Source organism: Demequina gelatinilytica (genome assembly GCF_000971115.1).
GTDB classification, from domain to species: Bacteria; Actinomycetota; Actinomycetes; order Actinomycetales; family Demequinaceae; genus Demequina; species Demequina gelatinilytica.
Genome location: NZ_BBLV01000005.1, coordinates 36,974 through 93,781 on the forward strand (window position 1 = coordinate 36,974; position 56,808 = coordinate 93,781).

The following is a 56,808-nucleotide window of genomic DNA, read 5'->3' on the forward strand; positions in this document are numbered from 1 at the left end:
GTGCCGATCTCGCCGCCGGTGGTGGCGCAGTACATGACGTAGATGGAGGTGTCGGCGCCGTCGATCTGTGCGGGCAGGGTGCCGGTCACGGTGAGGGTGTCGCCGTCGGTGACGTCCTCGGTGGGGGTGACGGTGACGACGGGCTCGACATCCGCGGCGTAGGCGGGCAGGGCGACGAGCACGGATGAGAAGAGCAGCGCGAGGAGCGCACCGGCGATGATTCCGGGCGCGCGGAGGCGCGCGTCAGCGACGCGTGAGAGCACGTGAACTCCAGGTCAGAGCGGGGCGCCAAGGGCGCGTGGAAACGGCAGGTGAGGCTTGCCTTACCCGCACCCTAGCGGGAGCGATATGCAAAACGCAACATTCGCGTTGCGTAATAACGGGGGCGCCGGGTTCGCCGGCGCGACGCGCCCGGATCGAGGGTTCGCTTGACGTCGACGCCCTATCTCCATAATGTCTATGGAGCCGATAGGAAAAGGCGAGTAACGCCTTGCGGCACACGACTGGAGGTCGCCATGCTGGGTCTCAGGATTCCGACGCTGTCCCGACGCTGGGGAGGCCGGGTCGCGGCGCTCGTCGCGGTCTCGGCGATGGCGGGGTGCGCGGGGGCGTCCGATGCCGCCGCGCCGAGCGGTTCCGCCGCCGGGGGAGCCGACGGGGCGGCGACGACGCTGTCCCTGGTGGGCTACTCGACGCCGCAGGTCGCGAACGAGGCGATCGAGGCCTTGTGGGCCGAGACCCCGGAGGGGGCGGGCGTCGCGTGGGTCGAGTCCTACGGAGCCTCCGGCGACCAGAGCCGCGCGGTGGCGGCCGGGCTCGAGGCCGACTACGTCCACCTCTCGCTCGAGCCCGACGTGACGCGCCTGGTCGACGAGGGCCTGGTCGACCCCGGCTGGAACCAGGACGAGCACGGCGGCATCGTCTCGAGCTCCGTCGTGGTGATCGCGGTGCGCCCGGGGAACCCGCTCGGCATCGAGAGCTGGCAGGACCTCACGGAGCCGGGGGTCGAGATCGTCACCCCGAACCCGACCTCCTCCGGCGGTGCGCGCTGGAACGTCCTCGCCGTGTGGGCGGCGGCTCTCGCCGACGGTGCCGACGACGCGGGCGCCGAGGAGTTCACCAAGGAGGTGCTGTCGCACGTGGTCTCGCTCCCGGCGAGCGCGCGCGACGCGACGAGCGCGTTCCTCGCGGGCACCGGCGATGTGCTGCTGAGCTATGAGAACGAGGCGATCCTGGCCCGCGCGAGCGGCGAGGAGCTCGACTACGTGGTGCCGGATGTGACGATGCGCATCGACAACCCGGGCGCCGTGCTCGAGGGCGCCGACCCCAAGGCGCGCGACTGGTACGAGTTCCTCTTCACGCCCGAGGCGCAGGCCGAGTTCGCACGCACCGGCTACCGACCGGTGGTCGACGGCGTGACCCTGCCCGAGGTTCCCGGAGCCAACGACCCCTCCGATCCCTTCCCCGCGCCCTCGACGCTCTACACCATCGACGACTTCGGCGGCTGGGCAGAGGCGGCCCCCACGTACTTCGACGAGGAGGACGGCATCGTGACCGCGCTCCTTCAGGACGTCGGGGTGGCCGGATGACCCTCTCGCTCGTGGACGATGCGGCACGCGCCGCATCGTCCACCCGCCCGGGCGGCGCCGAGCGGCGCGGGCGCATGAACGCACGCCGGCGTGGCACGCGCGCCGCGCCTCCCCTCAGCGTCGGCGCGGGGCTGGGCCTGGGCGCGGCCGTCATCTGGATGACCGTGCTGGTCCTGCTCCCGCTCGCCGCGGTGGTCGCCGAGGCGGCCGCGGGCGGCTGGTCCGAGGCGGTCCGGGTCCTCACCCAGCCGCAGACCGCGGCTGCGATCCGCCTCACGCTGGTGCAGGCCGCCCTGGTCACCGTGATCGACGTGGTGATGGGCACCGCCATCGCGTGGGTGCTGGTCAGGGACCGGTTCTGGGGCAGGCGGCTCATCGACGTGATCATCGACATCCCCTTCGCGCTGCCGACGGTGGTCGCGGGGCTGGTCCTGCTCGCGCTGTATGGGCCGCAGGGGCCCACCCCGGTCGACGTCGCGAACACCCGGGTCGCGGTGACGTTCGCCCTCGCGTTCGTCACGCTGCCCTTCGTGGTCCGCGCGGTGCAGCCCGTGCTCGAGACGCTCGACCGCGACGTCGAGGATGCGGCGAGGTCGCTCGGCGCTGATGGCCTCACGGTCTTCGGCCGCATCGTGCTCCCGGCGCTCGCTCCGGCCATCGCGACCGGTGCCGCGCTGGCCTTCGCACGCGGCGTCGCGGAGTACGGCTCGCTGGTGCTGATCTCGGGGAACCTCGCGATGCGGACCGAGGTCGCGAGCGTGCGCATCCTCGGCTATATCGAGGGCGGCGACCTGGCTGCCGCCGCGGTGGTCGCGACGGTGCTGCTCGCGGTGTCGCTCGCCGTCACGTTGCTCCTCGGGGCCATCGGACGGGTCGGTGGTCGCCGTGGCTAGCGTCCTCACCGCCGACGGCCTGCCACGCACGGCTCGGCGCGCCGCGCATCGTCCGCCGCGTCGCACCGGGACGGTCGTGCTGCGGCTCGTGGTGATCGCCTACCTGGTCCTCCTTGTGGCGTGGCCGGTGTCGCTGGTCTTCACGGGCGCGCTGAGCGACGGCCTGGGCCCGGTGATCGACACGTTCACCGATCCTCTGGTCCTGCGTGCGCTCCGGCTCACCGCGGTCGCGGTGCTCTGGGCCGTGGTCCTCAACACCGTGTTCGGTGTCGGGGTGGCGTTGCTGCTGGTCAGGCGCAGCTTCCCGGGCCGTCGCCTGCTCGCCGCGCTCGTCGACCTGCCGCTCGCGGTGTCGCCCGTGGTCGTGGGGCTCGCGCTCGTGCTCGTGTACGGGAGCCGCAACGGATGGTTGGGCGCCCCGCTCGCACAGGCCGGAGTGCAGATCGTCTTCTCGACGCCGGGCATCGTGCTCGCGACCACGTTCATCGCGATGCCGCTGGTGCTCCGGGAGGTCGTGCCCGTGCTCGAGGAGGTCGGCACCGACCAGGAGCAGGCGGCCAGGAGCCTGGGCGCCGGTCCGTGGGCCACGTTCCGCCGCATCACGCTCCCGGCGATCCGCTGGGGCGTGGTCTACGGGATGGTCCTGTGCCTCGCGCGAGCGATCGGCGAGTTCGGCGCGGTCAAGGTGGTCTCCGGCAACCTCATCGGCCAGACCCAGACCGCGACGCTCAGCGTCGAGGAGCTGTACATGAACTTCGACCGCCAGGGCGCGTTCGCCGTCGCCGCCGCGCTGTCGAGCGTGTCCATCGTCGTCATCATCATCGTCGGGCTCCTGCGCACGCGCATGGAGAAGAGGAGGGGCTCATGAGCATCGAGATCCGCAACATCACCAAGACCTTCGGCGACTTCGTCGCGCTCGACGACGTGAGCGTCGGGATCCGTCCCGGCAGCCTCACCGCGCTGCTGGGACCGTCCGGCGGGGGGAAGTCGACCCTGCTGCGGATCGTCGCGGGCCTCGAGACCGCGGACTCCGGAGCGGTCGCGATCGACGGCGTCGACGCGACGCGCCTGCCTCCCCAGCGGCGCGGCGTGGGGTTCGTGTTCCAGCACTACGCGGCCTTCCCTCATATGACGGTCGCGAGGAACGTCGCGTTCGGCCTCGACATTCGGCACCGCCCCAAGGACGAGGTGCGGGCGCGGGTCGAGGAGCTGCTCCGGCTGGTGCACCTCGAGCAGTTCGCCGACCGGATGCCGGGCCAGCTGTCCGGCGGGCAGCGCCAGCGCATGGCCCTGGCCCGTGCGCTCGCCGTCGAGCCGGCCGTGCTCCTCCTCGACGAGCCCTTCGGTGCTCTGGACGCGAAGGTGCGCAAGGAGCTGCGCGACTGGCTGCGCCGCCTGCACGACCAGGTGCATGTGACGACCGTCTTCGTCACGCACGACCAGGAGGAGGCGCTCGAGGTCGCCGACGAGATCGTGGTGGTGAGCAACGGTCGCGTCGAGCAGGTCGGTTCGCCGGACGACCTCTACGACAGCCCCGCGAGCGAGTTCGTCATGTCCTTCCTGGGTCCGGTCACGATGCTCGGCGGGAGGCTGGTCCGGCCGCACGACGTCGAGCTGCTCGGCATCGCGGTGGTCGGCTCCGTCGCCGGGGTCGTGGAAGGGGTCCAGCGTGTCGGCAACGAGGCGCGCATCCAGGTCGGGGTGCCGGGCGCCCCCAGCGTGGCCGCGGTGCTCACCCGGGCGGCGCTGCGCGACCTCGACGTGCGCGTCGGGGACACCGTGTGGCTCAGGCTCGCCAAGGGTGCGACGTCGATGGCCGCCACGCCCGCATCGTCGCCGGACGATGCGGCACGCGGCGCCGGCTCCGTCCTCACGGGCGCCGTGAGCGCACCCCGATAGGGTGGCGGGATGCACGTGAGCGCCAAGGGTGACTATGCGGTGAGGGCCGTGGTCGGTCTGGCCGAGGCGTACCCGGAGCGCCTCCCGGTCGTGGCATTGGCCGAGCGGTTCGACATGCCGCGCAAGTTCCTCGAGACGGCGCTGGCAGACCTGCGTCGTGCGGGCATCGTGCAGGCGCAGCGCGGACCGGAAGGCGGGTACGTGCTGCGCAGGCCGCCGGCCGAGATCACGGTGGGTGAGGTGCTCCGCGTGATCGACGGCCCGCTGGCCGATGTCCACGGGCTGCGCCCGCATGAGGTCGTCTACCCGGAGTCGCTCCGCCACATGCAGGAGATCTGGGTCGCGGCTCGCGCGGCCGTGCGCATGGTGTTCGACGAGGTCACGATCGACCAGCTGGTGAGCGGCGCGTTCCCGGACCAGATCCGTGACCTCTTCCTGCACGACGAGGCATGGGAGCCGCGGAGCGGACCGCAGACGCCCACGCTCCCGAGCGGGGCACCGCCCGCAGGCTGACGGCGCTTCTCAGGCGTCGCGCAGCAGCGGCTGGGTCATGCAGTGCGCGCCGCCGCGGCCGCGCCCGAGCTCCGCGCCCACGATCTCGAGGACCTCGACGCCGGCGGCGCGGAGCTCCTCGTTGGTGTGGGTGTTGCGGTCGTATGCGACCACCACGCCCGGCTCGAGCGCGAGCAGGTTGTTGCCGGAGTCCCACTGCTGGCGCTCCGAGGCGTAGCGGTCGCCGCCCGTCGCGATCACGCGCAGGTCCACGCCGAGCGCCTCGCCCACCACGTCGACGAACGGACGCTCGTCGCGACGCACGTCGAGCATCGTCGGCGCGGGCGCCTCGCGGATCACGTACGTCTCGATCTCGTCGATGATGCCCGGGAAGACCGTGCAGATGTCCCGGTCCGCGAGCGTGAACACGGTGTCGAGGTGCATCGCGGAGCGCAGCCGCGGCATCTTCGCGACGATCACCTGCTCAGCGCCCTCTCCCAGGAAGAGCTCCATCGCCAGCTGCGTGATCGCCTGGCGGCTGGACCGCTCGGACATGCCCACCAGCACCGTGCCGTTGCCGACCGGCATGACGTCGCCGCCCTCGAGCGTCGCGAGGCCGTTCGGCAGCTCCGGGTCTCCCCACCAGACGTTGACCGCGTCGCGGAAGTCCGGGTGGAACGTGTAGACGGCCTTCATGACCAGCGTCTCGGCGTGACGCGCGGACCAGTACAGCGGGTTGAGCGTGACGCCGCCGTAGATCCACGAGGTGGTGTCGCGCGTGAACAGCGTGTTGGGCAGCGGCGGCAACAGGTAGTCGCGCATGCCGGACTCCTCGCGCACCAGCTGGATGCCCGGAGGGGAGAAGTCGCGGGGGAGGTCGAGCGTCGACAGGCCGCCGATGATGTGGCGCGCGAGATCCATCGAGCCGAGCTCGTCGAGGTACGCGCGGATGTCGGTCGCGAGTCCCAGGCCCACCTCGTCGGGCGTGACCTTGCGGTCGAGGAGCCAGGCGCGCGCCTCGGGGAGCGCGAGCGTCTCCGCGAGCAGCACGTGCAGCTCCTTGACGTCGACGTCCCTGTCGCGCATGAGCTGCACGAACTCGGCGTGGTCGCGCTCGGCGTTGTCGACCCACATGACGTCGTCGAACAGCAGGTCCTGGCAGTTCGAGGGCGTCAGCCTGTGGTGCGCGAGGCCCGGCGCGCAGACGAGCACCTTCTGGAGCTTCCCGACCTCCGAGTAGACGCCGTACTCGGGCAGGGTGATGGCCGGTGCGAGATTCTCGCTCATCGAGGGTGAAGCCTTCCTGACGGTTGACTCGAACCTAGCAGGGGGCCGCGCCCAGGCTCGGGCGGGACGGGCCTGGCGGCTTTGGATGGAACTGGTGCGGATCGTGTCGTCCACGCGCGGTGCAGTTGGTCAGCGGGTGCGGATCGTGTCGAGGTGCCCGGCGTGAATCACATGATCCGCACGCGTTGCAGCTCGAAGCGTGTCAACGGCGACACGATCCGCACGCATTGCGCGCAGGCGGGTGCTGGGGGCTCAGGCGGGGTGAGGTTCGCGCATCGGCTCGGGCAGCTCGGCGGCGCGCAGGCGCGCCGTGTGCCGCCGCAGCGCCCCGGCCGCGACTCGGGCGTCCGTGTCGGCAGCGCCGGACGCGATGAGCGCGTCCGTGAGGCGCTCGAGCTCCGCATCCACGAGGGCGGCGAAGTCCGGCTGCGTGAGGAACCGCTCGGCCAGCAGCCGCGCGGCGGCGGCGTCGCCGAGGCCGTGGCGCGTGCCCACGCTCACGTCGAGCGCCCAGTCCACCACGGCAAGCGATCCGGTGACGGTGTCGTAGCAGACGTAGGCGTGGTCGCCCGGGTGTGCGACCGCGTCGTAGCTGTCGACGATCTCCTGGAAGGCCAGGTACGTCGCGAAGGCGTCGACATCGAGGGCGCGCGGGAGGCGAGCGGCGAAGGCGGCGTCGTCGCTCGCCTCGAGCAGCTCGTGGAGGTCGGGGGTGTATGTCCAGTTCGTCATGGCTCGATCCCATCAACCGTGCCTGGGAGTCGGCTGAGAGCCCGCCGGGGGATCTCCGTGAGCCTCCAGGCATGACGAAGGCCCCGCCGGCGTCCTTGCGGGACTTCGACGGGGCCTCTCCCCGGAGGGCGCGGCCGGGAGGGCCGCGTCATGAGCGCGTCAGCGCGAGAAGATGTTCGAGAACATCGAGCCGAACGAGCTGCCGGAGCCGCCGCCCTGGTCGCACGTGCAGCGCTTGTCCTGGGGCACGCCCGCGAGGGCCTGGTCGATGTGCTGGCCGCAGCCGGTCCAGGTCGCCTTGCCGCACTGGTTGCAGGTGATTCGAGAGCACATACGGGTTTCTCCTTGAGTCTGAAGGTGTTCGCGGACGGGCGAGGGGGGATGCCCGGCCGCGTCGCATACAAGTATGCATACCCCTGGGGGTATGTGTCAAGGGGGTGGGTGATACGGTCCCCTTATGCCTGAGAGAGCGCTGGAGCCTGCGGTGGAACGCATCGTCATGGTCGCCCCGGTGGACGCGATCCTGCAAGCTGCGCAGCCCTGGCCTCACGTACGTGCGATGGTTCCCGAGGACATCCCGTGGACCGCGGCCGCAGCGTGGGAGTGCTACCCGCGACGCACGCCTTTCGACTCCTGGGACGGGGTGGTCGAGCTCACGCAGTCCGTCTTCCGGAACGAGGCGGGCGAGTTCATGCCGGTGGCCTCGCCGGTCGCGCTCACGGACGAGGGGTTCATCGCCGGCTTCGTGACCACCGTGTACCGGTGCATCCTCAAGGACGACCTTCCGGACTGCCCCTACATCCTCGACTGCATCGTGCTGCCCGACCACAGGCGCCAGGGCGTCGCGGCCGGCATGCTCGCGGCGGCCGCCCGCGCGCTCAAGGCCGTGGGGGAGCGCGAGGTCGCGCTCACGGTCTACGACGACAACGACGCGGCGAAGGCGCTCTACGCGTCGCTGGGCTTCACCGAGTTCCTGCGCAGGCCCGCATCGGACTGACGTTCGTGCCCGGGACCTCGCGCGGCTAGCGTTGTGCTCATGGGATTCCTCACCAAGGTGTTCGGCGGGCGCAAGCGCGTAGGGCCGTACGAGCTGTGGAGCGACGATGCCGAGCAGCTCGAGGCGATGGCCGCGCGCGGTGCGGACCTCGCCGCGCCGCGCGAGTCGGAGTTCTTCCTCAGCTTCACCTCGGAGCCGCGCGTGCGCGAGGCGGCGGATGAGCTGCGCGCGATGCGCGTGAGCCACGAGCTGGTCGAGCCGAGCCACGACATCCCGGAGTGGATGCTGTTCGTGCGTGCGTACCGCACACCGCTGGTGCCGGACTTCCTGCGTGAGACCGTCGACCTGTGCGAGCGGCTCGCGGAGAAGCACGGCGGGGACTACGAGGGATGGGCGGGGCTGCTCACCGACGAGGAGAAGGGCCTCTAGTGGGCTACGTGCTGCGCCGCTGGACCGATGCGGACCTGCCCGTGCTCGTCGCGGCGAACGCGCCGGAGATGATGGAGCACCTCGCCGGGCCCGAGACGGATGCGCGCGTCCGCCGCCGCCACGAGCAGTACATCCGCGGCTGGGACTCCGGCCGTCCGCACATGTTCACCATCCGGAGGGACGATGCGCCGGTCGCGGTGGGCTCGGTGGGCTGGTGGGAGTCGGACTGGGATGGCGAGCCGTGCCTCGAGACCGGGTGGATGGTGGTCCCCGAGCACCAACGGCGCGGGGCCGCGACCGCAGGGGTGAGGCTGCTGATCGACCAGGCGCGCGATGCCGCAGCGGCGCGCGGGCTGCCGCCCGTGCTGATGGCGTGCCCGAACGTCGACAACGCGGCGTCGAACGCGCTGTGCCGGACCGTGGGCTTCGAGCATCGCGGCACGCTCGAGGACGAGTATCGCGGCGTGCCCATGACCCTCAACATCTGGACCTACGACCTCACGGAGGACGCATGAGCGACGTCGTTCCCGAGTACGCGCAGCGCCGGCTGGGCCAGCGAGCGTGGCGTCTCAAGCGGTCGTGGTGGGTGCTGGTGCCGCTGCTGACGTTCGGGATCCTGTGCTGGGCGGGGTACCTCTGGGCGGGGGTCAAGACCCAGAAGCGGAAGTACTACATCTCCGGAGCCGTGTGGTTCGCGATCTCTCTGCTCATCCCGCTGCTTCCGGAGAGCATGGGCGGCGCCGTGCCGATCATCGCGGTGACGTGCATCTTCGTGCCGACCATGCAGGCGATCATCATGAACCAGCGGTACCTCGTCGAGCGAGCCGTTCGCGACCTCTAGCGCCGAGGGTCAGGCGCGCGCGTCATCGTCCTGCGCGAAGGCGTCGTTCCTGATGCCTGCCCAGGAGATCGCCCCTGCGACCAGCATGAACACCCCGGTCACCACGGTGGCGCGGTGGAAGCCGTCGAGGTCGAGCGTGCCGGCCACGATGGTGCCGATGAGCGCGACCGCGACCAGCCCGGCGATGCGCGCGACTGCGTTGTTGACCGCGCTCGCGATTCCCGAACGCTCCGGCTCGATCGCGCCCAGGATCGCGGAGGTCAACGGGGCGACCATGAGGGTGAGCCCCACGCCGAACACGACGATGCCGGGAAGGGCCTGGGTCCAGTAGTCGAAGTCCTCCGAGATCGCGACGAGCATGAACGAGCCGACGCCCATGATCGCCGGTCCCGCCGTCATGAAGATGCGGGGTCCGAACCGCGCTCCCAGCGTCCCCACGCGCGAGCTGAAGAGGATCATGAGCACGGTGATCGGCAGCTCGGAGAGCCCGGCCGCGGTCGCGGAGAGCCCCGCACCCTGCTGCAGGTACACGCTCACGATGAAGCCGTTGAGCGCGAGCGCCCCGTATGCGAACCACGTGGTGAGGTTGCCCCACGCGAAGTTGCGCGCGCGGAAGAGGCCCAGCGGGAGCATCGGATCAGGGATGCGCGCCTGTCGCACGACGAACGCGGCGAGGGCCGCCAGGCCGCCGAGCCCGGTGGCGACGATGCGCGCATCGGACCAGCCGAGGTGCGGCTGCTCGACGAGCGCGTAGACCGCCCCGCCCAGGCCGACCGCGCAGAGCAGGGCGCCCGCGTAGTCGACCTTGGCGCTCTCGCGACGCACGTCGAGGATGTCGAGGCGGGCGATGAGCGCGAGGGTCACGGCGATCGGCAGGACGTTGATCGCGAACGCCCAGCGCCATGAGGCGTAGTCCGTGAGCAGGCCGCCCAGCACGGGGCCTGCGACGAAGGCACCTGTGGTCGCGCCGGTCCACGTGCCGATGGCCTTCGCCTGCGCGGGACCGCGGAACGTGCTCATGATGAGCGCGAGGCTGGAGGGCACCAGCAGAGCCCCGGCGACGCCTTGCAGGAGGCGGGCCCCGATGAGGAACGGGCCGGTGGGGGCGAGTGCGATCGCGAGGGACGTGGCCCCGAAGCCGACGAGCCCGATGGTGAGCACGCGCAGGCGTCCGAACAGGTCGGAGAGGCTGCCCGCGACCAGGATCAGGGCGCCGAGCGTGATGAGGTAGGCGTCGACCACCCATTGCTGAAGCGCGACGCCGCCGCCGAGGTCGCGCTCTATCGCGGGCAGCGCGACGGTGACGATGCTGCCGTCGAGGAAGGCGACGAAGCTGCCGAGGATCGCGATCCACAGCACCGTGACCTGGGTGCGCGTCGCGGACGGCATGGGCGAGCCGGGGGATGCGGCCATGCGGCCAGGCTACGTCGGCGGGGATGTCGTCGTGACCGGGTGGGTTGGTCGGTGCTCGCGCTTCTCATGCGCGAACGTCGCGTGACGGATGCAGGCGAGGTGCTCCACTCGTGCGTGAAAGGTGCGAGCGTCGCCGCGCGGCGTCCGGGGATCCCGGCAGCTCCGCGTCAGGGGCGCGGCGCGGTGAGCGGCGCGCCGACTCCGACCACCCCGGTGCTGCACCACTCGCCGGCGTGCTCGGGGCACATGAGGCCCACGTTCTCGGTGTCGCCCGAGCGGTCGTGGAGCAGGTAGAGCGCGTTCGCGGGCACCGCCGCGGTGCCGGGCGGGCAGTACGAGCATTGCGCGGTCGCGCGCACCACGCCCGCGAGCGCGAGCAGGTCGGCGTAGTTGTCGAGGGTGAGGCCGGCGTGGTCAGCGCGGTCGTCGATCATGCGTGGTTCCCAGTCCTGTACGTCGTTGTCAGCGGGCACCCGACACCGTAGCGGACGCGAGCCCATGCGAGCGGGTCCTTGGTCCCTTGGGCTCGACCGAGGCACGCGCGGCGCTATCGTTCTCCGGTAGTCGGACCGGCCCGAGGGATGGATACGAATGGCGAAGCTGTACTTCCGGTACGGGGCGATGAACTCGTCCAAGACCGCGCTGCTCCTCACGGCCGCCTACAACTACGAGGAGCGCGATCAGCACCCCGTCCTGGTGAAGCCTGGCGTCGACACCAAGGCCGGCGAGTCGGTCTCGTCGCGGATCGGGGTGGACCGCAGGGTCGACGTGGTGCTGGAGGCCGAGGTGTCGCTCATCGCGGCGCTGGAGGCGAACCGCCCGCTCGACCAGGTCGACGCGGTCTTCATCGACGAGGCCCAGTTCCTCACCCCCGCCCAGGTGGACGAGGCCTTCGAGGTCGCCGTGCGCCACGGCGTCCCGGTGCTCTGCTACGGGCTCCGCGGCGACTTCATGACCCGCTCCTTCCCGGGCTCGCTGCGCCTGCTCGAGATCGCGCACTCCATCGAGGAGCTCAAGACCATCTGCCGGTGCGGGTCGAAGGCGATCTTCAACGCGCGCATCGTCGACGGGGTCTTCGTGCGCCACGGCGACCAGGTCGCTATCGACGGGCAGCAGGCGGACTACGAGTCGCTGTGCGGCCGCTGCTACCTCGAGAAGGTGGGCCCGGTGCAGGGCGCGGGCTCGCCTCAGACGGACCCGCCGCACCTGTTCTAGGCCGCGCCGTCTAGCTTCTGTCGCGCGGCACGATGCGGCGCTCGCCGGCCAGGACGGCCACGGGCCAGCGGTTGCGCGGGGGCGGCGTCACGCACACGAAGTGCGGGGAGAACCGGCTGGGCGGAAGGTACGCGCGGTTGAGATCGACCGTGACGCCGCCGTCGGCGTGAGGACCCGCGAGGCGGATCATGCGGAACCCGTACGGCTCCGTGGCGACCGTCGCGTCCTCGAATGCTCCGAACAGCTGGTCCCCGTCACGATGCACCAGCAGCTCGAGCGGCACGCCGTCCAGCTCGAACGAGACCACGCCGTCGTAGACCGTGCTCGACACGTGGCCGTCCACCGCGAGCGTCGGGACCGGCCCCACCCGCGCGGCCGTGAAGCATCCCACCGCCCGCGCGGCGGGATCCTGGGCGAAGCGCTCGATCTCACGGAGCCCCGCGTGGGCGGCGCGTCTCGGGTCGAGCACGCGGATCGCGAGCGCGTCCTCGCGTGCGAACGCCCGCAGCAGCAGCGAGCCGTGCGGATGATCCTCCCCGGGCGACAGCCGGACCTCCGCGCCGTCGATCAGCCCGACCGCGACGCCGTGGTCGACGCGCCACGCGCCGGGGACGTCGGGGCTCACGGACGATGCCGGCGAGAGCCAGCGGGTCGCCGCGAGCGAGGCGAGGCCATGGGGCCCGAACGCCGTCGTGTCGCGGGCGGCGATCCACGCGGCGTCGGTCATGCGCCCATGGTGGCAGGTCACGAAGCCTTACCGAAATGAAACATCGTCGAAACCCATGGAGGACGTGTCATCGATAGCGTCTCACTATGGATAGTGCAGCGAGCGGTGAGGTGGAGGCCCTGACGAGGGTCATCGACCTGCATTCGCTGCGCATCCTGGTCGCGATCGACGAGCACGGCTCCATCTCCGCCGCGGCACGCTCGCTGGGCCTCAGCCAGCCGACCATCACGCAGCACGTGCAGCGCCTCGAGGAGCGGCTGGGTGCCGCCCTGGTCGCACGGACCGCGCGTGCGGCGCGACTCACGCCGGTGGGGGCCCTGCTTGCGCGCCACGCCCCACGCATCGACGCGAGCCTCACGGCCGCCGCCGCGGAGCTCGCCCGCGCCCTCGGACGTCGGGGCGGCCAGGTCCGCCTGGTCGCGGTGCCGGAACAGGTCGGGGCGGTGCTCGCTCCGGCCGTGGGTCGCCTCGCAGCGCTGCAGCCGCACCTGGACCTGGTGGTGCTCGAGGCGCCGGACGCCGAGTCCGCCCTGGACATGGTGCGGGGAGGACGCGCCGACATCGCCGTCGCTCCCACGCCCCTCGACACGCGGGCGGGCGCACGGCCCGCGGCGCTGCGCACGTCGTTCCTGTTCGCTGAGGACGTGGTCGCGCTGACCGCCTCCGACGTCGCGGCGCCCGAGGGGCGCGTCGAGCCCGGATCGCTTGCCGAGCTCGCGTGGATCAGGGGCTCAGGCACCTGCTCGGACGCCGTGGGTGCGCGGATCGGGCGCGGGACGGGTCCGCGCGACATCGAGGTCAGCAGGGCCGATGCGGCCGTCGCGCTCGCGGCACAGGGTCGCGGGGTCGCGTTCGTCGTCGAGTCCGCACTCCAAGGCGTTGACCTTCCGGGGTCGGTGCGCGCGCTCGGTCTCGCGCCCGCGCTGCGGCGCCGCACCATCGCGGCCACCCTCCCCGAGGCCGCGCGCATCGACGGCGTCGCGGCCGCGCTGCGCGTGCTCGCCGCGCATCGTCCCTCACCCGTCGGCGTCGAGGCCATCCTCGACGCCCGCCGTCGCAGCGCCGCCCATCGGGCCCGCTTCGCGCCCCTGGGCGGCGTCGGCACGCTCCCCCACCACGCAGAGGAGATCACCACCATGGCACTCACGTCAGGCACCGTCGCCCGCACGGCGGCGGTCACCGCCGCGGGAGCGTTGGCAATGGCCGGATGCACCGCATCGTCCGACCCGGAGCCCACGTCCAGCGCACCCGTCGCCGTCGGCGTCGACACGGGCGAGGAGATCGACTCGATCACCGTCGCGCTGCCCGGCTCGCTCTCGAGCCTCTACGTGGGCTCGGAGTCGGGCATCCTCAACTACTACGTCGCGTCCGTGGCGCAGGAGGGGCTGGTCGCGGTCGACTCGACCGGCGCGCTCCAGCCGGCGCTCGCGGAGAGCTGGGAGCAGACCGACGACGTCACGTACGTCTACGAGCTGCGTGAGGACGCGATGTTCCAGGACGGCACGCCCGTCACCGCCGAGGACGTGGTGTTCTCCCTCGACATGGCGCGCGACGAGACGGCCTCGCCGGGCCTCGCGTACTACATGACGAACATCGACACGGTGGAGGCGACCGGCGACTCCGAGGTGACCATCACGCTCGCGCAGCCCGACGCCGCCTTCGCCGGCAACATGAGCACCGCGGGCGCCGCGTTCATCACGTCCAAGGCGTTCTGGGAGGAGCACGACGGCGACGTCGGCACCTCGGAGTCGCTGCTCCTGGGGACCGGCCCGTACCAGGTCACGGAGTTCGTGCCCGACTCGCACGTGACCTTCGAGCGCGTCGACACGTGGTGGGGCGAGCTGCCCACGGTCAAGGAGATCCGCATCGACTTCGTCTCCGACGAGTCGACCCGCCTGCTCGCCGCGCAGTCCGGGGACGTCGACATCGCGTTCAACGTCCCGTTCGCGCAGGCCGAGCAGTGGGAGTCGCTGTCCGACATGCGCGTCGAGTACGTCAACGACCTCTCCTACGTGGGGCTGTACTTCAACACCGGCGTCGCTCCCTTCGACGACGCGAAGGTCCGCGAGGCCATCGCGCACTCGGTCAACCGCGACGCGTACGTCTCGACGCTGCTCAAGGGCCACGGCGAGGCGGCGACCGCGATCATGACGCCCGAGTCGCTCGGCGCGGTCTACGGCGCCGACGAGGCGCGCGAGATCCTCGCGGGCATCCCGCAGTGGGACTACGACCTCGAGGCCGCGAAGGCGGCGCTCGCGGCATCGTCCGTGCCCGACGGCTTCGAGGCGGAGCTCCTCACCCCGAACACGGGCCCGCAGCTGGGCACCGCGGCGCAGGCGCTCGCGCAGGACCTCGCGGAGGTGGGCATCACGCTCAACGTGCGCGAGGTGCCCATCGAGGAGTGGCTCGCGAGCCTCGACCCGTCCTCCGAGTACGGCATCAACTACATGTGGTACTTCTCGACGCTCGCCGACCCGGCCGAGATCCCGTCCTACCTCATCGGCCTCGACAACCCCGCGCAGTACGACAACCAGGAGGTCCTCGACCTGCTGACGCAGATCGGCGCGGAGAAGGACAAGGCCGCGCGCATCGACCTCCTGGTCGAGGCGGAGACGCTCCAGGCGGAGGACGTCATCAACGTGCCGCTGTGGTGGGGCCAGTCCGCGACGGCGTTCGCGGACGACCTGGGCCTCGAGGACTACAGCCCGTTCACGTTCGTCTCGACGTGGCCGGCCCAGCTGTACCGCGCAGGCTGACCCTTCGTGTCGAACGCAGACACCCGAGCACGCGCGTCGCGCATCCGGCCCCTGGGCCGCATGCTCGCGGCGCGCGTGCTCGGCGTGCTCGGGGTGCTGTTCGTCCTGTCCATCATCGTGTTCGCGATGATGTACCTGGCCCCGGGCGACATCGTGAAGAACCTGCTGGGCAACCGCCCCGCGAACCCCGACGTCGTCGCCGCGGTGCGTGAGCAGTACCGGTTGGACGACCCGGTGGTGGTCCAGTACCTCACGTGGCTCAAGGGCTTCGTCACGGGCGACTTCGGGGAGTCGATCCGGCTCCAGGTGCCGGTCGCGCAGGCGATCGGCGACCGCATCGCGATCACGGCGGCGCTGTGCGGGCTGGCCTTCCTGGTATCGGTGCTGGTCGCGGTGCCCCTGGGCGTGCGCTCGGCGGTCAAGGCCGGCGGCTGGGTGGACCGCACGGGCAACGCGCTGTCGATCCTCGGGCTGTCCGCACCGACCTTCGCGGTGGGGCTCGTGCTGCTGTACCTGTTCGCCTACTACGTGCCGATCCTCCCCGTGTACGGCGGGGGCGACGGCGGGCTCGACACGCTCAGGCACCTGGTGCTGCCCGCGATCACGCTCGCGCTCGGGCTGGGCGCGATCATCGTCAAGCTCACCCGCACCGCGATGCTGCGCGAGCTCGAGTCCGACTACGTGACGTTCGCGCGCTCGCGCGGCCTGGGGGAGCGCATGGTGCGGCGCATCGCGCTGCGCAACGCCGCGATCCCCATCGTCACCGGAGCCTCGCTGGTGCTGACGTTCCTGGTGGGAGGCACCGTGCTCGCGGAGACCACGTACGCGCTGCCCGGCATCGGCACGCTGCTCCAGGACTCGGTGCTGTTCAAGGACATCGCCGTCGTCCAGTCGCTCACGCTGCTGGTCGCAGTGGTCATCGCGGTGATCGCGCTCCTCGCCGACCTCGCGTACCTGCTGCTCGACCCGCGGGTGCGCCGTCAGATGGGAGCAGCCTCATGAGCGACATCCGCATCATCGGTGCCGCGCCCGTCACGCGCCGGCGCCGCCGAGTCCCCGTGGGGGTCGCCGTCGCGATGGGCGTCCTTGCGGTCGTGGTGCTGGCCGCGGCCTTCGGGAACCTGCTGTTCGCCGAGGCGATGCGCCAGGACGTGCTCGCCTCGACGCTCCCGCCGGGAAGCCCCGGCCACCCGTTCGGCACCGACGAGCTGGGCCGCGACGTGCTCCAGATGGCCGTCGCGGGCACCGCCTCGGCGTTGGTCGGGCCCGTGGTGGTCGCGGTCGGCTCGATGCTGCTCGGCGTCATCCTGGGCACCCTCGCGGGCTACGAGAAGGGCTGGCTCGACACGCTCATCTCGCGCTGGACGGACCTGCTTCTCGCGGTGCCCGTGCTGCTCGCGGCGATCGTCGTGTCGGGCGTCATGGGCGGCGGGTACTGGGTGACCGTCGCGCTGCTGGTGGTGCTGTTCTCGCCGTCCGACATCCGCATCGTGCGCGCCGGCGTGCTCGAGCAGTCCGCGCGGCCCTACATCGAGGCGGCCCAGATGCTGTCCCTGTCGCGCTGGCGCGTGATGTTCCGCCACATCCTGCCCAACGTCACGTCGCTGGTGGTCACCAACATGATGCTCAACGTCGCGTTCGCGCTGGTCGCGTTCTCCTCGCTGTCCTTCCTGGGCGTGGGAGTCGCGCCCGGCACCGCGGACTGGGGCCGCCAGCTCACGGACGGCCGCGCGATCATGTTCCAGAACCCCGCGGCCGTGTTCCTGCCCGCGCTGCTCATCGTGGTGGTCGCGGTGTGCGTGAACCTCGTGGGCGACTGGATCGGTCAGCGGCTCTCCCAGGTGGGGGAGGAGGTCCGATGACCGTCCTTGTGGAGGGCCTCACGGTCATCGGCCCCGCCGGGACCATGGTCGAGCCCGTCTCCGCCGAGATCGCGCCCGGGGCGACGCTGGCCCTCATCGGCGAGTCCGGATCGGGCAAGACGCTCACGGCCAAGTCCATCGTCGGGCTGCTCCCGCGCGGCTTCCGCGCGGCCGGGTCGGTCACGGTCGCCGGGCAGGCGCTTCCGGTGGATCGCCCGGGGGACGATGCGGCGTGGCGGCGTGCGCGTGGGCGTTCGGTGTCGCTGCTGCTCCAGGACCCGTTCACGTCGCTCACCCCCGTGCACCGCTGCGGCGACCAGATCGCGTGGACCGTCGAGGCGGCCCAGGGGCACCGCCTCCCGCGTGCCGCGCGGCGGACCGCGGTCGAGGAGCGGCTCGCCGAGGTCAACCTGCCCGCGCGCGTCGCGGACGCGTTCCCGCATGAGCTCTCGGGCGGCATGCGGCAGAGGGTCGCGATCGCGGCGGCGCTGGCGTCCGACCCCCAGCTGCTGATCGCGGACGAGCCCACCACCGCCCTGGACGCCTCCAACCAGGCCGAGATCCTCGACCTCCTGCGGCGGATCCAGGAGGACCGGCGCCTCTCCGTGATCCTCATCTCGCATGACCTGGGCGTGGTGCGCGGCCGCACCGACCAGGTGCTGGTGATGCGCGGCGGCCAGGTGGTCGAGCGCGGCGCGACCGCGGCGGTGCTCGCGGCTCCCGAGCACCCCTACACGCGTGCGCTCATCGAGGCCGACCCCGTGGTCGCTGCGCGCTCGGGCGCACGCATCGCCGCCGAGGAGGCCGCCCCGTCGGAGGTCGAGCCGCTGCTGGCGTGCGGGGGCGTGACCAAGGCCTTCGGCGTGCGGACCGTGCTCGACCAGGTGGATCTCACCGTCGCGCCGGGTGCGATCGTGGGGATCGTGGGCGAGTCGGGGTCGGGCAAGTCCACCCTGGCCCGCTGCATCGCCGGCCTCGAGCGTGAGGATGCGGGCAGCATCGTCCTCGGGGGCGCGGCGCTCGCCCCGGGACGGGGCTCGCGCACCCCCGACCAGATGCAGATCGTGTTCCAGGATCCGTACTCGTCGCTCAACCCGATGATGAGCATCGGTGCGATCCTCGGCGAGGCGCTCGGCGTGGCCGGGCGTGCCTCGTCCGAGGTCCCGGGCCTGCTCGAGATGGTCGGGCTGCCGGCCGAGTTCGCCCGCAAGCGTCCCGCCGAGCTGTCCGGTGGGCAGCGCCAGCGCGTGGCGATCGCCCGCGCCCTGGCGCCGGGGCCGCGGCTGCTCATCTGCGACGAGTCGGTCTCCGCGCTCGACGTGTCGGTGCAGGCGGACATCCTCGCCCTGCTCGCGCGCCTGCGCGAGGAGATCGGCATCGCGATCCTGTTCATCTCGCACGACCTCGCGGTGGTGCGGATGATCGCCGACTCCGTGACGGTGATGTGGGACGGGCGGGTGGTCGAGTCGGGGCCGTGCCACGAGGTGCTCGAGCACCCCGCCCACGAGTACACGCGGCTGCTGGTCGCGGCCGCGACGCGCGAGAACGCCGTGCCCGCCGAAGGGAAGGACTGACGTGTCGGGATTCGGGACGCCCGCGGCGGGGAGCACGCCTGCCGCCTTCGACCAGTGGGGGACCGCGCTCGCCTCCGCGCTCGGCCCCGAGCGTGCGGCGTGGTGGACCATGCCGCGCTCGCCGTACCGTCCGGTCCTGTCCGTGCGTCGAGGCGAGGGCGGCGGTCCGATCGCCGCGCTCCTCACGAGCGGGCGGCCCGCGACGGCGGCGGTCAAGGTGGTCGACCTGTGGTGGGAGGACTCGGACGCGGGTGCGGCGGCCGCCGCGGACCTGCTCGACGGGCTGCTCGCGGAGAGGGCCGCGGCCGGCGATGCGGCCGTCAAGTGGGAGGTCGCCCCGGGGGCCGCGCTCCCTGATCTCGCGGTGGCGCGAGGGTTCGCGCCCCTGCGGTCGCCGTGGGGCGCGAAGGGCACCGAGCGCTTCGCGGGATACGTGCGCTGGCTGGTCGAGGTGCCGCATGCGGAGCTCGGCTACTACGCGCAGACCACGCTGTACACGTGCGGCGCCGTCGCGGGCCTCATGGCGGTCGAGGCGGCGGGGCTGTCCGGCTTCGCTGGCCCCGCGGCGGAGGATCGCGATCGCGAGATCGGGTTCTGGCGCGAGGCGACCAACCACCCCGCGTGCGAGCCGGTCGGGCTCGCGGTGCGGCTGCGCGAGGAGGTCGCCGTCCCCGTGGGTGGCGACGCCCCGGTGCTTGTCGCGCTCGACCGCGAGGCGCCGGTGCTGCTCGAGGACTACGAGGGCTTCGAGCACGACTACCGCGCGGAGCTGCAGGAGCACTCCGCGCGGCGGGCCGCGCTGCTCGGGGTACCCATCGCCCGGGAGCGCATGTCGATGGCGGAGCTCGAGGCGCGGCTGAACGACGGGTGGGTCGCGCTGCTGCTGGTGGACGAGGAGCCGATGCACGGCGTCACCGGCGCGCACTGGATCGTGGCCCACGCGGCGCGCGAGGGGATGTTCGTGCTCGAGGACCCGTGGGTCGAGGAGGCGGCGGGGGAGTCCTGGGTCGACACCCACGACATGCCGGTGGCGGCGGCGGACCTCGACCGGATGGTGCGGTGGGGGCCCGAGGGCTACCGCGGCATCGTGCTCCTGCGCCGGGCCTGACTCGTCGAGGGCCGCGCCGCGGCTAGCGCCAGAACGAGCCGGTCCGCTGCCACTGCGCCGCGTGGTGCGCGCACAGCAGGTGGGGGGACTGGAGCGACGTGTCGGTGCGGTCGTGCAGCACCCACAGCGCGTCGGTGCGCACCGGGTGCGAGTCGGGACCGCATGCGCTGCAATGAGCCGTCGCACGGACGATGTCGGCGAGCGCCAGCACGTCGGCATAGTTGTCGAGGCTGAGGTGCGCGATCGTGTCGGTCATACGAGCCCCCCGGTTCGTCGATTCGTCCCTTTCCCTTCGAAGGTAACCACCGAAGCGGCGTGGCATCAGGGGCGTTGGTCCCACCATCGGTGCGGGGCACCGGCGCTACTCGCAGTTCTGGCATGCGCCGGTGAGCGGCATCTGCATGAAGCACGTGGGACAGATCTGCTGCTCTGGTGCCTCGACGGCCCGGCGACCGGCGCGCTTGGCCGGCTTCGCGTCTGCTCCCAGGCTCGCGAGGTGGTCCTCGCAGTAGAGCCTGCTCGAGCCCTTGGCGCTGCCCACCTGCCGGTACTTGATGAGGGTCAGGCGCGCGGGTGGGAGCGGATCGGACTGCTGGCCGCACGCCGTGCAGTGCGCGTGTGCGCGCACGGCGCCTGCGCGTGCCAGGAGCTCCGCGTAGTTGTGCGGGGTATCGAAGTCGATGAGGTCGCGGACGTCGGTCATGGACGCTCCACAGGTCGTGCCGCCGAGCCGAGGGGGTGCTCGACCTCAGGGTAGGTCGCGGTGCCTCTGGCACGCGAGGGCAGCGGAGGGTCGCGGCGTGGCGCGCTCCGGTGAGCTCGGTTCCGGCGCTCAGGAGGCGAGCGCCACGTGGCCGTGGCCGGCCCAGTCCGCGGCGTGGCGGACGCACAGGAGGGACACGCCGCTGAACTCGTCGCTGTGAGCATCGTGGCCGAGCCAGAGGGCCTCGGGCCGCAGCGGAGCGCTGTCGGGCCCGCAGGCCGAGCACACCGCGGTGTCACGGACGATGCCGGCGAGGGCAAGCAGGTCCGCGTAGTTGTCGAGGCTCGGGCGGGGTCGGGGGGCGGTCTCTATCACGGGGTGTCACAACCCAAGCCGGGTTCCGGCTATTCCCATGCCTTGGCAAAGCGAGGGCGCATCGTCCTCGGTGTCGGTGCGCGCTCCTAGACTCGTGCCCATGGCTGAGGCGGGTGTCGACGGGGTGCTGGGGCATCTCAACCCCGCGCAGCGTGAGGCTGTGCTGACCGGCGCGAGCCACAACCTCATCCTCGCGGGTGCGGGGACGGGCAAGACCACCACGATCGTCGCGCGCGTCCGGCATCTGCTGAGGCAGGGCGTGCCGCCCGAGCGGATCCTTGCGATCACGTTCACGCGGCGCGCCGCCGCGGAGATCCGCTCGCGCGTCCAGGGGGACCTGGCCGGCGCATCGTCCTCCGTGGCCGCCATGACCTTCCACGGCTGGGCCATGCGCGAGGTGCGCGGGGCGCCCGACGTGTTCGGCTACGAGGGCTGGAGCGTGCTCGACGCGGAGGACCAGCTGCAGGTGATGCGCGGCGTGCTCGGCCGAGGCAAGCGGGTCGAGGGTCTCAAGGCCGCGCAGATCGTGGACCTGCTGTCCTTCGCGCACAACACGCGGCGCACCCTCGCCGCGGCCATCCAGGCCAAGCTGCCGGACCTCGACGTCGACCCGAAGGCCATCGGCGCCGCGGTGCGCGCGTACGAGCAGCGCAAGACCGAGCGCAAGTACCTCACGTACGACGATATCCTGCGGGTGTTCGCCGCGAGGCTCGCGGACGATGCGGTGGCGGCCTGGGTGGGCTCGCACTACGACGAGATCCTCATCGACGAGATGCAGGACACGAACCCGCTCCAGTGGCAGATCATCGACCCGCTGGTGCCGCACACGCGGTTCTACTGCGTGGGCGACGACGCCCAGTCGATCTACGGCTTCCGCGGGGCGGACTTCGCGTCCATCCACTCCTTCTCGGACCGCGTGCCGGGTGCGCGCGTGCTCAAGCTCGAGGACAACTACCGGTCCACGCAGGAGATCCTGGACCTGTCGAACTGGCTGCTCGCGGAGTCCCCGCTCGGGTATGACAAGAAGCTGCGTGCCGTCCGGGGCAAGGGTGCCAAGCCGGAGCTGCACTCGTTCGAGACTCCGCAGGACGAGGCCGGCTTCATCGCCGCGGAGATGATGCGCGCGCATCGGGACGAGTTGCCGTGGGCCACCCACCTGGTGCTGGTGCGCACCAACTGGTCCGGGCGCGCGATCGAGGCGCGGCTGGTGGAGAACGACATCCCCTACGTGTTCTTCGGGGGAGTGAAGCTGCTCGAGAGCGCGCACGTGCGCGACGTGCTGTCGGCGCTGCGCGTGGTCGCCAACCCCGACGACGAGGTCGCGTGGATGCGCCTGCTGACCCTGGTGCCCCGCGTGGGCGACGTCACCGCAGCGCGGGCCTTCGACTCGTTCCTCACGGCGCGCGGCGACGGCGCGTCGGCGCGCGAGGCGCGAGGGCTCGCGCTCGCGGGCATGCCTGCTTGGCTGAAGGCGGGCCTCGACGCGATCGAGCAGGCGGCCGCGCGTGTCGACGATGCGGTGGGCAGGGCCGCGGCGATGCTGCAGCCGGTGCTCGCTCACAAGTACCGCAACGAGAACTGGGACGCGCGGGCGCGGGACCTGGTGCACGTCGAGCGGCTCGCGGCGTCGCGCGCGAGCATCCTCGAGTTCCTCGAGGAGTACATCCTGTCGCCCGTGTTCACCTCGGAGCTCGAGCCTGAGTCGCAGCAGGACCACGTCATCGTCTCCACCGTGCATTCGGCGAAGGGTCTCGAGCGCGACTGGGCGTTCTGCGCGGGCATCTCGGCGGGCTCGTACCCCTCGGCACGGTCGCTCGGCGACGTCGACGAGCTCGAGGAGGAGCGGCGCGTGCTCTACGTCGCGCTCACGCGCGCTCGCGACCGGCTGGTGATGACGCGCACCGCCGCCCACACACCCGTGCGCGCGTGGGTGGGGTCCGGGGGAGCGGCCGCGGGCTTCGTCGAGGACGCCTACTTCTTCAACACGCTGCCCGAGCGGCTGGTCGAGGAGGTGCCTCACGTGGTCGCGCGTCCCGCGCGGCCGGCTCCGCCGCCGGGGCTCTCCGCGCCTGCCGAGGTGGACCTCTCGATCGATCTGGGAGACCTGGACTAGGGGGTTCGGTCGGCGGTCCCGGCTCGCACGTGCGATTCTGGAGTGTGAACGAAGCCCCCCTGATCCCCCTCGAAGCCGCCATGGAGCAGTTCAAGCTCTCCGAGGAGGCCCGGCCGCTGGTCCGGCAGATCGCTCTCCGCGCAGGCGTGGTCGGCTGCGAGGTCAAGTCCAGCTACATCAAGGCGTTCCGCGAGGACGGCCTCCACCCGCTGCACGTGGGCAAGCGCTCCACCGAGTGGTTCGGATCCAAGGTCGAGGCCGTCGCCGCGTCCGACCTGCCTGATCGCGTGCGTGACAAGACCCACGGCAACGGCATGGTCAACTGGGCCGTCGACCACCCGATCACGCGTACCGGCGCCGCGCGCGCCGCCGCGAAGAAGCCCGCCGCCCAGGCCGCCGGGCCCCAGGAGAAGTCCTACGGGGTGTGCGAGGTGTGCTGGCAGGCGCGGACGCCTTCCGGGTCCTGCGGGTGCGACTGAGCGTGGCGCGCACGTGAGCGGCTCCCAGCCGCCGGTGCCCTTCGAGGTCTTCGGTGATGGCACGGCGTACCTGCACGGGACCAAGGCGGCGCTGTCGATCGGCGACGTGCTCGAGCCGGGGCGTGAGTCCAACTTCCGTCCAGGTGCACCGCTGCGGCACGTCTATGTGACCCAGACCCTCGACGCGGCGACCTGGGGTGCGGAGCTGGCGGCCGGCGATGGACCCGGCCGGATCTACCTGGTCGAGCCGCTCGGTGAGATCGAGGACGACCCGAACGTGACCGACAAGCGGTTCCCCGGCAATCCCACGCGGTCGTTCCGGACGCTCGAGCCCGTGCGGGTGGTGGGCGAGCTGGACGACTGGATCGGGCACCCGCCCGAGCAGGTCCAGGCGATGCGCGACGGGATCGCGGGCCTGGAGGCGCGCGGAGAGAACGTCATCGAGGACTAGGGGCGACGAGCGAGTCCCTCTTCGATCAGCTGTCGCGCCTGCTCGCCTACGGAGACGCCGTTGGAGGCCGCAAGAGCGGTCAGCGCCGCAGTCGCCTCTGTGCTCAAGCCCGCTACTGCGAGTGGTGCCACCGTCGTCCGGGCCTTGCCGACGCCTTGGCGCTTGAGATCTGCCGGGTGAGAGGGCGGCGGTGGCGCGACGATGTACCCGTCCGCGAGAGAACCGTAGACGTGCAGGGACGCGCGCTTGTGGTGCCACAACCAGGCAACGTGCGCGCAGACGACGGCGTCGATCTCGTCCTCGATGCGGTCGAGATCGCCGGGGCGGGGTGAGCCGATGGTCGCTCGCAGCTCAGCCCAGCGAGGAGCGTGAGCGAGGTCGAGCACGTCGACGGACTCGAGCAAGGTGGCGAGCTGGTCGAACCCTGTGCGCCGGTCAGGGCCCTTCTTGTAGAGGATGCGCTGAGGCAGCTCGAAGATCCCCACCAGGGCCGCATGCGGGTAGACCTCGATGCACCGCGGGGTGGATCGCTCAGCAGTCGGATCGATATCCCACCCGAAACGCGTGGCGAGCCGTGCTGCGCGCGGTGGATCGAACTGTGGCTTGCTGCGGTTCGAGGTGTGGGCGGACGCGCCGTAGCGCCCGTACGCCCGACCGATGAGGTTCTCTGGTCGCCGTTGGCCCGAGGCGTTGGGAACGATGAGCGGGGCGTCGACTGCGATGACCTCGGCGCGTGGCGCATACGCAGCGAGCCATGCGGCGATCTCGTCGTCTGATCGTGCGACACCCGAGGCCGTCAACCGTCCGGCGTCGCCGACGGCAGCGAGCCCGGTGCGGGCGCGCTCTCCCCACGCAAGGTCGATCCCGACGAACTCCATTGTCGCCACCTGTTCCGACTCGGTTCCGGCCCATCGTGCCAGACCCTGCGCGCGGCGTCAGGCGGTCGGCCCGCAGCGGGTCATCCGAATGAAACACGGCTCCCGTACGTTCGGAGGGGCAACGTCCACCCCAGGAGGAGAGATGCTCGAGGACTGGTTCGGGTTCGGTGTCGCGGTCGCGATCAGCGTGGGAAGCGCGCTGCTGGTCGCGCTCGCGGTCGAGGTGATCATGAGGCTCGTCGCGCGGCGCTACCCGTGGGCGCGCGAGCTGCAGACCAAGACGCGCAACCCGTTCTGGGCGCTCGTGCTGGTGCTCGGCCTGTGGGTCGGGGTCCATGCGTCGCTGCGCGGCACCGACTGGATGCCGATCATCACGCGCTTCTTCACCATCGGCGCGATCGCGCTGCTCGCGTGGCTGCTCATCGCGTTCGTGCGGTTCCTCTCGGATCTCGCGCTCTCGTACAACTCGATCGACGTGCCGGACAACCGGCTGGCGCGGCGGCTGCGAACCCAGACGCTCATCGTCAAGCGCCTCGCGATCGCCCTCATCGTGGTGATCTCCATCGGTGCGGCGCTGTTCACGTTCGACTCCGTGCGCGCGATCGGGGCGTCGGTGCTCGCCTCGGCCGGTATCGCGTCCATCGTCGCCGGTCTCGCGGCGCAGTCGGTGCTGGGCAACATGTTCGCCGGCATCCAGCTGGTGTTCTCCGATGCGCTGCGCGTGGACGATGTCATCGTCGCCCAGGGCGAGTGGGGTCGCGTGGGCGAGATCACGCTCAGCTACGTGGTGCTCGACCTCTGGGACGACCGTCGCCTGGTGCTGCCGTGCACCTACTTCACCACCACGCCGTACGAGAACTGGACACGACAGGGCTCCGAGCTGCTCGGGTCGGTGGAGTTCGACCTCGACTGGCGTGTTTCCCCGCAGAGGATGCGTGAGCACCTCGAGCAGGTCCTCACCGAGACGCCGCTGTACGACGGCCGCGCGAACGTGCTCCAGGTGACCGAGGCGACCGCCGGCTACGTCCGCGCCCGCATCCTCGTGACGGCCAAGGACGCGCCCACGCTCTACGACCTCCGGTGCTTCGTGCGCGAGGCCATGGTGCTGTGGATCCAGTCCGCGATGCCGGATGCGGCTCCCGCGCAGCGCGTGCTCGTCTCGGAGCAGGCGGCGACGCCGAGCACGCCCAAGCGGCGGACCACCAAGGTCGAGCACGCGGGAGACGCGGGGCTGTTCACCGGCTCCGCGGAGGCGGAGGAGCGCGCGAGCCACTTCACGTCGGCGATCCCGCGGGTGCGCGGCGAGGAGGACGATGCGGTGGTCGCGGAAGGCGCCGAGGTCGCCGAGGAGGAGGCCGCCCGGTCGTAGCCGCGCGGCGCTTTGACTCGCCACCGAAGGCCGGACACACTGTGCCGGAACGGCGCGCTACGGAAGCGGGAGGTGGGCGACGATGTCGACGCATCCCGATGGACCGCGCGATCGCGGTCTCCGCGCCGGTCTGCTGTGGGGGCTGCCGGCGGCGGTGGTGGTCGGCGGCGTGGTCTACCTGCAGGCATCTGGCGACGATGCGATGCCGGACGCCTCCGCGACGCCGGCCAGCCGTTCCGAGCATGAGGACGCGAAGGACGCCTACCTCGCGGAGGTGACGGCCGCATCGTCCACCGGGGACGCCCCGAACGTGCTGCTGGTGTACTACGACGACCTCGGATACGGGGACGTCGGCTTCATGGGCGACACCCCCATCGCGACGCCGCACATGGACGCGCTCGCGGAGGACGGCGTGGTCCTCACGAGCTTCCATGCACCGTCCGCTGTGTGCACGCCGTCGCGTGCCGCGCTGCTCACCGGTCGCCTGGCGCCACGCGCGGGCGTGCCCGACGTGCTGTTCCCCAGCGAGAGCCCGTACGCGGACCTCAACACCTCTGCTGGCCTGGGCCAGGACGAGGTCACGATGTCCGAGATCCTCCAGGCGGCCGGCTACGACACCGCGATGATCGGCAAGTGGCACCTGGGGGACACCGAGGGCTCGCTGCCGAACGACTTCGGCTTCGCGAGCTTCCTCGGCTCGCTGTACTCGAACGACATGAGCCCGTTCGCCCTGTACCGCGACGGCGACGTGGTCGAGGAGGAGGTCGACCAGGCGGGTCTCGACGGCCTGTACACCGACGAGGCCGTGGCCTTCATCGACGAGGCGGCCGCCACGGACGAGCCGTTCTTCCTCTACTTCGCGCACAACTTCCCGCATGAGCCGCTCCACGCCGCCGCCGAGAACGAGGGCCGCTCCGATGCCGGCACCTACGGCGACGTGGTCGAGGGGCTCGACGACGGCATCGGCGAGATGGTGGCCGAGCTCGAGGCGACAGGCCAGCTCGACAACACGATCCTCATCATCACGAGCGACAACGGTCCCTGGTACCAGGGCTCTACGGGCGGCGTCCGCGGGCGCAAGGGCGAGGTGTACGAGGGCGGGATGCGCGTGCCGTTCCTGGTGCACTGGCCTGAAGGTGTGGAGGGCGGGCGGACGCTCGACGCGATGGCGATGGGCACCGACATCCTCCCGACGCTGCTGGAGTGGATCGGGATCGAGGCGCCGTCGGACCGGGTGCTCGACGGGAGCTCGATGGCGGGACTGCTCGCCGGCACCTCGGAGCAGGTGGGGGAGTTCTACTACTTCTACGCGGGCGAGCAGCTGCTCGCGGTCAGCGACGGGCGCTACAAGTACTACCGGGAGCAGCCCTATGTCGACGTGTCGTCGGGGACCGCGGACGTATCGGTGACCGAGCAGGGGCCGTGGCTGTTCGACCTCTCGGTCGATCCCGACGAGTCCTACGACGTGCTCGCGAGGTACCCGGAGGTCGGTGCCGCGCTCGCGGCCGAGCTCGAGCGGCGCGACGCGGAGATGGCGGAGAACCCTCGTGGCTGGAGCTGACCGCGGTCCCGTGGTGGTGACGGCCCCCGCCGTCGATCCGGGCGGACGCCGGCGGCTGCCGTTCTCGGTGCTCGCCAAGCCGGCCGGCGCATCGTGCAACCTCGACTGCACGTACTGCTTCTTCCTGTCGAAGGAGCGGCTCTACGACGACGACCAGCTCATGTCCGAGGCGGGGCTCGAGGCGTACCTGGTCAATCTGCTTGCCTCGCAGCCCGACGGGGACGTCGAGATCGCGTGGCAGGGCGGCGAGCCGACGATGCGGGGGCTTCCGTTCTTCGAGCGGGCCGTCGCATTGGCCGAGCAGCTGCGCAGGCCCGGGCAACGCGTCCGGCACTCCCTGCAGACCAACGGGACGTTGCTTGACGATGCGTGGGGCGCCTTCCTGACGCAGCACCGGTTCCTGGTGGGGCTCAGCATGGACGGTCCGGCGCACCTGCATGACGCGTACCGGGTCAACAAGGCGGGGCGTGCGACGCATGCGCAGGTGCTGCGGGGGCTCGCGGTGCTCAAGCGGTGGGGCGTCGACTTCAACATCCTGTGCACGGTGCATGCTGCCAATCAGGCGCACGGGCTCGAGGTGTACCGGTACTTCCGGGACGAGCTCGGGGCACGGCACCTGCAGTTCATCCCGATCGTGGAGCGGGTGCCTGCCTCGTTGCTGGACATGGCCGAGGCGGGGTGGAAGGACGACGCGGGGGAGCGGGTGCTGTACCGCCAGGCGGGGTCATCGGTCACGTCTCGGAGCGTGGACCCGGGGGCGTGGGGCGAGTTCCTGGTCGCGGTGTTCGACGAGTGGGTCGCGCGGGACGTCGGGAGCGTCTTCGTGCAGCACTTCGACGTGATGCTGGGCAACGCGCTGGGGCAGTACTCGCTATGCGTGCACGCGCCCGAGTGCGGGTCCGCGTTGGCGGTGGAGCACAACGGGGACGTGTACTCGTGCGACCACTATGTGGAGCCGGGGTACAAGCTCGGCAACGTGGGGGAGACGTCGCTGCAGACGATGCTCCGATCACCTGCGCAGCGGGCGTTCGGAGCGGCGAAGCGGACGTCGCTGCCGCGGCAGTGCGTCGAGTGCCCGGTGCGGTGGGCGTGCCACGGAGGGTGCCCGAAGGATCGGTTCGGGGTCTCTGTTGATGGGGAGCCGGGGCTCAACCATCTGTGCGCGGGGTACGACGCGTTCTTCTCGCATGCGGAGCCGGAGATCCGGCGGATGGCCGAGGTCGTCCGGCCGACCCTCCCCTGACGACGATGCGGCGCCCGGGCGCGAACCCGGCCGCCGCATCGTGCGCGTGTCAGGGCTTGAGCAGGATCTTGCCGGCGCGGCCGGGGGTGAAGTGGGCCTTCACGGCGGCGGCGATGTCGTCGAAGGCGAAGGTCGCCTCGACCGGGAGGGTGATGGTGCCGTCGGACAGGCGCGCGAACAGCTCGCGCATGAGGCGGGCGCGGTCCTCGGCGGGCATGGCGGCGCTGACCTTCGAGCCCCAGAAGCCGCGGATGGTGGCCTGCTTGAAGATGACGTCGCCTGAGCCGATCTCCATGGTCGGCGACGCCATCGCGCCGAACACCACGAGCGTGCCGTTCTCGGCGATCTGCGACATCACGTCGCCGGCGGCCTGACCGCCGACGGACTCGACGCCGACCTTGAGCGGCGCGCCGCCGGTGATCTCGAGGACGCGCTCCTGCCAGCCGTCGGTGTCGGTGGCGACGATGCGGTCGATCCCTTGCGCCTCGAGCTCGGCGATGCCGTCGGTGCGGCGGACGAGGCCGACGACGTTGATGCCGCGCGCCTTCGCGAGCTGCGCGACCAGGCGGCCGACGGCGCCGTTGGCCGCGTTCTGGATCATCCAGTCGCCCTCGGCGAGCTCGAGCGAGTCGAGCAGGCTGATGGCGGAGAAGGGCATGGCGACCAGTTGCGCGGCGACCTCGTCGGGGATGCCGTCGGGCACGGGGATGAGCGCGGCGGCCTTGGCGACGAACTGCTCGGCCCACACTCCGAAGGTGCCGCCGGTGGCGACGCGCGTGCCGGGCTGGAGGTGCTCGACGCCCTCGCCGACGGCCTCGACGATGCCGACGGCCTCGGTTCCGGCGCGCGCGGGCAGCTCGGGCTTGAAGCCGTAGGTGCCGGCGACGGTCCAGAGGTCGTGGTTGTGGATGGGGGAGAGGGTGAGGCGGACGCGTGCTTCGCCGGGGCCGGGCTCGGGGGTCTGCGCCTCGTCGACCGCGAGGACCTCGGCCGGGTTGCCGAACGTGTGGTGGATGAGTGCCTTCATGAGGGGCCTTCCTTGTGGGAGGTGGGCGCGGGGCTCTCTCGATTGTGCGGGAGCAGCGCGCGGGGTGCCGGGGCACGTCAACACGGATACCGGGGCGGGCATTCCGGCAGCGGGTGTCGCCGGACCACGGGACGCGCGCTCACGAGCCCTGTGCGGTGGTCGTGATCAAGAAGACTTGTCGGTGCGTGGTGCGTGGTGCACGTGCAGCCCTCGCTGCGTCGGCCCGTAGCTTGAACTCCACCTCGGCGATGTCGCGCAACGCCTCGACACCTTTGCGGATGCGCGAGGCGTTGATCGCGATCGCGAAGAAGGCCACGATGACGGATATCCCGAATCCCAAGATCAGAGCGATCACCACCAACCCGACGGCGCCCGCAGCCGCGAGCGTCTCGGTCCATTTCATCGTGGTGGCTATTCTTGGATCGATGAGTGGGAAGGGTTCGCAGGTTGGCCGCTAGTCGCAGGTGCCGCACACGCCCGAAGCGGGCAGCTCGGTGAAGCATCGCGCACAGGGAGGACGCTGTTCGTCGGCAGGGTGCTTCTTGGCGCCGCCGCCGGACGCGGCCCCGAGACGATTGGTGGGCAGCTCGACCTTCTTGTAGAGGCCACCGCCCACCGGGATGTCGATGCAGCCGAAGTTCACGTACGCGACCACGCCGCCGCCGTCCGCCTCGAGCGCGATATACGGGCGGGTCTTCGCCGGGATGTAGATCCGTGCGAAGTCGAGCGACGCGACGGTCTCCCGTACGAGCGCGTGGTTCTCAAGCGGGATCGCGTACGCGCGGAGCGCGTCCTCGAAGGTGGCGTAGTACTCGCGGGTGCCCGTGGTTTCGGTCATGGCGTGCACCCTACGGATGGGGTGGGACAGCGCCGCGCGACACGAGCCGACCGTGACGGTTCTGTGTCACCCAGACGCTAATCTCCTGACCGAGACGCGGCCCGTCGGCGAGCGAGGGTCGCAGTTGAGGGGGCGATGTGGCGGCCGCGGTGGATCCAGCAGGCATTCTGGTCAGTTCGATGTGGGCGGCCTTCGAGCCAATCCTGCCTTGGGTGATGCCCATGGTGGTGCTCGCCGCAGTCGTCTCTTTCCCGATGCTCGGGCGTGGGCCGTCGACATCCCGCCGCGATCCTTGGCGTGGGTTCAAGTACGGCGCGCGAGCCGCTGTGCTCGAGCGGGCCGACGGCCGATGCGAGGGCTCGTTGTTCTTCGCGTGGGGTAGGTGCTTCGCAGCCGCCGTCGAGGTCGACCACGTGTTCCCGCACTCGAAGGGCGGTCCGACCGTGGTGAGCAACGGCCAGGCACTGTGCAAGGACCACAATCGGCGCAAGCGGGACATGACGCCGCCGTGGTGGTACGTGCTCGCGCTGGAGAAGCGTCGCCGAGGCTACTTCCCCGCGGACCAGGACGTGCGCGTCTATGCCGTCATGACGGACAAAGATGTCGCGGCGAGAGCGCGCCGAAGCAGGCGGTCGCGGTAGCGCGCTCAGAACCAGATCGCGGAGTCGATGCCGTCGCTGAAGCGCTCGGCGATGAACCTCGGCGGGAGGCGGATCGCGTCGCCAGTCGCTACCCGACGTGCGGTCCACGCCATCGCCGCGGCGTCCAGTACATCGTCCCTGGCTGCGCCGGGAAGGTGCCGTTCGATTCCAACCGGGACCTCGATGCCTCGCGCGGAGAGCAGCCACTGCCGTAGCGCTGCACCGCTCACCGTCTTCTTCGCGTACTCGAGCCCCTCGCCGGCCATCGCCCGGAAGCTCACCTCGGGATGGCCCTCGAGGAGCGGGATCGTCGCGCGGGCGACGTGGGCGTCCACGTCGAGGATGCGGTCTGCGATCGCGTAGGCCTGCGCCGACAATCTCTTGCCGCTCGCGGCCAGCGATGCGGCGCGCGCAGCCTCGTAGGTCGGCGCGACAAGCGCGGCACGCACAGGGACCGGAAACACGCTGGAGCCGCGAGGTTGGATGAACTTCCGAGCGAGCTGGTCGGCACGCCGAGGTCCGGAATCGGGGATGCCGATCGGGATGTCGACAACCATGGTGGTCGCGCCGAACTCCGCGATCCCGCGACGCTCGGCCTCGGTGATGTCGGGCGCGACGAACGCGTCCAACCAGCCCGCATCGTCGATGACGACGACCACCCAGCCCTTCTTGCAGGCATCGATGCCGAGGTACGACACCGGGTCTCCTAGAGGGACCGGTAGTAGTCGCGCATCGTCGCGGACATGCGGATCCGTCGTTCCTCGAGGAAGTCCTGGTACTCCGTGGCTGTCGCGGTCCAGATCGATTCGGGAATGGCTGACTCGCGAAGCGTACGATCGACCGCGTCACGGGACACGATCTCGCCGATGCGGCGCTCGCCGGTCGAGACCTGGTCTGCGATGACGCTCATGTAGTCGGCGGGCGCCTTGTCGCTGATGGCGATGTTGATCGCGGTCTCGGCGAGAACGTAGTTCGCAACCTGGTTCTTGTCGCTGCGATCGCGGATCCCCGACTTCTCCAGGTATGCCTTCGGGAAGATGTGGTGAATATCGCCCTGGCCATCGAGCATCTGGCTGACGGTGATGTTCTGCGAGAGGAAGCCACGGGCCTGGGTGAACACCTGGGAGGCGAGGAACGTGCGGAAGTAGGGGCTTCTTGTGCTGCTCGTGTCGAGCGCTTGGGGGAGTCCGACGTTCCAGAAGGCGTCCGAGAGCTCGCTGTCCTCAACGGTTGCCAGGTAGTCCCCGGCGCCAAGCTCGCGGACGCGCCTGATGTCCTGCTCGAACTGGGTGTCAACGCTGCCCGAGGCCCGCCCTGTCAGCATCGACATGACGAACCAGCGGCGCACGATGCGTTGGACCTCGCCGAACGGGAGGTCCTTGTCGCGGCGAAGGCGCAAGAAGAGCGCGTATGCGAAGTTGAGCGCGTTCCGCGAGGTGATGAGCGACGATGTGTCGAATCCAGACGACTGGATGACCATCAGGAACTGCGTGAAGTTGTACTGGTTCGTGAAGTCGTCCAGCGCGCTCTCCAGCCGTTCGAACGACTTGAGCGCGAGGTCCTCGCGGAAGCTTCGCGTCTCGAAATCGCGGCCTGAGAGATAGCTCACGAGCGCATCGATGCGGCCGCGGCCAAACTCCTGCAATCCGGCGACGCGGATGACGTCGCGGTAGTCAGGGTCGTAGAGGTCCGAGGCATCGTCCTTGAGCCATGAGATGCGACGGAACTGCTCGGTGGACGCGAATTCGGGGTCGTTGTCCCGGATCATCTCGTGGAAGTGAGGGGCGACCGCGAGGTGGCAGAAGTAGTCGATGTACTTGCGGAGGTTCGCGCCATAGTCGCCATAGGCCGCGATCTTGCTCATCGCGAAGTCCGCCGAGTTCAGCACCACGCCCTTGGAGTTGATACGGATGAAGATTTCGGTGACGGTCTCGATATCGAGGCTCGCATCGAGGTTGATGATGCCCACCTGCTTGTTCTGAATCCCGGACAGCTTGGTGAGCGCGCCGATCACCGATTGCCGGTCGGCTTCAGGGTTCGCCTCGAAATAGCGCTGGGGGACCTCGAAGGCAGCGACAGGGCTCATCAGCTCGGCGATATCGAGAATCCAGGCAGGATCGTTCTTCATGACAGGCGTGAACGTCTCGAACCGCTCGGTCTGGGGGTTGAACGCGATCTGGATCCGCTTGCGCTGGTAGTCTTTGGTGACGATCTTCTGCCCGGCGAGCGCGGCCGTGAGTGCCGTCACGCGCTGCTGGCCGTCGATGAGGATCTGCTTGTTGCCGGATTGGGAGCCGTCCTTGAGCTTGACGTCGTGCGTCTGCCAGGTGATGAGGTAGCCGACCGGATAACCGTTGTAGAGCGAGTCGATGAGGTCGCGCACCTTCGTCGAGTTCCACACGAATGGACGTTGGATCTCAGGAATCGCCACCTGGCCGGTCGTCACCCAGTTGAGAATGGTGCCGACAGCCTGCTGGTGGACGGTGTACTTCTCCACGGATGGTTCCCTTCGACGTTGCCCCGCCCGATTATTGCGCGCGCGTAGGATCGCTCACTGCAGGGCGTTCCGAGAGCGCGCTCCGCAGTGCGTCGGCGAGGGCGGCCGCACGCGCGACGGAAGCCGCCGAGATCGGCTCGGGCTCGACGAGACCGACGTCTGCGCGCGCGGCAACTGGCATCAGGCCTGCCGGGGGAGCGCTGATGGCCAGCAGCTCCTTGAGCTCGTCGTCCTCGAACGGCTTGCGAATCTCCTTGCGGATCCGCGTGAGGATGACCGCGACGGAGCGGCCATCCTTGTAGCCGAACCGCTCGGCGATCTCAGCGTTCGTCACACCGTCGAGCGACGCGAGGAAGATGGTGCGCTGGCTGGCGGTGAGCGGCTCGAGCAGCTGCCGGAACAGCTCGTGCCGTCCGGCCATGGTCGAGGGGCCCACCTGCGACTCGATGAGCTCGCCGATCCATTCGACATCCTCCTCGACGGATACCCACTCCTTCTTCCTCGCCCGCTGAATGTCAATCGCTGCGAACCTCGCCATGCGCGCGACGTAGCGGTCGGGGTGATCGAGGCCCCCGACACCTTCCTCGAGCAGCCGAACGATCACGTCCTGCGCGACATCCTCGGCGCGTCGCCGGTCCAAGAGCACGCGGCTCGCCGCGCGCTCAGCAGTGGCGCGGAGGGCTACCAGGAGTTCGCTGTCGATCATGCGCACACCGTAGACCCGACCTCGGACATCGCCACCGAGGTCGTGCTCGGACGCGCCCCGCATCGTCCGCTCGACGGGGCGTGACCGCACGATTTCGGAATTGGTTGTTAACACCTAGGCGCTTTCTCCGTCATCAGGTCAGAGGGTGCCAAGGATCTGCCGGTTCTGGCCCTCCCGACCGAGGGGAAACACGATGACCGACATGTACGGACCGCGCTGGGTGTCCGCCGACCAGGAGCCCACCGAGCTCCACAGCCAGATCCTGCCCCGCCTGTTCCAGGGCGGCACCGCGGATTCGCGCTGGAACAGCGCGCCGTGGGGGAGCGGCGGCCCGGCGGGCGGCTGTGACACCGACACCGAGGCTTACGACGCCGTCGCCACTCTCTTCGCGTGGGCCCCGCCCGCCGAGTGGGGCGTCGAGGAGATCCGGTTCGGGTTCCCGGACTCCGCGATCCGCGGCGCCGAGGTCGAGCGCATCGTCCGCACCGCGCGCTGGGCGCATGAGCGCTGGACCGCCGGTGACCGCGTCCTCGTGCGCTGCCAGGCCGGGCTCAACCGCTCGGGCCTCGTCATGGCGATGGTGCTCATGCTGGACGGCTGGACCGCAGAGGAGGCCATCCGCCGCATCCGCGAGCGCCGCGCCGAGGTCGCGCTCGTCAACGACCGCTTCGTCGACTTCCTCATGAACGATGCGGCCGACGCGCTCGGCCTCGCCGCCACCACATCGTCCATGCCGTCCTCGAGCGACCCGGTCGCCGTCTGACCTACCCCACCCACACCGAAGGAGAGACCCATGCACATCAACGCCATCCTCGACGTCGACGTCGCCGCGCTGGAGACCGACGACACCGTCACCGTCATGCTCGAGCTTGAGGCGCCCGCTCCGCCCGACAGCGGTGAGCCCCGCCCCGCGCACACCGCCGTGGTGGTCCTCGACCGCTCCGGCTCGATGGCGGGCGACCGCCTCGACCATGCCAAGGAGGCGCTGCTCGCGCTGGTCGACCGGCTCGCGGACACCGACCGCTTCGGCCTCGTCACCTTCGACTCCGCCGCGCAGGTCGTGGTCCCCGCGGGCCTCGTCGGCGACCTGGGGCGGGCGCGCATCCGCCGTGACATCGCAACGGTCGAGCCGGGTGGCATGACCGACCTCAGCTCGGGCTACCTGCGTGGGCTCCAGGAGGCGCGCCGCGTCTGCACTGAGGCGGGTGCCACGATCATCCTGCTCTCCGACGGGCACGCCAACACGGGCATCACCGACCCGGTGAAGCTCGCATCGGTCGCCGGCAAGGCGTCGAAGCAGGCGATCTCGACGTCGACCATCGGCATCGGGCTCGGCTACGACGAGGCGATCCTCACCGAGATGGCGGGCGCCGGGCTCGGCAACCACGCCTTCGCCGAGCACGCCGAGGCGGCTGCGGTCGCGGTCGCGGGGGAGATCGACGGGCTGTTGTCGAAGACGGTGCAGGCGGCGAGCCTGCTTGTCGCGCCGTCGCCTGACGTGAGCGGCGTGACGGTGCTGAACGACGGGCTGCCGCAACAGGCGGTCGAGGGCGGGGTCCTGCTCGAGCTCGGCGACCTCTACGCGGGCGAGACTCGTCGGGTGACCGTTGCGTTCGACGTGCCGGGGATGCCGGCGCTCGGGCTCGCGGAAGTGGCGTCGCTGGAGTTGACCTACGTCGAGCTGGCGACGCTCGACCAGCACACCGTCACCGTGCCGGTGAACGTCAATGTTGTCCCCGCGGACGTCGCTCGCGGCCGAGTGCCCGACCCTCGCGTCGAGCAGGAGAAGCTCCTGCTGAGCGCACAGAGCGCGAAGCGGGAGGCGGAGCGGTACCTGAGCGACGGCGACACGGCGAGCGCGCTCCAGGTGTTGACCACGCGCTTCAACGTCCTCTCGTCCGCTCCGGGCGCTGAGGCGCTCGCGGACGAGGCCGGCTGGTTCGCCGAATCGATCGATGGGCTGGCGTCGCGCGGCGCGGAGAGCATGTCGCGGCGCTTGTCGTCGGACCGCCTGCGGAAGTCGCGGGGCTTCACCGGGCGTGCGCAGGGCGGCGAGGTGTCGGAGGCGCCGTCGTCGGGAGGTGCGCGCGGCTCCGGCGCCGCGTGAGGGCCGCCCGTGTCGCGCATCGTCGCTGGGGGACGATGCGCGACACGGCGTGCTCTCTGTCGTCGCCTAAGACTTCGTGATGCGGGTCATTGACGCCACCATGTCGTCGAGGCGAGCCCCCGCGTTGTACAGGGCGGTGAGATCGACCGTCTTCCCGTGCGTGTTGCGGACGATCCCATTCTTCAGGGTGGCGAGCACGTGGTCGCCTCGCATGAGGTGCCACTCCCTGGAGCCATTGCGGGTGTTGGAGTCCCAGTCGAGCCGACACTGCCATGGCGTGCCCTCATAGAGGCGAGACGTGAGCAGCCGCGCGATCATGCGCCACTGCAGCGCCTCGGGATCCGTGCGAGGAGTGTCCCGAAACGTGAGTGTCGCACGCCCGGCGATGGTCCGCACGACCTTGTCGATTCCGTTGTCCTCTACTGCCACCGCACGCCAGTCTCCGTCTGGAAACTTGGCGTGTTCGCCCTGCGGCGTTTCGAAGTAGTGGACGGACCCCGGGCGGCTGAGACCGATGCGGAAGCCGGGGCCTTCGATCTGCAGGACGTCGTAGAAGCCATCCTGGATCAGGAATTGCGAGACGAAGGCGCCGTCGATGCGCGAAGCGAGTCGTGCGGCGACCTGCCAGCACAGCGGTTCGTCGAGCCGGCGATTCCAATCAAGCACGGCTGCTCCCTCATGAGTCGGTTGCGTGGCGGTCCGGTGCCGTACGCGTGTCATCGGCAGAATCGGCCCGTCAGTTCATCCCCATGCCCATGGCCATGAGGATCTCGTCGTCGGTCCAACCCGCGCCGTCCTGCATGTAGGCGCGCAGCCACTGAGCCCTTGCTCGGCCGCTCAGGCTGGGTGCGACGCATTCTGCCGGGGGAGCTGGTGGCGGGTCGTCGAGTGATGCGACCCAGAGGTCGTACCCCTCGCCGTCCTGGTCGATCGCGCGCATGAGGTCGGCAAGAGGCCGGCCGACCGCGTACTCGCGGGCGCGCTGCTCGAACAGCGCTTTGATCGCGGGCGCTGCGACAGAGTCGCCGCGGTACCGGGCGTCGAGATACAGGCGTTGCAGCGCGATCAGCTCAAGCTGAGTGATCGGCGCAGGTGTCGCGCTCGTCATGAGTCCCCGTGGGATTTGGCGAAGAGCCTGGCAGGCTTGCCGACGGTTCCGTGCTCAACCTCGCCCGTGTCGATCAACTGCGGCTCCATGAGGCGGCGGAACGTGTCCTTCCGGCCCGGGCGCTCAGGGGCGACGACCCGGTGCAGCCGCTCAAGCTCCAGTAGTGTGAAGGGCCCGTTGCCCAGCAAGCCCCACGGATCAGGGTGCTCCGCGTAGTCCGCGCGCAGTCGCGCCACCGCGAGTTCCAGGATCTCGGCGTGGTCGAACGCGAGCGGTCCCGCGTCGGTGACGGGCATGAGCGTCGCATCGCGGAGCAGGGGAGCGGGAACCGCCACGAGGTGCGCGACCGAGAGCACCCAACCGCGGTCGTCGCGGTCGAGCGCATCGAACACCTGCAGCTGCACCGGTTCCAGTCCTGCGAGCCCCGCCTTGTCCGCCAGCGATCGACGTACGGCATCGGCGAGCACCTCGCCTGAGTGGAGGAACGTACCCGGCAGCCGCCGCGACCCGTCCCGCGCATCGTCCACGAGCAACACCGACAGGGCGCCGTCGGCGATCGTCAGCACCGCGGTGTCGACGGCCACGGAGGGCCGCGGATAGTCGGTCAGTGCCTTGCCTGAGGGGTCGCGATAGCCGGTCACATGAGTGAATGTCGCACCCTTGCGCTAACTTGTCAATTAGCGCAGACTTGCGCGAAGTCGAGATCTCGGAATCACCTGGGAGACGAGGGGGACCACCATGACGAAGATCACCAGCTCCATCGCCCACCGTGCCGCCGGCGCCATCCTGGGCTCCGCCGTCGGCGACGCGATCGGCGCGCCGTATGAGTTCGGCCCTGCCCGACCCCAACTCAGCCTCGCCGGCACCGCCGCCGACATGTCCGGCAACCACACCTGGGAGCCGGGCGAGTGGACCGACGACACCTCGATGGCAGTCCCGACCCTGCGCGCCGCCGCGGCCGGGCTGGATCTGGCCGGCACCGAGGCCCAGGACGACATCGTCCGTGACTGGAGCGCGTGGGCGCGCGACGCCAAGGACGTCGGCATCCAGACCTCCCAGGTCTTCCGCGGCATGCGGGGGGACGATGCGGCGGCTGCCGTCGCATCGGCACGTCGGGTCCACGACGTGGCCGGCCGCAGCGGGGGCAACGGCTCGGTCATGCGGACGGCTCCGGTCGGGCTCGCATTCATGGCCGAGGCCGACGGCGTGGCGCGCGTAGCGGATGCCGCCAGCGCCATCGCAGCTCTCACGCATTACGAGGACGACGCCCGCGACGGCGCCGCGCTATGGAGCGTGCTGATTCACCTCGCGGTCCGCGACGGCCGAGTGCACGTGGACGATGCGCTGGCCGCCCTGCCCACTGAGCGCCGCGAGCGGTGGGCCAGGCTGCTCGCCGAGGCCGACGGCGCCGACCCCGACCTGTTCCAGCACAACGGCTGGGTGGTGCACGCCGTCCAGGCTGCGTATGCCGCGATCCGTGCGGCCGGCATCGTCCTCGATGACCCCGCGACGCACACGCCCACCGCGTTCCGCCGCACCATCGAGCAGGCGATCCGGATCCACAACGACACGGACACCGTCGCCGCGATCGCCGGCGCGCTCGCGGGCGCCCTGGTCGGCGCCTCGGCCATCCCGATCGGCTGGCAGCGGCTGCTCCACGGGCACCCGGGTCTGGGTGCGCGCGAGCTCACGCGGCTCGCGGTGCTCGCGGTTCGTGGTGGCGTGCCGGATTCGAGCGGCTGGCTGACCGGGGAAGGCGTCGACTACTCGGGCTGGCCGGGGCGCGATGCGCTCGCGGTCCACCCGCACGACGACGGCGTGCTGATCGGTGGCGTCGGCCACCTCGCGGACCTTCCCGCGAACATCGATGCAGTCGTATCGCTGTGTCGGATCGGCGTTCGCGAAGTGCCGGCGCGCATCGGCCCGTCGGACGCCGCGGAGGTGTGGTTGGTCGACGACGCGAACTCCGGGGCGAATATGCACCTGGAGTTCGTGCTTGAGGAGGCGGCCGATGCGGTGGCCGCGCTACGGGCCAACGGCAAGCGGGTGTACCTGCACTGCGTCGCGGCGCAGTCGCGGACACCCACGGTGGCGGCGCTGTACGCGACGCGACACCTCGGTGTCGAGCCGGAGCGGGCGCTCGCGGAAGTCATGGCGGCGCTCCCGGCCGCCAACCCGAACGAGGCTTTCCGCGCGTACCTCGTGGGGGTCGCGCGATGAGCGGCACCAAGGTGTTCCGCGCGGCCGACCGGTTCGTCGACGCGCAGCTCTGGTGGGTCGCGTCGGAGCTGTGCCGACGGCACCCGCGGCTGGGGCTGATCGAGTCGGTGTACGACGAGGTCGGCATCGTCGTGGAGGCCGTGGGCACGATGGACGGGCGTGAGGTGCGTGTCGGCTTCTCGCGTGCGGCGGGCGTCGCGATCAAGGACCGCGAGTTCGGCGTCGCGCCGCCGGCGCTGCTCGAGCAGGTCAACCCGCACGCGATCCTGCGGAGAATCGAGGACGCGCACGGGATGGGCAAGCCCGCCGAGACTCCGGCGACCACCGCTGTGACCGTCGGGTATCGCGCGATCGCTTGGGTGCTCGGTGCGATGGTGAACTCGCGGTACTCATGGACCCTGCGGGGCGAGCGAGCGGAGGACCCGCACGTGCTCCAGGACCTGTCCTGGATGGGGGAGGCGGCGGGCTGGGCGTCGCTCGAGGGCCTCCGCGACTTCTGGCGGGCGGAGGCAGAGATCGACGAGCTCTATGTCGGGCCGGTGAGCCAGGCGTGGCTGCTCATGCGCGATCTGGAACCCGTGGCGGTGTTCGATCGGTACGGATACGTACGGACCGTGCACGGGGCGACGATTCTGCTTGAGACATACCGAGGGTTGGGATCGAACCTCGCTCCCGCGGTGGTGCGCGCTCTCGGAAGATGGATGCAGTCATAGCCTGCGAAGCGACCTGACGAACCTGTGGGAGGCTGTCGGTCGACCGCGCACGACGATCACTGGAGGAGAGGATCCATGGCGAGAATCAGGTCGATCAAGCAGAACCAAGTGGCTCAGACCGTCCATCCGACGGACGTGGACGCGACCTGGGCGATCGTCTCGACGCCAAGCGGACAGTTTCTTCAGCTCTCGACGTACGGCTCAGACACCCGCAGCTCGGAGCCGAAGGTCAGCCAGACGGTGCAGATCGATCGACAGGTTGCTGGCGAGCTGAGGCGAGCACTTGACGCCGTGTTCGGCTCGCCCGACCAACCCTGAGGCCGCGCCTCTGGTACGTCACGCCCCCAAGGTTGTTCGGGGCCGTGGTCAGTGCAGCGCAGAGGCCCACTCGGTCGCGAGCAGTTCGTCAAGCAGGTCGTCCTCGGACTCGCGGCACGAATACCACGAGACGATCGCGGCCGCAGCGGCCTGTCGTTCGCGGAATCCGTCTGGGTCCCGCGGGACGCCCCGCTGTTCGAGCAGCTGCGCGACCTCGTTAGCCGGAATTTGGCGTAGGGACCGGAGCCCCCGCTGGCGAACTCGGACCGGAGGACTCCCGGGGGCGTGTAGCGACCATTGGCCAAAGTCCAGGTCCCGCGACTCACTCGCGACCTGAAGCGACCCGCGCTGCAGCAACGACTCGACTGCGCACTGGATCTCGTTGCGTGGAAGGCTTCGTGCGTCGAGGCCGGCCTCTGCGCGCAAGTCGGAGATGAGGTGTCGCCCGAGCATGGGGCCGTGAGAGCGGACCGAGGCGATCACCTTCGACGCCAGCGCTGCGCTCGCCTTCGCTGCGGCCCCTGGAGCAAGCTTTGGCGCCAGACGGAATTCCGGCGTGTTGGTCGTCGTCGGGGCCTTCGGTCGCTCGACGGCTCCGTTCTCGCCCGTGGTGCCTCGCACAGGCGGCTCGGCGGGACTCTCGTTGGGTGCCGAGATAATCCCTAGCGGGATCGCTCCGCTCCCTTGGCCACGTACGGTGATCGCTCCTTCGGTGACGAGCGCTGCGATTGCCGCTTCGACAGCCGAGGGGTCGGCGTCGAGACCATCGTCCCTGAACCGGTTGATCACAAGCTCGCTCAGTGCGACTCCGTCGATTGGCCCCTCTTGTTCGATCAATGACGCGACGGTACGCACGAGCAGCGCGAAAGTCGTGGGCTTGGTCGCCTGCGAGGACGCGCGCGTCTCCTCGATGCTGTCGGTTGGCTCTCGAAGCTCCGGTCCCTGGAGGGCGAGCCGGACAGACTGGTGACCCGCACGACCGGTTTGTGGGCCGACGAACTCGACCACACCCGCACGGATCATTTCGTCGACGATCCTCGACGACGTCGCGGCAGTGGTGGTGAAGCCCGCACGCCGAGCAGTCTCGGTCATCCGCGCCTTCAGCGTGTCGAGGGCGATCGACCGTGGTGGAATGCCCAGGATGCGTGTCGCTGCGTCGCGCATGAAGGTGTCGGTCGCCAGGGGTGGTGAGTCGATTGCGCGATCTGGGGCACGTGCAGCGCGACGCTTCGCCGGGCTCGACCGGGGCTCCGGCTCGTGCGGTCCTACGTCCGACTTTGTCGCGCGCTGCAGCAGCCAGCCGTCGAGTTCTCCGCTTGATCCATCGTGCAGCATGATGCGGCCCTGTCCCACGAGCCGTCGGATCGCGTCGCGAATCTCGGTTTCGCTCCACGGAGTCCGAGCGGACGCGCCGAGCTTGCGTGCCTCACCAACGACGAAGCGACCGTATGCCGCGAAAGCACGATCAACCACGGCCAGCACCGTGGCGTCCGGAGATTTGACGCCGGATGCAGCTGCAGCGGTGGTCGCGCCTCGCACCTGGCGCGAGACCGTCCTTTCCCGTGGCACGGGGGCCGATCGGGGCTCGCGGTCGCCGGTCGCACCCAGCTCCACGTGGAAGTCGGGTGCCAGGGCGATGCGCCAGGCGGCGAACGGAGCATCCTCGGCTTCTCGCGCGACCACGACATCTCCCCGGGCCACGCCCGCGACCACAGCGTCTCTCACCTGCTCGACGCCGACGTCGAAGGGGGTCCGCGCGAGAGCCCCGCGGACGCGTGGCACGAGGAAGCGCCCGAGGGTGTCGCCGGGTTCAGCGAGAATCGGCGCCATCACGGTCCAGATGGCTCGTTGCTCGGGAGAGATCTCCGGTGAGACCGCCTGAGAGCGGGGCGATGCAGGCGTGACTTCGGCAACGTGGTCCGCCGCGCTCAGTGGCACGTCAGCAACACTGCGGTTCGCAACGCCGGTGTCGGCGTCACCTGAGGCGGCCGGGGCGACAGGGGCACCAAACCATGCGCGGCGAACGGAGCTCCGCATCGCGGGAGAGAGCCCCTGAACGGTGACGCGCGCCGCCTCGGCGACCGACGGATCGGGGTCGCGCTGGAGCGCGTCGAGCAGCGGTACTGCCCAGGGATCATCGACGCCTTCGAGCTCCGAGGCAGCGAGCACTCGGTCGACCGCGGTTCGTGAGCGTGCGCGCAGCTCGATCCGCTGCCGGAAGTCTGCGTCCAAGGGCGCGTTCGTATCGTCAGCCGGCATTGCCACTCCAACGGGCTGCAGGTGCGACCACCGCGACGACTCTCGGGCCAGGCAGACGAAGCACAGCCGGCGCGACGATTATCGCGTCGCGCGTGGACGTGGGCTGGTGACGCGGATTCGGATTCACGACGGCTTCCAGTGGGTCGGGCAGGACGCGCCGGAGTCGTGCCCCGTGCCCCGGTACTCGACGCGCGGCTGCTGCCCCCAGCGTGTCCATCGTAGGGAGCGCTCGCCGTCAGTCCAACTCATTTGCCTTAGCTCACGAGAGCTGTGTGACATGCCCCACCCGCCGCCGTGCACGTGCGCGAAACGAAGAGCGCGCGCGGTAGGTTCATCGCGAGAAGTGCGGTCTCGAGGGTGCCGCGCAATCCATGACGGGGAACCTGGGGGTCTCATGGTCGAGTATTCAAGCGCAAGGGACAAGGCGCACGCGGTCGCGCGCATGTACTACCTCGGAGGTTCCCAGTCGGAGCCGCTGGGCCCCGGGAGCAAGGAGAAGCGCTCGGCTATCGAAGCCCTTGGCACGGCAGTGGGGCTCGAGCTTCGACATGTGCCCGGCAAAGTCGAGTGCTGTCGCGCCATCGCCGAAGAGATGCGGGTCGAGTGGGACGACCGATGCTGGTCGAGCGGCGACACGGTGACGCTCCGAGGGCTGAACCTTCTGGTCGATGCTGTGGTGGCGCGCAAGGCTCCCCACGATCCGCTCGCGCGCAACTACTTCCTGGAGAGCGTGATGGAGGCGCGTGCCGTCGCCGTCGACAATTCGGTCTCCCGGCGGTCCGACGATGCCAACTCAGATGACGAGGACTTCGAGTTCGAGTTCCTCGACGAGGACGATGAGTCCGGCGACGGCCCGCCCGCTGCGGTCGACGACCCGGACGAGGCGCTTACAGTCGAGCAGTGTGAGATCGCCGAGCGCGTCGCAGCGCTGTCCGCGCCGGCCTCGGCCGCCCCTCGTGGAGTGACCGCGGCCCGAACGCCTCTTGCGATCGGCGCCCGAGACTTCGCGACCGGCGAGTGGCGGACGGCGGTGGCAACTGTCCAGGGGTGGCTTCACCTCGCGACAGACCTCGACGCAACCTCAGACGACGCGCTTTGCGCCACCCTTCTCGAGGGAATGGGGGATTCTCGGCCATCCGCCGCGGTGGCTGGGACGGATCTCCTTGAGGAGGCCTGGACTCGACTCAACGAGCGTCTCGAACGCGCGATCGCTCTGCGCGAGGCGTTCGAGATCGACGTTCAGTCTGCGGACGACACGTCAGCGGCGGTGTCCGCTGCCTCTGCAACCTGGGAGCAGGGTTGGATCGACACAGAAGACGAAGCCGAGAACGAAGGTTCGGGGACGATCCAGGCCCTGGCGGAAACATGGCCGATCGCTGACTTCGTCCAGCACGCGCGTGATGGCGAACTTGACCTCAGTCCGTCGTATCAGCGCGCGGACGTGTGGCCCAACAGCGATGCCCAGATCCTCATCGAATCGGTGCTTCGAGGAATCCCGCTCCCGTCGGTGATCTTGTTGCAGCGGGCTGGAGCCAGCAAGCTCGAGTTCGAGGTGGTCGATGGAAAGCAGCGGTTGACGTCGATCCTGCGGTTCACGGGGAATCACCCCACGGCCCTAGCGACGGTCGATCAGAAGGCCAAGGAATGGGAGATTCCTGACCTGTTGCACGTCTTCCAGCAGGAATACCCGCGCTTCAAGAAGATCTGGAAGGAACGCACCGGGAAGGTCCTCACCTCGACCATGGAGCGCGAGTACTACTTCCCGTTCCCGCTACGGTCAGGTGCCGTCAAGGCTCTTGGCGGAGAACTCGAGGCCTTCAAGGGCCGCTATTACTCCGAAGTGCGCAACTTCCCCATCACGGTGGTCGGCGAACCCCGCGTGGTCCGCTACATCTTCGAGCAGACTTCCCAGTACCGGATCCCGGTCATCGTCTACAAGCATGCGAGCCCCGCGCAGATCCATGAGGTCTTCAGCCTCTACAACAAGCAGGGCAAGCACCTGAACGCGGAGGAGATCCGCAACGCGCTCTACCACCACCTGCCGCTGATGAAGGGCCTGCTCGTGGCGGCGGGGGACAGCCAGGACCTCGACGAGGTCGCGCCGTTCTTGGAGCCGCTTCGGAACCGAGTGGCTGTGATCGGAAGCACACTCGGCCGGTACGGCTTCGCGCGAGCTGGCTTCCGCCGAACCAAGCTGCTCGCTTGGGCCGCAGCCGCCCTGCTCGTGGACGACGGCCGCCCGGACTCGTGCTCGACCGCGAGCCACATCAACCTGCTGTTCAAGCGCGTCGATGGATCGCGGCACGACCCGCTTCATGGTCCGGACAGGGTCCGGGCGCTCGTCGGCCTCCTCGCGCTTAGCGTGGAAGCCCACCGCGCCCTCCCCCCGACACTGTGGCACCCTGCGTTCCGCAATTCGCAGGGCTACGCGAAGTGGCAGGAGCTCCAGCTGGTGGCTGTCTTGATCGGCTTCGCCGCAGCAGGAGCAGTGCACGGCGAACACCTGCCAGAGGTCGTCGCGGCGAACGGTGCGAGGATTCGGGATCTGTCGACTTCGGAAGCGTGGAAGCGGCCGCCCAAGACGCAGTCGAAGGTGCAGTGGCACTACACATCGCGAGTCGTGGCAGACGTGTTGGATGCGCTGGGTGTCGAGCCGGCAGCCGCGGCGCGGGCGCTGACGGCACAGTTCGGAGTATCGGGCCTCGGCGCGCTCCTGGAGATCGCGGCTCGACGCTAGCGCGGTCGCGTCGAGGACACCGCAGTCTCAGGCGTCCTCGACGCTCCGAGGACGGACTCGACAAGGCGCGACGGAAGGTCGGCCGCATTCTGCTCGACGTGGGTACGGAACACGTGCCATGCCGCGCCCACGGCGACGCCGTTTCCGACCTGCTTGTACGAGGCCGGGTCCTTCTGGTCGCCGAAGGTGAACTCGAGCGGAAGCCCCTGGAGACGGGCCGCCTCGTGCGGTGTCAGCCGGCGTGCGCGCGGACCATAGATCGAGGTCTGCGTGATCGCGACGAGGGCCGGGAGGTACGTCGGCGCCTTGGCCCGGATGCCAGAGGGCCGGAAGTGCATCACGGTCTCCCACAGCGACTCGAGTTCGCGCGCCTGCCACTCGAGCTTCCGTCGAGACGCGGGGAAGCTCTCGAACTGCGGATGAGCGGCGAACCAAGCGTTGATGACCTTCCGGTGCTCATCGTAGAAGCGCGCGTTCTTGGTGAGGATCGTCCGGCGCCACGCCGGCATGGCGCCGAGCTCGAACGGGTCGAGGCTCGACTCCGTGACCCAGTGATCGGTCCACAGGGGGAATCCTGGCAGCTTGCTGCCGGTCGCGCGGCGGTGCCGCGCGACGAGGTCGTCCCAGACGTCGATCCACTCGCGTTCGGCGTCTGTGAGCTGGTACCTCGCGAGATCGGTGATCGTCGAGTCGTCATCGAGAATCCACTCGGTGCGCCAGTCATCGGCGTCCCAGCCATTCACTGGCGCTCGCGGGACAACAGGCTCGGGCTTGAGCCCGGCGGCGAGTTCGGCGGCTACTCGCGCGGGTCCGATGTAGGTCCCGACGATGAACACGCGGTCTCGCACCTGCGGGGTGCCGCCGAGTTCTGGCGGAAGCAGATGCGGTGAGAACAGCGTCGGTCGATCAGAGACGCGATACCCGAGCTCCCTGAGCGTCGCGATGATGACTTCCCACTCGTGGCGGTGCCGAGGACCAGCAATATTGCGCACGTTCTCAAGCAGGACAACCGCTGGCTTGCGATCCTCGAGGACGCGAGCGATGTTCCAGAAGAGCGCCCCCCGGGCCTCGTCCATTCCGCGTTGCATGCCTGATTTCGAGAATGGCTGGCAAGGGAATCCTGCCGCGAGCACGTCGTGCGCGGGAACGTCCACGTCGCCGGCAGCCGGTGTCGCCGTGGTGATGTCAGTGTTCACCTGGGGGCGTGACGACTCCGGCAACGGATCGATCCAGTTGCGCGCGTAGGTGTCCCGCGCCTTCGCATCGATCTCGGAGACATAGACGCAGTGCCCGCCGCCGTGCTCGAGCATCGCGTGAAAACCGCCGATGCCGGCGAACAGATCCGCGTAGGTGAAGGCTGGCTGGGGCGCGGAAGACATGCGGGCAAGCTTAGCTGATCTGGGCCGGGTGTCGTCGCGCGGTGGGGAACCGCGGCGGGCTCGACGTCGCGTGCGCCGGTCCGAGCGCCGATGTCAGTGGGTCGTGCCAACATTCTCACGCCTTGTTGATCTGGTCGGCGGGGTGCGGAATATTACTCCGCAGCAGATGGACTACTTCGCTGGGGGCGAGTGTGGCGAGCACTGAAGCTTGGGATACCTATACGCGCTGGAACGATGCTGTCGCGGCAACGGTCTATCCGGAAGCGGAGGAGGCTGGCTCGGCATACCTGGATCTCGACGACGACATCCTCGCGGGGATCGCTGCGGCTGCCGACTGGGATGGAGACCCTACGGCTGGTCTCTGCGAGGCCGTCGCGGGCGTAGTGGTACGGGACGGCAAGCTCCGGCTCGACCAGCTCACGGCGCGACGCCGCCAGTGGATGCGCGATGCGCGGACACGACGTGAGCCGCCGCCCGTGCTCGCGTTCTTGGCCGTCACCGTGCTCGCCGCCGAGCACATGGGCGCGGACGACAGCCCCTTCGCCAAGAACGCCTACTACCCGTGGCTGTCCAGGACGCTCGGCCTTGGCAATGACAAGGCGGTTCTGGCGGATGTGCAGAAGCACTACTCGGCGCGGGCTGAGGACTACTGGGGCGCTCTGAACTGGTGGCTCGAGGAATGCGACGGACGCAGGGGCTTGCCTACGGCCTACGCCTTGAGTCATCGGTATGTGGGTATTCCGTTGTCCCAGGCTCTTGTCCGCGACGGCGACCGGCGGAGGTTCACGCACTTCTTCCTCAAGTATGGGCTGGCTCCCGGAATGGAGATCAACGGTCAGGATCTCGAGAGCTATCTCGGTGAATGGCTCACGCTCGACTCGTGCCCTGCATCGGTCAACCTCAAGAAGCTGTGGAAGCGCGAGGCGACTCGCGCTCGCATCGCCGATGTCGTCGCGCTCGAGCTTGCGGCATGGGACGGAACGCTCGACAAGGATGTCGAGGACGTCGCCGGCTCGATGGATTCTGTCAGGCTCCTCGCAGACCTGAGCCGAGGCTTCTTCGGTACCAATCTCAGTCTGATGCTCTCCACGCACGGTGGAGATAAGGACGACAGAGACTTCTCGCTCGAGCTCAAGGACGAACAGAGCGAGTGGCGCGAGGTCGCGTTCGCTCAGGCGTCGGGCAACCTCAGGGTCCTTCCCCTGAACGGGACCATCGACGCGGCCAGCGCACTGGGCGGCATCGTCGAGATGCGTGATCCTGCAAACCCCGGCGCGAAACCCCTGAAGCGGCATCCGCGGGCAACGATCCCCCTGGTCTTCGACGAGGTTCAGCAGGCCTTCGTCGAGCGGGAGCGCCTGCAGCTCAACGCCGATGCGCTACTGCTGGTCCGCGCGGACGGGCAGAGGGGCAAATTGGCCAAGGTGGTCGAGGATGTCCTTGCCTCCCACGCTCGCCCGGGCTGGATCAGGCTGGGCGGCGATGCCGGCGTCCCCGCGGGCTGGGTGGCGTTCGCCGGCGTCCAACTGTTCACGCCGCCGCTCGAGAGCAAGGTGCCCGAGCTCGTTCCGCTCGCGAAGGACCTCCTCACGTTGGCGGGTGGGATCCGCATCCCATCCCGTATCCGGAAGTGGTCCGTCGTCGCGCCACCGGAGATCCGCGTGTCGCTGCAGACCATGCCTGCCTTCGAGGTGCACGTCGTGTCGTTGAAGGACGATGCGGTGGTCCGGTCGTGGGGCTCCGACGAGGGCGCGCTCGTGGTGGCGCTCGCGGATGAGCGACTCGATGCCGGGGACTATCGGGTCGAGTTGCGCCTCGCGGGTGCGAAGGACCCTCTCCAGCAGGGCACCCTGCGCCTCCGAAGCGGCGACGCGCACGAGTCCGAACTCTCGCAACGCGACGCAGCCGACACGTCGTACATCGTCGGTTGCGGGTGCAGCGCGCTCGGCGCCATCGGTGTGCGTGTCGAAGCCGCGGCAAATGACCATGTCAAGGTGGCGGGCATCTATGCGGACGCGCAACTCGGCGTCGATGTGGCGGGTACCGCTCCCAAAGCAGCGGCGTGGATGCACCCCAAACCGCCAGCGGCGAGCGTCAGCCGGCCGCTGCTCATCGCGAATCCTGCCCCTGAATCGTGCGTCAACACAGGAGCGCATCACCTGGTCTACCCGAAATTCGACGACGGTCCGAAGCAGAAGTACATCAGCGGGGAGTGCAAGTACTGCGGCATGGTGAAGCGTTCGCCGGGCTGGGCCAAGATCGCGGCGAAGAAGCCGGTGGGCGTTCACGCCGCCCAGACCATCGACGTCGCAGAGCTTCCGCCAGTCGAAGCCGGCGATGGACGGCTGTGGGCTGGCGCGCTTGACGCGCTTCGTCACCTCGGCTCGGGCACCGATCGCCAACTCGCCAATCTCGCGACCCAGATCGAACCCGGCGCGATCTTCGGAGGCTCGCTCGCCGCGACTCTGGAGACACTCGGGCACATCGACGTCGAACGTGACGCTGCGGGCATGGTCCAGGGTTGGGCGATGCCTGAATGCCAGGTCGCGGTCCGGGCGGACGGCGCTGCGGAACTGCTTGGCTACTGGTCGCAGGACGCTCGCTCGTGGCTGCTGCGTGAGGCCGAGGACGCTGGCGCGAGGATCGATGAGACCCAAGGCGCCGGGCAGCCGCCGCGCACGGTGCTGACCGGAGTGCCTGACTCGGTGCTCGACGTGGCCTTCGAGCAGGGCATCACCGTGGTGGACGAACCATCGTGGCAGCTGCTGTGCGCGCTTCCGCCGCTCAGCGCAGTTGCGACGGCGCTGCGCCGCGGTCCACTTCCCGGCTTCAAGTCTGCCGAGTGGTTCGATACCGAAAGCGCGACCTGGGCGGCAACCACGGATGTCGATCGGTCGGGTGCGTTCCGCCTGACCAAGGGATTCGAGCGCATCTACGTGCTACGCACCGAGGCGGATGTCGAGCGCCGTGAGGCCGCTCGCGCCAGCGTGCATCTCGCGAAGCATGTGGCGTCCGCATGGGCAGGAAAGCCCCTGGCGGTATACATGGAGGCGAAGCAGACGCTCGTCGTACCTCGCGGGTGCGAGATTCCTGGCCTCTACGGGCGCGCCGCAGCGCTCGCGTCGGGAGTGATGCCGCGCCCCGCACAGATCAAGGCGGGCGCAAGCAAGCGGAAGGTGCTCGCCTACACGGGGATCGATCGTGTCACCGCGGACCGCCTCCACGCGCTTCTCAACTCCTGAACGTCCACCGCAAATCGAAAGGCCGCAGATGTCTGCTGATGTGACCCCGGGAAAGCTCGCCGAAGGGCTCCGCGACGCCTTCCTCCGGTACTACGACACCGCCTACTGGCTGAACGACCCGGGCCTCATGGCCGAGCGCCGGGCACTTCTGGAGGCCAAGGATGCGATCGTTGGAGATGTGCTCCTCGAGCCTGTCTTGCCCTATCCGAGCATCGTGCCTCTGGGCCAAGCCGCAGACGACGCGGGGATCGCACGGGGCGTGCTCGACGCCGTCGCGCGCGCTGCGTTCGGCGTCGCCGACGCGTCCGAGGTGAAGTTGAGGGCGCATCAGGCGAACGCGCTCAGACTTCATTTCAGCGACGCCCCGCAGCACAATGTGGTGGTGACCTCGGGCACCGGCTCGGGCAAGACCGAGTCGTTTCTGTTCCCGATCCTGGCCCGACTCCTCGAAGAGTCCAGAGACTGGGCCGCCCAGCCCGCCGCCAACCACTGGTGGAGCGCGGCGCAGCCCGAGTGGGTGCCGATGCGTCACGGCGAACGACGGCCAGGCGCGGTCCGATCGCTGATCCTCTACCCGACGAACGCGCTGGTCGAGGACCAGATGACGAGGCTGCGCCGCGCGATCCGGGCCCTCAACGAGGAACAACCCGAGCGGCCGCTGTGGTTCGGACGATACACGGGGAGCACCCTAGGCAATCAGCGAAAGCCCACGAAGAAGTCGAAGAAGGCGGCCGAGGTTGCGAAGGAGCTACGCGATCTCGCGCACGACTATGCGACGGTGCTGAACGCGGCGCAGACTCAGGGTGACGCGCCCGCTGGCGGAGCGAAACTGGAGCCTGCGGAGTTCTCCGATCCGGCAACGGGCGAGATGATGACGCGCTGGGACATGATCGACAGCCCGCCGGACGTGCTCGTCACCAACTACTCGATGCTCAACACCATGATGATGCGTGCATTCGAGGAACCGATCTTCGCGGCGACACAGGAGTGGATCAAGGCGGACCCCTCGCACGTCTTCACGCTCGTTGTCGACGAGCTGCACCTCTATCGCGGTACCCAGGGAAGCGAGGTCGCGCTGATCATTCGCCAACTGCTGAGCCGCCTTGGCCTTGAAGCGGATTCGCCGCAGTTGCGCATCATCGCGACCTCCGCGTCGTTGGACGAGGGCGAGTCGAGTCTTTCGTACCTGGAGGAGTTCTTCGGCACCGCACGAGGAACCTTTGCCATCGATCCGGGACAGCCTCTCGAGGTGCCGCAGGAGCCGGGAACGTGGACTGCCGAGCGCGCCGCACAGGCCTCGGCAGCCAGTCTCTCTCATGCGATCGCGGCTGCGTGCCGTGAGCCGGGCTCGGGACGCATTCGGGCCACCCGCACGGCGGAGATCGCCGAGCGGCTGCTCGGGATGGGCGATCGGAGCGTTCCCGTTTTCGAGGCGCTCCTCGATCGCTTGGCTGCCGGTGCTCCGGCTGAGGGCGGCGATCAATTGATCCCGATGCGTGCGCACCTGTTCGTGCGTGCACCCCGAGGCATGTGGGCTTGTTCGAATGCAGCCTGCAGCGGTCTGAAGAACAGCGGGCCCGATCGCCAGGTTGGGACCCTCTACCCGGCGCCCCGCGCGGTCTGCGACCACTGCGGGTGTCGGGTGCTGGAACTCCTCTACTGTTTCCACTGCGGCGATACCAGCCTCGGCGGCAACGTGGTGGAGCGTCGCGGCGACGCGACGATGGTCTCGTCTTTGCCGACGACCGAGCGCCAGGCCGAGCGTCCCGTGTTCCGCAAGACGGTTCAGGAGTATGTGTGGTTCCGACCCGGGGGCACGACCGCCGTGGAGGACTGGACCGCGGGCAAGACCAAGTTCGGCTTCCGGCCCTTGTCGTGGGACGCAACCCTGGGCCTGGCCAGCCCGAGCGTCGCCCCGACGAGCGCGCTGCGAGTGGTCCCGCTCGGAGCGGGCTCATCAGGCAGGTCCCCTGCCTTGCCGACGAAGTGCCCATCGTGTGGCGTCAGCGAGCGACAGGACAGCGCCGAGGCATTTCAGACTGGCGTGGTGCGCTCACCCATCCGAGCTCACACCGCCGGTAGCGCGGCAGCAACGCAGCTCTACCTCTCCGAGCTCGTACGCGTACTCGCGTCCGGGAAAGAGGGGCGCGAAGCCGTGGTGGACCCCAAGACGATCATCTTCACGGACAGCCGCGACGATGCCGCGCGCACAGCCGCAGGGGTTGCGCTCAACCATCACCGCGACCTCGTGCGGCAGGTTGTCCGCCGCGAGGTTCACCGGGCTCCCGATCCGTTCGCGGTGCTCGATGCCATCACGGACCCGGACGACGCGGAGTCACACGGTGTTCTCGCCGGGTGGCAGGCCAACATGATGCGGAAGGCGAAGGTCCCACTCACACCGGAAATGCAGGCCGCGCTTGACGACGCCCTGGACCGGCTCGGTGGTGTCCGGTCCATCTCGTTGCTTCAGCTTTTCGCCCGAGTCCAGGACGCCATGCTCGAGATCGGGGTTAACCCGGGTGGACCGAGCCCATGGAACGCGACGCTTGAGGACACTTACTCGGTAAGCAAGACGCCGTGGTATCGGGCATTCAGGCCGCCGTTCACGGGCGCGTGGCCAACGATGCCCGTCGAGCACGGCCGCGAGAAGATACTGAGGGAAATGAGGCGATCGGTAGCCGAGTCGATGTTCGACCGCGCGCGACGCGATATGGAGTCGGTTGGGATCGCGCGGCTCACCATCCTCGACGTAGAGCCTGTGGCCGGACCATTCGACAAGTCCGACCTGTTCGAGGTAATGGACTCGGTTATCCGAATTCTCGGAACCCGACGGCGCTACGACGACAGTTACGCGCCTGGCGTGCAGGGTGAGCCGGTGATCGTCGCTCCCGTGCGAGCGTATATCGAAGCCGTCGCCCAAGCGCACGGCGTGGACGCAGATGCGGCCGTCGCCCAGGTGGACGAGTTGTTCGCTACGGCGCATGTCAAACGAGCCGTCAAAGAGTGGATTCTCACCACCGGTTCCGTGGACACCAACCTCGCTGCCGTGCCAGCCAGCCGCGATGTCTGGCGCTGCAAGGTCTGCCGCTACGTCCACCTACACCCCAGCGCCGGAGTGTGCGCGAACACCCAGTGCCACGCCGCGGCGCTCACGCTCGAACCGGCGCGTGATGATGACGCCGACTACTACGCGTGGCTCGCCGGCATGCCCCCACGTCGTCTTGCGATAGCTGAGCTCACCGGCCAAACGCGACCGCTAGCGCTTCAGCGCGACCGCCAGCGCCGGTTCAAGGGCGCCCTCGCTCCCTCGGAGTACCTTCTGACCGACGAGCTGGACGCGCTATCGGTCACCACCACAATGGAGGTTGGCGTCGATATCGGCTCGCTACGCTCGACCATGATGGCGAACGTGCCGCCGCAGCGGTTCAACTACCAGCAGCGCGTTGGACGGGCCGGCCGCTCAGGCCAGGCGCTCAGTTTCGCGCTCACACTTTGTCGAGACCGCACGCATGACGACTACTACTTCCAGCGTCCCGAGCGGATCACTGGCGACATCCCGCCGCAGCCGTTCCTCGACCTTGGGCGCCGGACCATCGTTCAGCGCGGAGTCAACTCCGAGTGCCTGAGGCTCGCCTTCGGGTCTCTCTCCGACCCGCCTGAGTGGGGCCCTGAGAGCAGCCACGGCACCTTCGGGGCCGTCGAGGACTGGACCGGCCATCGCGATGCCATCGCCGAATTCCTCGTGGAGTCGGAAGACGTGGTGCTCATCGCGGAACGCGCCGTGCGATACACGCGCCTCGGTGCCGACGAGGTCGAGCGCATCGTGGAGTTCGTGCGCGCGAGCCTGATTGGCGCCATCGACGACGTGATCGAACGCGAGGGAGCGGGTGCCGAGGGTGAGCTCAGTGCTCTGCTCGCTCGCCGTGGGCTGCTTCCGATGTTCGGGTTCCCGACGCGAGTGCGTGCCCTTTACGACGGAATGCCCTGGAACACCGACGCTCTGCAGCGCATGGTCGTTTCGGACAGGCCGCTCGGTCAGGCGATCTCGACGTTCGCGCCTGGCGCCGAGGTGGTCAAGGACGGAAAGGTGCACACGGCGGTCGGCTTCGTAGACTTCACTGTGAAGGGATCCGTGGTGAAGCCCGTCGCGAATCCGCTTGGTCCGGCTACATCGATCGGCAAGTGCGACACGTGCGGCAGGACTGAGCTGCAGGCAAAACCTCGCGCGGTCGTATGCGCACAGTGCGGCGGCAAGCTCCGAGCGCTCGATCTGCACGAGCCGCGGGGGTTCCGCACCTCATACAAGCCGCGCTCGTATGACGACCGCAACGACGATCAGTCCTATGCCTCGTCCCCCGAGATCTCCGTGCAAGCGACACCCGATCGCCGCGATGAGCTCGGCCCGATCGACCTCGAGGTCTACGAGCAGGCGCCTCTGGTGAGCGTCAACGAGAACTCCGGATTCGGCTACGTGTTCGAGACCGCGGACGACGGCTCGGTAACCGTCTCTCCGGGGAATCCTCACGCGGACGTGAAATCGGTAATCGGCGAGATCAGGGTCACCGATGCGTTGCTCGTGACCCCGCGACGCGTGGCGCTCAAGACCGGATCTGTCGGTCTGCTGGAGCAGTGGTCGGCTCCCGCCGCCTACACCTCGGTCGCCGAGGCGTTGAAGCTCGCGTCTCAGGCGCACCTGGACCTCGATCCGGGAGAGTTGGCGGTGGGTCTCAACCCCGTACGGGTGCCCGTCTTGGCCGAGGATGAGCCTGACATGAAGGCCCAGGTCGCGGCCGCGATATATCTCGCTGACACCGCAGAGAACGGTGCCGGCTATGCCATCGAGATCGGTGATCCCTCCAACTTCAAGCGGGTACTGGCACATGCGTTGGGTGACTTGCAGGACCGGTGGGCAGACCCGGCGCACGCGGCGAAGTGCGACGTGTCATGCCCCGACTGCATGCGCTCGTACGACAACTCGCGAAAGCACCCGCTCCTCGATTGGCGCCTCGCTCTTGACATGCTGGAACTGTTCAGTGGACGCGAACTCACGCTCGGCCGCTCCCTGCTCGCTGGCAACGAGGTGTACGAAGTTGCCGCTCGCGCATTGCCGGGAGCCGAGGCCCGCTCGTACGGCGAGGTGCCTGCCATCGTGTCCGGGAGGAAGTGCGTGCTCCTGGCGCATCCGCTCTGGCGTGTTGAGGAAGCGTGGCTCGACGATGCCCAGGCGGTCGCGCAGGTCCAGGCACAGGCAATGGACGGTCTCGACGTTCAGTGGTTCGACGCCCGTCGTTTCCGGCTGAATCCAGTGTCGGTCATGCCTCTGCTTCAGTCGTGATCGGCCTCAAGCCGCGGCCGAAGGCGCCCGAGTTCATCAGCCCGTCGGTAGTAGTTGCTTTCGAAGCGTGCCCGGCGAAGGCCGGGTTCCGGCTCGATCCTGAACTGGCGACTCTTCGGCGAACTGGGCCGGCAGCCGCGGTGGGGTGCATCGCGCACGAGGTTCTTGCGGCCGCGGGCACTGGCGAACCCTTCGGCGATGTGTGGTCAGCGGCGGCAGAACGTTGGTACTTGCGTCTTGCCGAAGAGTGGGCGCCGGCGACGCCGCCGCGACCGGAACAGTGGCAGAACTGGGCCCTCACTCGCGAGCGCGTCCGGATCCAGTACGAGGCCGTCTCCGCAGTCGTTTCTGCCACCGTACTGGTGACGGATGACGTGCGGACCGCGTGGCGCGAGCATGAGGTGAGTGCCGGCGGCAAGGGCGTCGTCTTGGGCAAGCCGGTTGCGCAACCGGGACCGCTTCCGTGGGTGGAGCGGAAGATCTACGACCAGCAGAACGGGCTCATGGGCATCCCCGATCTGGTGGAAGACCGAGACGGATCCGTCGTGGTGGTCGACCACAAGACCGGGCTTGCCAAGCCGATTGCGGGCCCGGAGGCGAAACTCCAGCTGCGGCTCTACGCGGCGATGGTGCGGACCGCCCTCGGCCGCGCACCCGTTCGACTGGAGATTCGTGACGGCGCTGGAGATGTGACT

At 69.5% G+C, this 56,808-nt stretch carries 53 protein-coding genes (1 of these 53 running past the window's edge); 31 read left to right on the forward strand and 22 right to left on the reverse strand.

The features are described 5' to 3' along the window. The coding region (locus AOM00_RS15595) for a hypothetical protein (protein ID WP_228373413.1) at positions 1–263 on the reverse strand (263 nt) is incomplete at its 3' end. A gap of 252 nt (positions 264–515) precedes the next feature. Here AOM00_RS15595 and AOM00_RS05195 point away from each other — a divergent pair. From AOM00_RS05195 to AOM00_RS05215, 5 genes are read left to right on the forward strand one after another with little or no spacing between them, the layout of a single operon-like run. Continuing rightward, the gene (locus AOM00_RS05195) at positions 516–1,589 is read left to right on the forward strand and encodes an extracellular solute-binding protein (protein WP_062516779.1); all 1,074 of its coding nucleotides are present in this window, start codon (positions 516–518) and stop codon (positions 1,587–1,589) included. Continuing rightward, entirely contained in the window at positions 1,586–2,482 is an 897-nt protein-coding gene (gene cysT, locus AOM00_RS05200; RefSeq protein WP_082096633.1) for a sulfate ABC transporter permease subunit CysT, read from the forward strand. Before AOM00_RS05195 ends, cysT begins: the two co-directional genes overlap by 4 nt. After that, complete coding sequence (locus AOM00_RS05205) at positions 2,475–3,350, forward strand: sulfate ABC transporter permease (RefSeq protein WP_228373414.1); 876 nt, start codon at positions 2,475–2,477, stop codon at positions 3,348–3,350. The genes cysT and AOM00_RS05205 overlap by 8 nt, the downstream gene beginning before the upstream one ends. Further along, positions 3,347–4,381, forward strand: coding sequence for a sulfate/molybdate ABC transporter ATP-binding protein (locus AOM00_RS05210; protein WP_062516780.1), 1,035 nt, complete (start codon positions 3,347–3,349; stop codon positions 4,379–4,381). Before AOM00_RS05205 ends, AOM00_RS05210 begins: the two co-directional genes overlap by 4 nt. Before the next feature lie 9 nt (positions 4,382–4,390). After that, positions 4,391–4,894 (forward strand): RrF2 family transcriptional regulator, encoded by a 504-nt coding sequence (locus tag AOM00_RS05215; RefSeq protein WP_062516781.1) that lies wholly within the window; start codon positions 4,391–4,393, stop codon positions 4,892–4,894. 9 nt (positions 4,895–4,903) lie between these two features. Here AOM00_RS05215 and AOM00_RS05220 read toward each other — a convergent pair whose 3' ends face one another. The 3 genes from AOM00_RS05220 to AOM00_RS15600 form a co-directional block, all read right to left on the reverse strand. Continuing rightward, positions 4,904–6,160 (reverse strand): arginine deiminase, encoded by a 1,257-nt coding sequence (locus tag AOM00_RS05220; protein ID WP_062516782.1) that lies wholly within the window; start codon positions 6,158–6,160, stop codon positions 4,904–4,906. A 252-nt stretch (positions 6,161–6,412) separates the two neighbouring features. Continuing rightward, positions 6,413–6,892 carry a CotH kinase family protein gene (locus AOM00_RS05225; protein ID WP_062516783.1) on the reverse strand — a complete coding sequence of 160 codons (480 nt, stop codon included), beginning with the start codon at positions 6,890–6,892 and terminating at the stop codon, positions 6,413–6,415. 159 nt (positions 6,893–7,051) lie between these two features. Further along, on the reverse strand, positions 7,052–7,225 hold the full coding sequence (locus tag AOM00_RS15600; protein ID WP_169746812.1) for a DUF8730 family Cys-rich protein: 174 nt from the start codon (positions 7,223–7,225) through the stop codon (positions 7,052–7,054). Between the two features lie 124 nt (positions 7,226–7,349). Between AOM00_RS15600 and AOM00_RS05230 the strand changes: the two genes are divergently transcribed. Genes AOM00_RS05230 through AOM00_RS05245 form a run of 4 tightly spaced genes read left to right on the forward strand, consistent with a single transcriptional unit; the run spans position 7,350 to position 9,159 of the window. Beyond that, positions 7,350–7,889, forward strand: a complete 540-nt coding sequence (locus tag AOM00_RS05230; protein ID WP_082096635.1) for a GNAT family N-acetyltransferase — start codon at positions 7,350–7,352, stop codon at positions 7,887–7,889. 39 nt (positions 7,890–7,928) lie between these two features. Continuing rightward, complete coding sequence (locus AOM00_RS05235) at positions 7,929–8,318, forward strand: ribonuclease E inhibitor RraB (RefSeq protein WP_062516785.1); 390 nt, start codon at positions 7,929–7,931, stop codon at positions 8,316–8,318. Beyond that, positions 8,318–8,833, forward strand: a complete 516-nt coding sequence (locus AOM00_RS05240; protein ID WP_169746813.1) for a GNAT family N-acetyltransferase — start codon at positions 8,318–8,320, stop codon at positions 8,831–8,833. Before AOM00_RS05235 ends, AOM00_RS05240 begins: the two co-directional genes overlap by 1 nt. Beyond that, positions 8,830–9,159 (forward strand): hypothetical protein, encoded by a 330-nt coding sequence (locus tag AOM00_RS05245; RefSeq protein ID WP_062516787.1) that lies wholly within the window; start codon positions 8,830–8,832, stop codon positions 9,157–9,159. Before AOM00_RS05240 ends, AOM00_RS05245 begins: the two co-directional genes overlap by 4 nt. A gap of 9 nt (positions 9,160–9,168) precedes the next feature. On the opposite strand, the gene AOM00_RS05250 is transcribed toward AOM00_RS05245, so the two are convergent. Further along, complete coding sequence (locus AOM00_RS05250) at positions 9,169–10,572, reverse strand: MFS transporter (protein WP_228373415.1); 1,404 nt, start codon at positions 10,570–10,572, stop codon at positions 9,169–9,171. A 167-nt stretch (positions 10,573–10,739) separates the two neighbouring features. After that, a complete protein-coding gene (locus AOM00_RS05255) occupies positions 10,740–11,006 on the reverse strand; it encodes a hypothetical protein (protein WP_062516788.1) in 267 nt (88 codons plus the stop codon). A gap of 157 nt (positions 11,007–11,163) precedes the next feature. Here AOM00_RS05255 and AOM00_RS05260 point away from each other — a divergent pair, with 157 nt between their 5' ends. Next, positions 11,164–11,787: a thymidine kinase gene (locus tag AOM00_RS05260; protein WP_062516789.1), complete on the forward strand. Its 624-nt coding sequence runs from the start codon at positions 11,164–11,166 to the stop codon at positions 11,785–11,787. Positions 11,788–11,797: 10 nt separating this feature from the next. Here AOM00_RS05260 and AOM00_RS05265 read toward each other — a convergent pair whose 3' ends face one another. Then, positions 11,798–12,514: a DUF1684 domain-containing protein gene (locus AOM00_RS05265; protein WP_062516790.1), complete on the reverse strand. Its 717-nt coding sequence runs from the start codon at positions 12,512–12,514 to the stop codon at positions 11,798–11,800. Positions 12,515–12,600: 86 nt separating this feature from the next. On the opposite strand from AOM00_RS05265, the gene AOM00_RS05270 reads away from it, so the two are divergent. From AOM00_RS05270 to AOM00_RS05290, 5 genes are read left to right on the forward strand one after another with little or no spacing between them, the layout of a single operon-like run. Then, positions 12,601–15,270, forward strand: coding sequence for an ABC transporter substrate-binding protein (locus AOM00_RS05270; RefSeq protein ID WP_062516791.1), 2,670 nt, complete (start codon positions 12,601–12,603; stop codon positions 15,268–15,270). Positions 15,271–15,276: 6 nt separating this feature from the next. Further along, positions 15,277–16,272: an ABC transporter permease gene (locus AOM00_RS05275; protein ID WP_228373416.1), complete on the forward strand. Its 996-nt coding sequence runs from the start codon at positions 15,277–15,279 to the stop codon at positions 16,270–16,272. After that, positions 16,269–17,132: an ABC transporter permease gene (locus AOM00_RS05280; RefSeq protein WP_062516792.1), complete on the forward strand. Its 864-nt coding sequence runs from the start codon at positions 16,269–16,271 to the stop codon at positions 17,130–17,132. The genes AOM00_RS05275 and AOM00_RS05280 overlap by 4 nt, the downstream gene beginning before the upstream one ends. Then, complete coding sequence (locus AOM00_RS05285) at positions 17,129–18,706, forward strand: ATP-binding cassette domain-containing protein (RefSeq protein ID WP_062516793.1); 1,578 nt, start codon at positions 17,129–17,131, stop codon at positions 18,704–18,706. The genes AOM00_RS05280 and AOM00_RS05285 overlap by 4 nt, the downstream gene beginning before the upstream one ends. Position 18,707: 1 nt before the next feature. Beyond that, entirely contained in the window at positions 18,708–19,814 is a 1,107-nt protein-coding gene (locus tag AOM00_RS05290; RefSeq protein ID WP_062516794.1) for a peptidase C39 family protein, read from the forward strand. A 22-nt stretch (positions 19,815–19,836) separates the two neighbouring features. Here the strand turns inward: AOM00_RS05290 and AOM00_RS05295 are convergent, their stop codons facing one another. From AOM00_RS05295 to AOM00_RS05305, 3 genes are all read right to left on the reverse strand, one after another. Further along, the gene (locus AOM00_RS05295) at positions 19,837–20,070 is read right to left on the reverse strand and encodes a hypothetical protein (RefSeq protein ID WP_062516795.1); all 234 of its coding nucleotides are present in this window, start codon (positions 20,068–20,070) and stop codon (positions 19,837–19,839) included. Positions 20,071–20,175: 105 nt separating this feature from the next. Next, positions 20,176–20,517: a hypothetical protein gene (locus AOM00_RS05300; protein WP_062516796.1), complete on the reverse strand. Its 342-nt coding sequence runs from the start codon at positions 20,515–20,517 to the stop codon at positions 20,176–20,178. A 129-nt stretch (positions 20,518–20,646) separates the two neighbouring features. After that, entirely contained in the window at positions 20,647–20,892 is a 246-nt protein-coding gene (locus AOM00_RS05305; RefSeq protein WP_062516797.1) for a hypothetical protein, read from the reverse strand. Positions 20,893–20,992: 100 nt separating this feature from the next. On the opposite strand from AOM00_RS05305, the gene AOM00_RS05310 reads away from it, so the two are divergent. From AOM00_RS05310 to arr, 3 genes are read left to right on the forward strand one after another with little or no spacing between them, the layout of a single operon-like run. Continuing rightward, positions 20,993–23,005 (forward strand): ATP-dependent helicase, encoded by a 2,013-nt coding sequence (locus AOM00_RS05310; RefSeq protein ID WP_062516798.1) that lies wholly within the window; start codon positions 20,993–20,995, stop codon positions 23,003–23,005. Positions 23,006–23,049: 44 nt separating this feature from the next. Continuing rightward, a complete protein-coding gene (locus AOM00_RS05315; RefSeq protein WP_156159044.1) occupies positions 23,050–23,484 on the forward strand; it encodes a hypothetical protein in 435 nt (144 codons plus the stop codon). 13 nt (positions 23,485–23,497) lie between these two features. Next, a complete protein-coding gene (gene arr, locus AOM00_RS05320) occupies positions 23,498–23,935 on the forward strand; it encodes an NAD(+)--rifampin ADP-ribosyltransferase (RefSeq protein ID WP_062516799.1) in 438 nt (145 codons plus the stop codon). On the opposite strand, the gene AOM00_RS05325 is transcribed toward arr, so the two are convergent. Then, positions 23,932–24,813 carry a DUF429 domain-containing protein gene (locus AOM00_RS05325; protein WP_062516800.1) on the reverse strand — a complete coding sequence of 294 codons (882 nt, stop codon included), beginning with the start codon at positions 24,811–24,813 and terminating at the stop codon, positions 23,932–23,934. The genes arr and AOM00_RS05325 overlap by 4 nt on opposite strands. Positions 24,814–24,955: 142 nt before the next feature. Here AOM00_RS05325 and AOM00_RS05330 point away from each other — a divergent pair, with 142 nt between their 5' ends. From AOM00_RS05330 to AOM00_RS05340, 3 genes are all read left to right on the forward strand, one after another. Continuing rightward, positions 24,956–26,182, forward strand: a complete 1,227-nt coding sequence (locus tag AOM00_RS05330) for a mechanosensitive ion channel family protein (protein ID WP_062516801.1) — start codon at positions 24,956–24,958, stop codon at positions 26,180–26,182. Between the two features lie 82 nt (positions 26,183–26,264). Continuing rightward, a complete protein-coding gene (locus tag AOM00_RS05335) occupies positions 26,265–27,743 on the forward strand; it encodes a sulfatase family protein (RefSeq protein ID WP_062516802.1) in 1,479 nt (492 codons plus the stop codon). Beyond that, a complete protein-coding gene (locus AOM00_RS05340; RefSeq protein ID WP_228373417.1) occupies positions 27,730–28,986 on the forward strand; it encodes an anaerobic sulfatase maturase in 1,257 nt (418 codons plus the stop codon). The genes AOM00_RS05335 and AOM00_RS05340 overlap by 14 nt, the downstream gene beginning before the upstream one ends. A 49-nt stretch (positions 28,987–29,035) precedes the next feature. Here the strand turns inward: AOM00_RS05340 and AOM00_RS05345 are convergent, their stop codons facing one another. The 3 genes from AOM00_RS05345 to AOM00_RS05355 all read right to left on the reverse strand — a co-directional run bounded on the left by AOM00_RS05345 (position 29,036) and on the right by AOM00_RS05355 (position 30,851). Beyond that, complete coding sequence (locus AOM00_RS05345) at positions 29,036–30,013, reverse strand: zinc-binding dehydrogenase (RefSeq protein WP_062516803.1); 978 nt, start codon at positions 30,011–30,013, stop codon at positions 29,036–29,038. A gap of 139 nt (positions 30,014–30,152) precedes the next feature. Then, a complete protein-coding gene (locus AOM00_RS05350; protein ID WP_062516804.1) occupies positions 30,153–30,416 on the reverse strand; it encodes a hypothetical protein in 264 nt (87 codons plus the stop codon). A 51-nt stretch (positions 30,417–30,467) separates the two neighbouring features. Continuing rightward, the gene (locus AOM00_RS05355; RefSeq protein ID WP_062516805.1) at positions 30,468–30,851 is read right to left on the reverse strand and encodes a hypothetical protein; all 384 of its coding nucleotides are present in this window, start codon (positions 30,849–30,851) and stop codon (positions 30,468–30,470) included. A 137-nt stretch (positions 30,852–30,988) separates the two neighbouring features. Between AOM00_RS05355 and AOM00_RS05360 the strand changes: the two genes are divergently transcribed. Further along, on the forward strand, positions 30,989–31,492 hold the full coding sequence (locus AOM00_RS05360) for an HNH endonuclease (protein WP_156159045.1): 504 nt from the start codon (positions 30,989–30,991) through the stop codon (positions 31,490–31,492). Positions 31,493–31,497: 5 nt separating this feature from the next. On the opposite strand, the gene AOM00_RS05365 is transcribed toward AOM00_RS05360, so the two are convergent. From AOM00_RS05365 to AOM00_RS05375, 3 genes are read right to left on the reverse strand one after another with little or no spacing between them, the layout of a single operon-like run. Further along, positions 31,498–32,190: a DUF429 domain-containing protein gene (locus AOM00_RS05365; RefSeq protein WP_062516807.1), complete on the reverse strand. Its 693-nt coding sequence runs from the start codon at positions 32,188–32,190 to the stop codon at positions 31,498–31,500. Positions 32,191–32,198: 8 nt separating this feature from the next. Then, on the reverse strand, positions 32,199–33,989 hold the full coding sequence (locus tag AOM00_RS05370) for a GmrSD restriction endonuclease domain-containing protein (protein ID WP_062516808.1): 1,791 nt from the start codon (positions 33,987–33,989) through the stop codon (positions 32,199–32,201). A 31-nt stretch (positions 33,990–34,020) separates the two neighbouring features. After that, entirely contained in the window at positions 34,021–34,695 is a 675-nt protein-coding gene (locus AOM00_RS05375; protein WP_228373423.1) for an RNA polymerase sigma factor, read from the reverse strand. Between the two features lie 193 nt (positions 34,696–34,888). Here AOM00_RS05375 and AOM00_RS05385 point away from each other — a divergent pair, with 193 nt between their 5' ends. Together AOM00_RS05385 and AOM00_RS05390 are read left to right on the forward strand one after the other, a co-directional pair. After that, entirely contained in the window at positions 34,889–35,458 is a 570-nt protein-coding gene (locus AOM00_RS05385; protein ID WP_062516811.1) for a protein-tyrosine phosphatase family protein, read from the forward strand. Positions 35,459–35,488: 30 nt separating this feature from the next. After that, entirely contained in the window at positions 35,489–36,802 is a 1,314-nt protein-coding gene (locus AOM00_RS05390) for a vWA domain-containing protein (RefSeq protein WP_062516812.1), read from the forward strand. Positions 36,803–36,868: 66 nt separating this feature from the next. On the opposite strand, the gene AOM00_RS05395 is transcribed toward AOM00_RS05390, so the two are convergent. The 3 genes from AOM00_RS05395 to AOM00_RS05405 form a co-directional block, all read right to left on the reverse strand. Then, positions 36,869–37,468 (reverse strand): TY-Chap2 family putative peptide chaperone, encoded by a 600-nt coding sequence (locus AOM00_RS05395; protein ID WP_062516813.1) that lies wholly within the window; start codon positions 37,466–37,468, stop codon positions 36,869–36,871. A 70-nt stretch (positions 37,469–37,538) separates the two neighbouring features. Beyond that, positions 37,539–37,910, reverse strand: a complete 372-nt coding sequence (locus AOM00_RS05400; protein WP_062516814.1) for a hypothetical protein — start codon at positions 37,908–37,910, stop codon at positions 37,539–37,541. Then, positions 37,907–38,551 (reverse strand): NUDIX hydrolase, encoded by a 645-nt coding sequence (locus AOM00_RS05405; RefSeq protein ID WP_062516815.1) that lies wholly within the window; start codon positions 38,549–38,551, stop codon positions 37,907–37,909. The genes AOM00_RS05400 and AOM00_RS05405 overlap by 4 nt, the downstream gene beginning before the upstream one ends. A gap of 97 nt (positions 38,552–38,648) precedes the next feature. On the opposite strand from AOM00_RS05405, the gene AOM00_RS05410 reads away from it, so the two are divergent. From AOM00_RS05410 to AOM00_RS05420, 3 genes are all read left to right on the forward strand, one after another. Continuing rightward, positions 38,649–40,130: an ADP-ribosylglycohydrolase family protein gene (locus tag AOM00_RS05410; RefSeq protein WP_062516816.1), complete on the forward strand. Its 1,482-nt coding sequence runs from the start codon at positions 38,649–38,651 to the stop codon at positions 40,128–40,130. After that, positions 40,127–40,843 carry a TY-Chap2 family putative peptide chaperone gene (locus tag AOM00_RS05415; protein ID WP_062516817.1) on the forward strand — a complete coding sequence of 239 codons (717 nt, stop codon included), beginning with the start codon at positions 40,127–40,129 and terminating at the stop codon, positions 40,841–40,843. The genes AOM00_RS05410 and AOM00_RS05415 overlap by 4 nt, the downstream gene beginning before the upstream one ends. A gap of 75 nt (positions 40,844–40,918) precedes the next feature. After that, positions 40,919–41,161: a hypothetical protein gene (locus AOM00_RS05420; protein ID WP_062516818.1), complete on the forward strand. Its 243-nt coding sequence runs from the start codon at positions 40,919–40,921 to the stop codon at positions 41,159–41,161. A 48-nt stretch (positions 41,162–41,209) separates the two neighbouring features. On the opposite strand, the gene AOM00_RS05425 is transcribed toward AOM00_RS05420, so the two are convergent. Next, positions 41,210–43,393 carry a hypothetical protein gene (locus AOM00_RS05425; RefSeq protein ID WP_156159047.1) on the reverse strand — a complete coding sequence of 728 codons (2,184 nt, stop codon included), beginning with the start codon at positions 43,391–43,393 and terminating at the stop codon, positions 41,210–41,212. Between the two features lie 421 nt (positions 43,394–43,814). On the opposite strand from AOM00_RS05425, the gene AOM00_RS05430 reads away from it, so the two are divergent. Continuing rightward, positions 43,815–46,157 carry a GmrSD restriction endonuclease domain-containing protein gene (locus AOM00_RS05430; protein WP_062516820.1) on the forward strand — a complete coding sequence of 781 codons (2,343 nt, stop codon included), beginning with the start codon at positions 43,815–43,817 and terminating at the stop codon, positions 46,155–46,157. On the opposite strand, the gene dcm is transcribed toward AOM00_RS05430, so the two are convergent. Then, positions 46,154–47,536 carry a DNA (cytosine-5-)-methyltransferase gene (gene dcm, locus AOM00_RS05435; protein ID WP_062516821.1) on the reverse strand — a complete coding sequence of 461 codons (1,383 nt, stop codon included), beginning with the start codon at positions 47,534–47,536 and terminating at the stop codon, positions 46,154–46,156. The two genes, AOM00_RS05430 and dcm, sit on opposite strands and share 4 nt — an antisense overlap. Before the next feature lie 191 nt (positions 47,537–47,727). On the opposite strand from dcm, the gene AOM00_RS05440 reads away from it, so the two are divergent. The 3 genes in view from AOM00_RS05440 to AOM00_RS05450 are tightly spaced (at most 28 nt apart) and all read left to right on the forward strand, a layout consistent with a single transcriptional unit that may run on beyond the window. After that, the gene (locus AOM00_RS05440; RefSeq protein WP_062516822.1) at positions 47,728–50,778 is read left to right on the forward strand and encodes a hypothetical protein; all 3,051 of its coding nucleotides are present in this window, start codon (positions 47,728–47,730) and stop codon (positions 50,776–50,778) included. 28 nt (positions 50,779–50,806) lie between these two features. After that, entirely contained in the window at positions 50,807–56,113 is a 5,307-nt protein-coding gene (locus AOM00_RS05445) for a DEAD/DEAH box helicase (protein ID WP_062516823.1), read from the forward strand. Continuing rightward, on the forward strand, positions 56,110–56,808 hold the 5' portion of the coding sequence (locus tag AOM00_RS05450; protein ID WP_169746815.1) for a PD-(D/E)XK nuclease family protein. It continues 420 nt past the right edge of the window; the window shows 699 of its 1,119 coding nt (coding positions 1–699); it begins with the start codon at positions 56,110–56,112; its stop codon lies beyond the right edge, outside the window. The genes AOM00_RS05445 and AOM00_RS05450 overlap by 4 nt, the downstream gene beginning before the upstream one ends.

Coding starts and splice junctions, on each gene's coding strand:
- AOM00_RS15600 (WP_169746812.1), bottom strand. CDS start 7,225: ATGTGCTCTCGAATCACCTGCAACCAGTGCGGCAAGGCGACCTGGACC.
- AOM00_RS05270 (WP_062516791.1), top strand. CDS start 12,601: ATGGATAGTGCAGCGAGCGGTGAGGTGGAGGCCCTGACGAGGGTCATC.
- AOM00_RS05355 (WP_062516805.1), bottom strand. CDS start 30,851: ATGACCGAAACCACGGGCACCCGCGAGTACTACGCCACCTTCGAGGAC.
- AOM00_RS05265 (WP_062516790.1), bottom strand. CDS start 12,514: ATGACCGACGCCGCGTGGATCGCCGCCCGCGACACGACGGCGTTCGGG.
- AOM00_RS05310 (WP_062516798.1), top strand. CDS start 20,993: ATGGCTGAGGCGGGTGTCGACGGGGTGCTGGGGCATCTCAACCCCGCG.
- AOM00_RS05295 (WP_062516795.1), bottom strand. CDS start 20,070: ATGACCGACACGATCGCGCACCTCAGCCTCGACAACTATGCCGACGTG.
- AOM00_RS05385 (WP_062516811.1), top strand. CDS start 34,889: ATGACCGACATGTACGGACCGCGCTGGGTGTCCGCCGACCAGGAGCCC.
- AOM00_RS05345 (WP_062516803.1), bottom strand. CDS start 30,013: ATGAAGGCACTCATCCACCACACGTTCGGCAACCCGGCCGAGGTCCTC.
- AOM00_RS05400 (WP_062516814.1), bottom strand. CDS start 37,910: ATGACGAGCGCGACACCTGCGCCGATCACTCAGCTTGAGCTGATCGCG.
- AOM00_RS05195 (WP_062516779.1), top strand. CDS start 516: ATGCTGGGTCTCAGGATTCCGACGCTGTCCCGACGCTGGGGAGGCCGG.
- AOM00_RS05255 (WP_062516788.1), bottom strand. CDS start 11,006: ATGATCGACGACCGCGCTGACCACGCCGGCCTCACCCTCGACAACTAC.
- AOM00_RS05220 (WP_062516782.1), bottom strand. CDS start 6,160: ATGAGCGAGAATCTCGCACCGGCCATCACCCTGCCCGAGTACGGCGTC.
- AOM00_RS05445 (WP_062516823.1), top strand. CDS start 50,807: ATGTCTGCTGATGTGACCCCGGGAAAGCTCGCCGAAGGGCTCCGCGAC.
- AOM00_RS05210 (WP_062516780.1), top strand. CDS start 3,347: ATGAGCATCGAGATCCGCAACATCACCAAGACCTTCGGCGACTTCGTC.
- AOM00_RS05335 (WP_062516802.1), top strand. CDS start 26,265: ATGTCGACGCATCCCGATGGACCGCGCGATCGCGGTCTCCGCGCCGGT.
- AOM00_RS05415 (WP_062516817.1), top strand. CDS start 40,127: ATGAGCGGCACCAAGGTGTTCCGCGCGGCCGACCGGTTCGTCGACGCG.
- AOM00_RS05215 (WP_062516781.1), top strand. CDS start 4,391: ATGCACGTGAGCGCCAAGGGTGACTATGCGGTGAGGGCCGTGGTCGGT.
- AOM00_RS05410 (WP_062516816.1), top strand. CDS start 38,649: ATGACGAAGATCACCAGCTCCATCGCCCACCGTGCCGCCGGCGCCATC.
- AOM00_RS05235 (WP_062516785.1), top strand. CDS start 7,929: ATGGGATTCCTCACCAAGGTGTTCGGCGGGCGCAAGCGCGTAGGGCCG.
- AOM00_RS05285 (WP_062516793.1), top strand. CDS start 17,129: ATGACCGTCCTTGTGGAGGGCCTCACGGTCATCGGCCCCGCCGGGACC.
- AOM00_RS05260 (WP_062516789.1), top strand. CDS start 11,164: ATGGCGAAGCTGTACTTCCGGTACGGGGCGATGAACTCGTCCAAGACC.
- AOM00_RS05280 (WP_062516792.1), top strand. CDS start 16,269: ATGAGCGACATCCGCATCATCGGTGCCGCGCCCGTCACGCGCCGGCGC.
- AOM00_RS05330 (WP_062516801.1), top strand. CDS start 24,956: ATGCTCGAGGACTGGTTCGGGTTCGGTGTCGCGGTCGCGATCAGCGTG.
- AOM00_RS05325 (WP_062516800.1), bottom strand. CDS start 24,813: ATGGAGTTCGTCGGGATCGACCTTGCGTGGGGAGAGCGCGCCCGCACC.
- AOM00_RS05390 (WP_062516812.1), top strand. CDS start 35,489: ATGCACATCAACGCCATCCTCGACGTCGACGTCGCCGCGCTGGAGACC.
- AOM00_RS05230 (WP_082096635.1), top strand. CDS start 7,350: ATGCCTGAGAGAGCGCTGGAGCCTGCGGTGGAACGCATCGTCATGGTC.
- AOM00_RS05350 (WP_062516804.1), bottom strand. CDS start 30,416: ATGAAATGGACCGAGACGCTCGCGGCTGCGGGCGCCGTCGGGTTGGTG.
- cysT (WP_082096633.1), top strand. CDS start 1,586: ATGACCCTCTCGCTCGTGGACGATGCGGCACGCGCCGCATCGTCCACC.
- AOM00_RS05245 (WP_062516787.1), top strand. CDS start 8,830: ATGAGCGACGTCGTTCCCGAGTACGCGCAGCGCCGGCTGGGCCAGCGA.
- AOM00_RS05430 (WP_062516820.1), top strand. CDS start 43,815: ATGGTCGAGTATTCAAGCGCAAGGGACAAGGCGCACGCGGTCGCGCGC.
- AOM00_RS05250 (WP_228373415.1), bottom strand. CDS start 10,572: ATGGCCGCATCCCCCGGCTCGCCCATGCCGTCCGCGACGCGCACCCAG.
- AOM00_RS05300 (WP_062516796.1), bottom strand. CDS start 20,517: ATGACCGACGTCCGCGACCTCATCGACTTCGATACCCCGCACAACTAC.
- AOM00_RS05225 (WP_062516783.1), bottom strand. CDS start 6,892: ATGACGAACTGGACATACACCCCCGACCTCCACGAGCTGCTCGAGGCG.
- dcm (WP_062516821.1), bottom strand. CDS start 47,536: ATGTCTTCCGCGCCCCAGCCAGCCTTCACCTACGCGGATCTGTTCGCC.
- AOM00_RS05375 (WP_228373423.1), bottom strand. CDS start 34,695: ATGATCGACAGCGAACTCCTGGTAGCCCTCCGCGCCACTGCTGAGCGC.
- AOM00_RS05420 (WP_062516818.1), top strand. CDS start 40,919: ATGGCGAGAATCAGGTCGATCAAGCAGAACCAAGTGGCTCAGACCGTC.